43 protein-coding genes (1 of these 43 running past the window's edge) are annotated in these 57,671 nt (G+C 61.3%); 19 read left to right on the forward strand and 24 right to left on the reverse strand.

Annotation, left to right across the window (positions count from 1 at the left end):
- Positions 1–54: 54 nt before the first annotated feature.
- Positions 55–483 carry a hydrogenase maturation nickel metallochaperone HypA gene (locus AAAV21_RS08355; protein WP_117637935.1) on the reverse strand — a complete coding sequence of 143 codons (429 nt, stop codon included), beginning with the start codon at positions 481–483 and terminating at the stop codon, positions 55–57.
- 96 nt (positions 484–579) lie between these two features.
- The gene (locus AAAV21_RS08360) at positions 580–3,357 is read right to left on the reverse strand and encodes an FAD-dependent oxidoreductase (RefSeq protein ID WP_349108799.1); all 2,778 of its coding nucleotides are present in this window, start codon (positions 3,355–3,357) and stop codon (positions 580–582) included.
- A gap of 190 nt (positions 3,358–3,547) precedes the next feature.
- Between AAAV21_RS08360 and AAAV21_RS08365 the strand changes: the two genes are divergently transcribed.
- From AAAV21_RS08365 to AAAV21_RS08375, 3 genes are all read left to right on the forward strand, one after another.
- Positions 3,548–4,210, forward strand: coding sequence for a TetR/AcrR family transcriptional regulator (locus AAAV21_RS08365; RefSeq protein ID WP_349108802.1), 663 nt, complete (start codon positions 3,548–3,550; stop codon positions 4,208–4,210).
- A gap of 63 nt (positions 4,211–4,273) precedes the next feature.
- Positions 4,274–5,281, forward strand: coding sequence for a DUF5692 family protein (locus AAAV21_RS08370; RefSeq protein ID WP_035136631.1), 1,008 nt, complete (start codon positions 4,274–4,276; stop codon positions 5,279–5,281).
- Between the two features lie 232 nt (positions 5,282–5,513).
- Positions 5,514–6,995, forward strand: a complete 1,482-nt coding sequence (locus AAAV21_RS08375; protein WP_349108804.1) for a hypothetical protein — start codon at positions 5,514–5,516, stop codon at positions 6,993–6,995.
- 148 nt (positions 6,996–7,143) lie between these two features.
- Here AAAV21_RS08375 and AAAV21_RS08380 read toward each other — a convergent pair whose 3' ends face one another.
- The 3 genes from AAAV21_RS08380 to AAAV21_RS08390 all read right to left on the reverse strand — a co-directional run bounded on the left by AAAV21_RS08380 (position 7,144) and on the right by AAAV21_RS08390 (position 11,356).
- Positions 7,144–7,338 (reverse strand): hypothetical protein, encoded by a 195-nt coding sequence (locus tag AAAV21_RS08380; protein WP_349108806.1) that lies wholly within the window; start codon positions 7,336–7,338, stop codon positions 7,144–7,146.
- A 133-nt stretch (positions 7,339–7,471) separates the two neighbouring features.
- Entirely contained in the window at positions 7,472–10,099 is a 2,628-nt protein-coding gene (clpB, locus tag AAAV21_RS08385) for an ATP-dependent chaperone ClpB (protein WP_349108809.1), read from the reverse strand.
- Between the two features lie 465 nt (positions 10,100–10,564).
- Positions 10,565–11,356, reverse strand: coding sequence for a MerR family transcriptional regulator (locus AAAV21_RS08390; protein WP_349108811.1), 792 nt, complete (start codon positions 11,354–11,356; stop codon positions 10,565–10,567).
- Between the two features lie 106 nt (positions 11,357–11,462).
- On the opposite strand from AAAV21_RS08390, the gene AAAV21_RS08395 reads away from it, so the two are divergent.
- Complete coding sequence (locus AAAV21_RS08395) at positions 11,463–13,472, forward strand: FAD-dependent oxidoreductase (protein ID WP_349108813.1); 2,010 nt, start codon at positions 11,463–11,465, stop codon at positions 13,470–13,472.
- A 157-nt stretch (positions 13,473–13,629) separates the two neighbouring features.
- Here AAAV21_RS08395 and AAAV21_RS08400 read toward each other — a convergent pair whose 3' ends face one another.
- Entirely contained in the window at positions 13,630–13,911 is a 282-nt protein-coding gene (locus AAAV21_RS08400) for a hypothetical protein (RefSeq protein ID WP_349108815.1), read from the reverse strand.
- A gap of 699 nt (positions 13,912–14,610) precedes the next feature.
- Between AAAV21_RS08400 and AAAV21_RS08405 the strand changes: the two genes are divergently transcribed.
- A complete protein-coding gene (locus AAAV21_RS08405; RefSeq protein ID WP_349108817.1) occupies positions 14,611–15,258 on the forward strand; it encodes a hypothetical protein in 648 nt (215 codons plus the stop codon).
- Between the two features lie 493 nt (positions 15,259–15,751).
- On the opposite strand, the gene AAAV21_RS08410 is transcribed toward AAAV21_RS08405, so the two are convergent.
- The 5 genes from AAAV21_RS08410 to dnaK form a co-directional block, all read right to left on the reverse strand.
- Positions 15,752–18,052, reverse strand: a complete 2,301-nt coding sequence (locus AAAV21_RS08410) for a hydratase (RefSeq protein ID WP_349108818.1) — start codon at positions 18,050–18,052, stop codon at positions 15,752–15,754.
- Between the two features lie 313 nt (positions 18,053–18,365).
- Positions 18,366–18,782, reverse strand: coding sequence for a helix-turn-helix transcriptional regulator (locus AAAV21_RS08415; RefSeq protein ID WP_055250809.1), 417 nt, complete (start codon positions 18,780–18,782; stop codon positions 18,366–18,368).
- A 72-nt stretch (positions 18,783–18,854) separates the two neighbouring features.
- Positions 18,855–19,820 carry a DnaJ C-terminal domain-containing protein gene (locus AAAV21_RS08420; protein ID WP_349108820.1) on the reverse strand — a complete coding sequence of 322 codons (966 nt, stop codon included), beginning with the start codon at positions 19,818–19,820 and terminating at the stop codon, positions 18,855–18,857.
- A 108-nt stretch (positions 19,821–19,928) separates the two neighbouring features.
- Positions 19,929–20,771, reverse strand: a complete 843-nt coding sequence (locus AAAV21_RS08425) for a nucleotide exchange factor GrpE (RefSeq protein WP_349108823.1) — start codon at positions 20,769–20,771, stop codon at positions 19,929–19,931.
- Positions 20,772–20,773: 2 nt separating this feature from the next.
- Entirely contained in the window at positions 20,774–22,666 is a 1,893-nt protein-coding gene (dnaK, locus tag AAAV21_RS08430; RefSeq protein ID WP_349108825.1) for a molecular chaperone DnaK, read from the reverse strand.
- A 595-nt stretch (positions 22,667–23,261) separates the two neighbouring features.
- Between dnaK and AAAV21_RS08435 the strand changes: the two genes are divergently transcribed.
- Positions 23,262–23,447, forward strand: a complete 186-nt coding sequence (locus AAAV21_RS08435; RefSeq protein ID WP_006235216.1) for a 4Fe-4S binding protein — start codon at positions 23,262–23,264, stop codon at positions 23,445–23,447.
- 202 nt (positions 23,448–23,649) lie between these two features.
- Here the strand turns inward: AAAV21_RS08435 and AAAV21_RS08440 are convergent, their stop codons facing one another.
- The 6 genes from AAAV21_RS08440 to AAAV21_RS08465 all read right to left on the reverse strand — a co-directional run bounded on the left by AAAV21_RS08440 (position 23,650) and on the right by AAAV21_RS08465 (position 35,613).
- Positions 23,650–24,195 (reverse strand): transcription repressor NadR, encoded by a 546-nt coding sequence (locus tag AAAV21_RS08440; RefSeq protein WP_349108828.1) that lies wholly within the window; start codon positions 24,193–24,195, stop codon positions 23,650–23,652.
- The gene (gene nadC, locus AAAV21_RS08445; protein WP_349108831.1) at positions 24,195–25,055 is read right to left on the reverse strand and encodes a carboxylating nicotinate-nucleotide diphosphorylase; all 861 of its coding nucleotides are present in this window, start codon (positions 25,053–25,055) and stop codon (positions 24,195–24,197) included. Before nadC ends, AAAV21_RS08440 begins: the two co-directional genes overlap by 1 nt.
- A gap of 3 nt (positions 25,056–25,058) precedes the next feature.
- Positions 25,059–26,435 carry an FAD-binding protein gene (locus tag AAAV21_RS08450; RefSeq protein WP_349108833.1) on the reverse strand — a complete coding sequence of 459 codons (1,377 nt, stop codon included), beginning with the start codon at positions 26,433–26,435 and terminating at the stop codon, positions 25,059–25,061.
- 55 nt (positions 26,436–26,490) lie between these two features.
- The gene (gene nadA, locus AAAV21_RS08455) at positions 26,491–27,516 is read right to left on the reverse strand and encodes a quinolinate synthase NadA (protein WP_349108836.1); all 1,026 of its coding nucleotides are present in this window, start codon (positions 27,514–27,516) and stop codon (positions 26,491–26,493) included.
- A 483-nt stretch (positions 27,517–27,999) separates the two neighbouring features.
- Positions 28,000–29,313: a hypothetical protein gene (locus AAAV21_RS08460; protein WP_349108837.1), complete on the reverse strand. Its 1,314-nt coding sequence runs from the start codon at positions 29,311–29,313 to the stop codon at positions 28,000–28,002.
- 126 nt (positions 29,314–29,439) lie between these two features.
- On the reverse strand, positions 29,440–35,613 hold the full coding sequence (locus tag AAAV21_RS08465) for an MBG domain-containing protein (RefSeq protein ID WP_349108839.1): 6,174 nt from the start codon (positions 35,611–35,613) through the stop codon (positions 29,440–29,442).
- A 241-nt stretch (positions 35,614–35,854) separates the two neighbouring features.
- Here AAAV21_RS08465 and AAAV21_RS08470 point away from each other — a divergent pair, with 241 nt between their 5' ends.
- Together AAAV21_RS08470 and AAAV21_RS08475 are read left to right on the forward strand one after the other, a co-directional pair.
- The gene (locus tag AAAV21_RS08470) at positions 35,855–36,577 is read left to right on the forward strand and encodes a LytTR family DNA-binding domain-containing protein (protein WP_349108841.1); all 723 of its coding nucleotides are present in this window, start codon (positions 35,855–35,857) and stop codon (positions 36,575–36,577) included.
- Positions 36,577–37,854 (forward strand): ATP-binding protein, encoded by a 1,278-nt coding sequence (locus tag AAAV21_RS08475; RefSeq protein ID WP_349108844.1) that lies wholly within the window; start codon positions 36,577–36,579, stop codon positions 37,852–37,854. Before AAAV21_RS08470 ends, AAAV21_RS08475 begins: the two co-directional genes overlap by 1 nt.
- Positions 37,855–37,928: 74 nt before the next feature.
- Here the strand turns inward: AAAV21_RS08475 and AAAV21_RS08480 are convergent, their stop codons facing one another.
- The gene (locus AAAV21_RS08480) at positions 37,929–38,504 is read right to left on the reverse strand and encodes a hypothetical protein (protein WP_118377079.1); all 576 of its coding nucleotides are present in this window, start codon (positions 38,502–38,504) and stop codon (positions 37,929–37,931) included.
- Positions 38,505–38,640: 136 nt separating this feature from the next.
- Here AAAV21_RS08480 and trxA point away from each other — a divergent pair, with 136 nt between their 5' ends.
- The 8 genes from trxA (at position 38,641) to AAAV21_RS08520 (ending at position 46,137) form a co-directional block, all read left to right on the forward strand.
- Entirely contained in the window at positions 38,641–38,961 is a 321-nt protein-coding gene (gene trxA / locus AAAV21_RS08485; protein ID WP_349108847.1) for a thioredoxin, read from the forward strand.
- 231 nt (positions 38,962–39,192) lie between these two features.
- Positions 39,193–39,441: a hypothetical protein gene (locus AAAV21_RS08490; protein WP_117564540.1), complete on the forward strand. Its 249-nt coding sequence runs from the start codon at positions 39,193–39,195 to the stop codon at positions 39,439–39,441.
- Position 39,442: 1 nt separating this feature from the next.
- Positions 39,443–39,955: a nickel-responsive transcriptional regulator NikR gene (gene nikR / locus AAAV21_RS08495; protein ID WP_349108850.1), complete on the forward strand. Its 513-nt coding sequence runs from the start codon at positions 39,443–39,445 to the stop codon at positions 39,953–39,955.
- Positions 39,956–40,094: 139 nt separating this feature from the next.
- The gene (gene hypF, locus AAAV21_RS08500) at positions 40,095–42,761 is read left to right on the forward strand and encodes a carbamoyltransferase HypF (protein ID WP_349108852.1); all 2,667 of its coding nucleotides are present in this window, start codon (positions 40,095–40,097) and stop codon (positions 42,759–42,761) included.
- Positions 42,762–42,907: 146 nt separating this feature from the next.
- Entirely contained in the window at positions 42,908–43,168 is a 261-nt protein-coding gene (locus AAAV21_RS08505) for a HypC/HybG/HupF family hydrogenase formation chaperone (protein WP_055250830.1), read from the forward strand.
- Positions 43,168–44,280 carry a hydrogenase formation protein HypD gene (gene hypD / locus AAAV21_RS08510; RefSeq protein WP_349108855.1) on the forward strand — a complete coding sequence of 371 codons (1,113 nt, stop codon included), beginning with the start codon at positions 43,168–43,170 and terminating at the stop codon, positions 44,278–44,280. Before AAAV21_RS08505 ends, hypD begins: the two co-directional genes overlap by 1 nt.
- 48 nt (positions 44,281–44,328) lie before the next feature.
- Positions 44,329–45,363 carry a hydrogenase expression/formation protein HypE gene (hypE, locus tag AAAV21_RS08515; RefSeq protein ID WP_349108858.1) on the forward strand — a complete coding sequence of 345 codons (1,035 nt, stop codon included), beginning with the start codon at positions 44,329–44,331 and terminating at the stop codon, positions 45,361–45,363.
- A gap of 105 nt (positions 45,364–45,468) precedes the next feature.
- The gene (locus tag AAAV21_RS08520; RefSeq protein WP_349108860.1) at positions 45,469–46,137 is read left to right on the forward strand and encodes an HAD-IA family hydrolase; all 669 of its coding nucleotides are present in this window, start codon (positions 45,469–45,471) and stop codon (positions 46,135–46,137) included.
- Between the two features lie 526 nt (positions 46,138–46,663).
- Here the strand turns inward: AAAV21_RS08520 and AAAV21_RS08525 are convergent.
- The 4 genes from AAAV21_RS08525 to AAAV21_RS08540 form a co-directional block, all read right to left on the reverse strand.
- A complete protein-coding gene (locus AAAV21_RS08525; RefSeq protein ID WP_124785751.1) occupies positions 46,664–47,221 on the reverse strand; it encodes a hypothetical protein in 558 nt (185 codons plus the stop codon).
- A 236-nt stretch (positions 47,222–47,457) separates the two neighbouring features.
- The gene (locus AAAV21_RS08530; RefSeq protein WP_055310775.1) at positions 47,458–47,994 is read right to left on the reverse strand and encodes a PTS glucose transporter subunit IIA; all 537 of its coding nucleotides are present in this window, start codon (positions 47,992–47,994) and stop codon (positions 47,458–47,460) included.
- Positions 47,995–48,145: 151 nt separating this feature from the next.
- On the reverse strand, positions 48,146–49,585 hold the full coding sequence (locus AAAV21_RS08535) for a glycoside hydrolase family 1 protein (RefSeq protein ID WP_349108862.1): 1,440 nt from the start codon (positions 49,583–49,585) through the stop codon (positions 48,146–48,148).
- A gap of 170 nt (positions 49,586–49,755) precedes the next feature.
- A complete protein-coding gene (locus AAAV21_RS08540) occupies positions 49,756–50,748 on the reverse strand; it encodes a helix-turn-helix domain-containing protein (RefSeq protein ID WP_349108865.1) in 993 nt (330 codons plus the stop codon).
- A 114-nt stretch (positions 50,749–50,862) separates the two neighbouring features.
- Here AAAV21_RS08540 and AAAV21_RS08545 point away from each other — a divergent pair, with 114 nt between their 5' ends.
- A complete protein-coding gene (locus AAAV21_RS08545) occupies positions 50,863–53,454 on the forward strand; it encodes a glycosyl hydrolase (protein ID WP_349108868.1) in 2,592 nt (863 codons plus the stop codon).
- A gap of 272 nt (positions 53,455–53,726) precedes the next feature.
- Positions 53,727–54,581, forward strand: a complete 855-nt coding sequence (locus AAAV21_RS08550; RefSeq protein ID WP_117773707.1) for a MurR/RpiR family transcriptional regulator — start codon at positions 53,727–53,729, stop codon at positions 54,579–54,581.
- Between the two features lie 143 nt (positions 54,582–54,724).
- Here AAAV21_RS08550 and AAAV21_RS08555 read toward each other — a convergent pair whose 3' ends face one another.
- Together AAAV21_RS08555 and pyrE are read right to left on the reverse strand one after the other, a co-directional pair.
- Positions 54,725–55,345: a helix-turn-helix domain-containing protein gene (locus AAAV21_RS08555; RefSeq protein ID WP_055250846.1), complete on the reverse strand. Its 621-nt coding sequence runs from the start codon at positions 55,343–55,345 to the stop codon at positions 54,725–54,727.
- 374 nt (positions 55,346–55,719) lie between these two features.
- Positions 55,720–56,400 carry an orotate phosphoribosyltransferase gene (gene pyrE, locus AAAV21_RS08560; protein WP_022093776.1) on the reverse strand — a complete coding sequence of 227 codons (681 nt, stop codon included), beginning with the start codon at positions 56,398–56,400 and terminating at the stop codon, positions 55,720–55,722.
- 437 nt (positions 56,401–56,837) lie between these two features.
- Here pyrE and mgtA point away from each other — a divergent pair, with 437 nt between their 5' ends.
- Positions 56,838–57,671, forward strand: the 5' portion of a protein-coding gene (mgtA, locus tag AAAV21_RS08565; protein ID WP_349108873.1) for a magnesium-translocating P-type ATPase. It continues 1,935 nt past the right edge of the window; 834 of the gene's 2,769 nt are visible here — the first part of the coding sequence; its start codon is at positions 56,838–56,840; the stop codon falls past the right edge of the window.

Consider the following 57,671-nt stretch of genomic DNA (forward strand, 5'->3'; position numbering starts at 1 on the left):
GATCTGACGTTCTTAAACGACTAGTCAAACAAGAACGTCCCCAACGACTAGGGGCTAGACGATGTGGAGAGGGTTAGCGGCGTCGACGGCGTCGGGGGCGTCAGAAGGGCCGTCGGGGGCAGCGTCTGCCGGATCCTCGTCGGGGGTCTCGATCTGCTTGATCATGACCTCTTGGCCCTGGAGCAAATAGGTATCGCCACTGCCGCAATGGGGGCAGGTCTTGCCGTGCTCGACTGTCGCATAGTCGCGGCCGCACGCCTCGCAATGCGTCACGGCCTCGACGGGCTCCACGATAAGCTCCGCGCCCTGCGTGATGGACTTTTTATCTGCCGCCCAGCGCCAAGCGTCGAGCAGCAAGTCGGGAACGACGCCCGAGACCTCGCCCAGCAGCAGCGTGACGCTCGAAACGCGACGCACGCCATTGGCGCGCGCCACGTTCTCAACATCGCGAATAATGTGATAAACGATTCCCAATTCATGCAAGGTAGAAACCTTTCAACAACGGTTGATGCGATGCAAACTCAAAGCAAGGGGACGGCGAAATCTAGTCTGCGCCGTCCCCTTACCCGCCATGGTTACCTATTTACGACCGAACTTGATTTTGATTGCACGCTTTAAAGCATACTTGCCCAGGCTGGGGAGCTTTTGCTCGTATTTGACCATCGTGGAGCACTCGGGGCGATCGCGATCCAGATGGATGGCATCGAACGCACACTTGGTGGTGCACAGGCCGCAGCCGATGCACTTGTTGGGGTCGACGATCGAGGCACCGCAACCCAGGCAACGGGCGGTCTCGGCGCGCACCTGCTCCTCGGTAAAGGTCTCGACGTACTCGCTAAACGGCGCGGCCTTCTCGCGCTCGCGGTCCACATGGGCAACCTCGCGGCTCGCGTTGTCGTAGCTCTCGATCACAACGTCGTCGCGGTCAAGCGCGGTGTAGCGGCGCTGGTTGCGGCCGATCGTGAGTGTGGAGCCCGGCTGCACAAAGCGATGGATGGACACGGCGGCCTCGTGACCGGCGGCGATGGCATCGATGGCAAAACTCGGACCGGTGTAGACGTCGCCGCCCACAAAGATGTCTGGCTCGGCGGTCTGGTAGGTCTGAGGATCGGCAAGGGCACCCTGACCGCGGCCAAGCTCCACCTTGGAGCCAGCCAGCAGGTCGCCCCACACAATGGACTGGCCGATGGACATGACCACGCGGTCGGCATCGACGCGGCGCAGGTCGCTCTCGTCGTACTCGGGCGCAAAACGGCCCTCGTCGTCAAAGACGCGCGCGCAGCGCTTAAAGGTGATGCCACATACGCGACCGGCCTCGTCCAGGTGGACCTCCTTGGGGCCCCAACCGCAGCTGATATGCGCGCCGTCCTCGATGGCCTCGCGACGTTCTTCCTCGCTGGCGGGCATCTGGGCCTCGCTCTCCAGGCAGAACATCTCGACGTGCTCGGAGCCCAGGCGGCAGGCGTTGCGCGCGACATCGATAGCAACGTTGCCGCCGCCCACCACGATGGTGCGGCCGGGCAGTGTGTCGATCTTGCCACTGTTGACCTCGCGCAAAAAGTCGACGGCTACGGTCACATCCTCGGCATCCTCGCCCGGAATACCGGCAAGGTGGCCGCCCTGGCAGCCAATGGCCACATAGAAGGCCTTAAAGCCCTGCGCGCGCAGCTCGTCGAGCGTCACATCGCGACCGACCTCCACGCCATAGCGGAACTCGGCGCCCATCAGGCGAATGATCTCGACCTCGGCCTCGATAACGTCCTTCTGCAGCTTAAAGCTGGGAATACCGTAGGTGAGCATGCCGCCCGGGCGCTCGTTCTTCTCGAACACGACGGGCTTGTAGCCCTTCTCGGCCAGATAGAAGGCACAAGACAGACCGGCCGGACCGGCACCGATGATGGCGATCTTCTGGTCGAAGCCGCCAGCACGCGTCGGGGTCACCACGGGCGGGACATAGCGGGTCACTGCGTCCAGATCGCGCTGGGCGATAAACTTCTTGACTTCGTCGATAGCCACGGCGGCGTCCACACGGCCGCGGGTGCAGGCATCCTCACAGCGGCGGTTGCACACACGGCCGCAGATAGCGGGCAGCGGGTTCTCGCGTTTAATGAGTGCTAGGGCCTCGTCATAGCGACCCTGCGCCGCGAGCTTCAGATAGCCCTGAACGGCAACGTGCGCGGGGCAGGCCGTCTTGCAGGGAGCGGTGCCGGACTCATGCGTCTCGATGCGGTTGGCGTTGCGGTAGTTGGGCGACCACTTGGTGTGGTCCCACTTGGCGGCATCGGGCAGCTCCTGGCGCGGATACTCGGGCACCTGTCCGCCGGCCTTTTTGCTGCAGAGCTTCTGGCCCAGCTTGGCGGCGCCGGCCGGACACACCTCAACGCAGCGGCCACAGGCCACGCACTTGTCCTTCTCGACCTTGGCGACATAGGCCGAGCGCGACAGGTTGGGTGTGTTGAACAGCTGCGAGGTGCGCAGGGCGTAGCACACGTTGACGTTGCAGTTGCAGATGGCGAAGATCTTGTTCTCGCCGTCGATGTTGGTGATCTGGTGCACAAAGCCGTTTTCCTCGGCCTGGCGCAAGATGTCGTAAACCTCGTCGCGGGTCACATAGTGGCCGCGGTCGGTCTCGACCACGTAGTCGGCCATATCGCCCACGGCAATGCACCAGTCGGCGGGGTCGTCGGCGCAACCCTCTCCCATCACACGACGGCTCGCGCGGCAGCTGCAGGTGCTGGCGGCATACTTGCCCTCGTATTTGTCGAGCCAGTGCTCGATATGCTCAATCGGCACCGAGGTGCTCGAAGCATCGATAGCCTTCTCGACCGGAATGACGTGCATGCCGATACCGGCGCCTCCGGGCGGCACCATCGGCGTGGCGCGGGACAGCGGGCCCTTGGATGCCTGTTCAAAGAACTTGGCATAGACCGGGTGCTCCTCGAGCTGGCTCACGCGCATGTTGAGGAACTCGGCGGAACCCGGCACCAGCATGGGCAGCACCCACTGCTTGGCGCGCTCGGGGTTTTCCCAGTTGTACTCGAGCAGACCCGTGTAGCTCATGTCGTCGAGCATCTTCTCGATATCGGCCTCGGGCATGCCGGTGAGCTTGACCATCTCGGGCAGCGTATAGGGACGGCGCATCTTCATCTTGCAGAGCACTTCGGCCTGCTCGTCGGTTGCGGCCTCGGCAAACGACCAGTACTCGTAGCCCAGCAGCTCGTCGCGATGCAGCAGGCGGTTGGTGCAGTGCTCGCACAGCTTGACGATTGCCTCGCGCGGATGCTCCGGCAGCGGCGGCACGAACTCCGAACCGATGTCGGGCTCGGTGTAGCTAATTCCCGGTCCGTTGAGAATCATGGTTGTCCCTTCTCTTGCCGCAGCCCGACGAGGCCGCAGCGCCCCTCTTTTTTTGCAGGCCGGACATGCCCCCATGCCGTTCACCCGCCATTAGTTGACATTGTGTCAAAAATAGTATTGACGAACCGTCAACAATATTCAAGACTGTTAGGCGAACGGTCAGGCAAAAGAGGATGGAAGGAGGCAAAACATGGGCGACAACACAGCAGATACCTCTGTGGTCGATGCCGTCCCCGCATCCGATAGTGCGGCAAAGCGCCTGACGGGCGACGAACGCCGTCGCGAGATCCTCGATGCCGTGCGCACCGTAAGCTCCGAGCTGGGCGTGTCCCACCTATCGGTATCGGCCGTGACCAAACGAGCCGGCTGCACGCGTTCATTGTTCTACCACTACTTTGCCGATATGGACGCCGCCGCCACCGCTGTCATGGACGAGGCGATCGACGGCTTTATCTCCGAGCTCGAGCAGTGGAACGCCAGCCGCACGGTTGGCGACATCGAAGGCGCGCTCGACACCGTCGCCCCGCTCTTTAAGCGCCTGGTCGTGAGCGGCCACGAGCTGCCGAGCACGCTCACCTCGAGCAGCGGCGCACTCTACGGCGGCTTTCTGCACAACGTAGTCCAGCGCGTGGCGCAATACATTTGCGACACCACCGTGGTTGACTTTGTCGCCCATCATGACCTGCGCATCGACCATGTCTACGAGACGTTCTACACCCTCATCATGGGGCTGTTGATGTATATCCGCACGCACCCCGATGTGCCCGACGAGACGGTCAAGGAAATCATCGCCTCGACACTCCACATCGAGGGCTATACCGCCAAGTATCCGGAGCGCAAGCCCCAGAACTGACGACATTTGGCCAAACTGCCCGCGATCGGAAGAGGGGCCGCGGGCGCGTGAAAGGAGAGCAGCATGCTGTTCGATGTTTGGGGTAGCGATACCCTTATCCACTGGGCCGGCTGGGCCATGGTCTTTATTGGCCTGATCGTGCTCAACGAGGTCGGCCGCCGCACCAAGCTCGGCGCGGCCATCATCTTTGGCGTGGCTCCGCTGGCCATGACCATCTACTGCGTCGCCATCGCCATCGGCGTCTCGCAGGGTGCCGAGTGGGCGCTCACCAACCCCACCCATGTGTACCAGAACAGCTGGTTCCACTACGCCAAGGTATACGCGGCGCTGGCCGGTTGCTGGGGCTTCATTGCCATTAAGTACCAGTGGGGCAAGATCGGCAAGGCGCATTGGTTCCGCGCGTGGCCGTTTGTGATCGTCGCTATCAACATCATGATCGCCGTCGTGTCCGACTTCGAGAGCGCCTATCACTTCTTTGTCCTGGGCGAGTCCACCTGGGTCACCTCCGAAGGTGCTACGCAGCTGGCCGGCTGGAACAACGTGTTCAACGGCATCGCCGGTATCATCAACATCTTCTGCATGACCGGTTGGTGGAGCGTCTACGCCTCCGAGGACAAGACCGACATGCTGTGGCCCGACATGACCTGGGTCTACATCATCGCCTACGATATCTGGAACTTCTGCTACACCTACAACTGCCTGCCCACCCACTCCTGGTTCTGCGGCTTTGCGCTGCTGCTGGCGCCCACCGTCGCCGCCTTTATCTGGAACAAGGGCGGCTGGATCCAGAACCGCGCCTTTACGCTTGCTATTTGGTGCATGTTTGCCCAGGTTTTCCCCTACTTCCAGGAGGAGTCCATCTTTGTGACCCACTCCACGCTCGACCCCGGCGCCGCTACCGCGGTCTCGATCGCCGCGCTGGTCGCCAACGTCGCCGCGATCATCTACATCGCCTACCGCGCCAAGAAGCTCGGCCGCAATCCCTACAAGCAGGATGTCTTTGAGGGCACCAGCGATTGGGAGAAGGCTACCGCCCGCCGCGCCAAGGTGGATTACGCGCACGCCGAGTAACATGCCCGGCGCACATGCCGCTTGAATGTGAAGCAGCACAGCCGGCTCCGCGCAACTCAACGCATTGCAGAGCCCCCGGAATGTGATTCGTCCGCGTTCCGGGGGCCTTTTGCTGCCGCGAGGATGCGGCCGAACGATGCGCTCAGGTTAAATCGGATCTTATATTTCGTATGCGCTTTATATGGCTCCATTTTTGGGTACAGTGTTGAGCCGATATTGCATTGGGGGATATATGAGCGATGAGACGTATGGCCGCGAGGATGCGGCCCAGGATGCGGAAGCATGTGCCGAAGCCCTGGAGAGCCTTGACCGGATCGCGCTAGACGAGCTCTCGTTTAGCGATTCGGTCATCGACGCGCAAGACGAGGTGCACGAAGACACTGAGGACGAAGACAGCGACGCCAAAGACGCTCCTGACGAAGCCGAAGAGGACGATAGCGAGGCCGGCAATCAGCCCGAATCCGACACGAGCGAGGAAACCATCTTGCTCGACAACTTGCCGGCCGAAGATTCGCTGACCCGCGAGCTCCCTGGCTTAGGCTCCGCACCAGCCGTGGACGAGACCATCGCCATGGGCGATATTCCCCTGCCGTCCGTTCCCTCGGCACGCGAGGCCGAGGTTCGCCATCGCAAGATGTCGCCCAAGCGCCGCAATCTGATGGTTGCCGGCGTCGTAGCCGTCGCGCTTGTCGCCGGCGGCGCAGGCTACGCAGCCTGGAACGGATATCAGCAAGAGCAGGCTGCCATCGCCGCCGCCAATGCCCACACGATGATGTCGGTGCAGATTGGCGTACATGCCGCGGGGCTCGACTGTTCCACCGGCTCCAAGATCCCCGTACAGGTGAGTGGCCAGGATTCTGACGGATCCTCCGTAAGCGAAACACTCTATGTTGACGAGCACGGCCGTGGCATCAAACTACTACCCGGTGACTACACGCTCTCCATCGCTGCCTCCCCCATCGCGGCCGACGGCACCATCTATACCGTCCCGACCACCAAGACGCAGGTCACCGTTAAGAGCGATGGACAGGATTTAAGTGCCCAGGTCACCTTTAAGCTCAAGGTGCCTTCGGCCGACACGGTAACCGACGACCAGATCGATGCCGCCGCCAAATATGCCGAGGAGGGCGGCGCGAGCTCCGCCGCCACCGCCAAGGTGCTCCAGCAGGCGGCAACCGCGCGGCGCGACGCCGCCGTCAATGCCGTGAGCGCGCAAAAGGCACAGGCGGCCCGTGATGCCGACGCCCGTCACAAGGCAACCGACCTCTACCAGTTCGATATCCCCGTCGAGTGGTACGGCAAGGTCGAGACTTGGCAGAATGGCAGCACGCTATGCATCTATCTTGCCGGCGACAGCGATACGCCGATTGTGACGCTCGTCGCAGTGCGCGAGGGCGAGAGCTTTACGCCCGATGAGGGCGATACGGTTTTGGGTGCGGCCAACCTAGGCAACGGTTATACCGTCTACGCCAGCGGCCCCGTCTATCCGTACGTGGTGCCCCAGACCATCAACGGGCGCACGCAAGACCCCGTGTCGACCTACCCCATGGACCAGGCTATTGAGCTTGTCGAGCTCACGACCGGCAACCGCTATACCTATAGCCAGATCAAGAACGTACTGGTCGACAAAGACGGCAAAGCCGACGCCGCGACCAAACTCGAGACCGACTACCTCGCCCAGATTCTGCTGCCAAGCATCAAGGCCCAGGACTAGCGGACCACTGTCCTGGGTAGCTAATAAAGCCCCGTCCCAAATTAGCTACCCCCGATTCTTGATTAGCCGGAAAGCAAGATTTATGCGTATCTTGATTAGTAGCTAAGCAAGTTTATCTGTTGCCGCTCCCCCGTCCCAAATGAGCTACTTAGCGCCAGGGGTCGGCTTCGAAGAGGGGCTCGCGCTCGGGGCGGCGATCGCTGTAGGGGTCGTAGCCGTCGTCGTCCTCGTTCTCGGCACGGATGTAGGGGTCGCACGGCTTGGGTGCCGGTTTAGGCGCAGGCTTAGATGCGGCCGGCATGGCATCGGCTGCCGGCATATTCGTCTCGTTCTCGTTTTTCATCTGCATAGCTCCTTGCCATGTACTCACGCTCATCATCATCGATTGTCGCACGAAAAAGGGCGGCGGACCCCATTGGATCCGCCGCCCTTGGCGTTCGGCTCAAAAGGTAGATTTTGAGGCATGTCCCAAAAATCTACTCGGCGTCGGGGACCTCGTAGGTGGCCGCCGGCGTGTTGTCGCACACGACGGCAAAGCCGCCGTCCTTGTCGACATCGACCGTCACCTGATCGCCCTCGCGCACCGTGCCGTCGATGATAGCGGCCGCGATGGCATCCACGACCTCGCGCTGGACCAGACGCTTGAGCGGACGGGCACCAAAGACCGGGTCCAGACCGCCCACGGCGAGCATCTGCTTGGCCGCCGGGGTGATGGCAAGCGTCATGCGCTCCTTGGCCAAACGCGCGCGGACATCGGCGAGCTGGATGTCGACGATCTTTTCGATCTGCGCCATGCCGAGCGGATGGAACACCACGATATCGTCGATACGGTTGAGAAACTCGGGGCGGAAGGTCTGAGCCATGGCGGCGTCGACCTGATGGCGCATCTCCTCCTCGTCCTTACCGGACAGATCGGCGATGGCCTTGGAGCCCACGTTGGACGTCATGATGATAATCGTGTTCTTGAAGGACACCTGACGACCCTGGCCGTCGGTCAAACGGCCGTCGTCGAGCACCTGCAGCAGCACGTTGAATACATCCGGATGAGCCTTCTCCATCTCGTCGAGCAAGATCACGGAGTACGGACGACGGCGCACAGCCTCGGTGAGCTGACCGCCCTCGTCGTAGCCCACATATCCCGGAGGCGCACCGATCAGACGCTGGACGCTGAACTTCTCCATGTACTCGGACATGTCGATACGCACGAGCGCGCGCTCGTCGTCGAACAGGCACTCGGCCAGCGCCTTGGCGAGCTCGGTCTTGCCCACGCCGGTGGGGCCCAGGAAGAAGAAGCTGCCAATGGGCTTGTCCGGATCGGAGAGACCCGCACGGCTGCGGCGCACGGCCGCGGCCACGGCGGACACGGCCTCGTCCTGGCCGATGACGCGCTTATGCAGCTCGCCCTCCAGGCCCTTGAGCTTGTCGAGCTCGCCCTGCATCATCTTGGACACGGGCACGCCGGTCCAGGCGCTCACGACCTCGGCGATCTCATCGGAGGTTACCTGCTCGTTGAGGCCCTCGCCGTCCTGCTGCTTTTGTGCCTCGAGCGCAGCCTCGGCATCCTGAATCTGCTGCTGCAGACCCGGGATCACGGAGTAGCGCAGCTCGGACGCACGGCCCAAGTCGCCGTTGCGCGTCGCGCGCTCCTCCTCGCTCTTGGCCTCGTCGAGCTGCCCCTTGAGCTCCTGCACGTGGTCGATGGCGTTCTTCTGGTTGAGCCAGCCGGCCTTTTGCACGTTGAGCTTTTCCTGGACTTCGGCAATCTCCTGGCGCAGGGCCTCCAGACGCTCCTTGGAGGCGTCATCGGTCTCTTTCATGAGCGCCTGCTCCTCAATTTGCAGCTGGGTGAGCTGACGCGTGGTGGCATCGATCTCGACCGGCATGCTGTCGAGCTCCATGCGCAGGCGGCTTGCGGCCTCGTCGACCAGGTCGATGGCCTTGTCGGGCAGAAAGCGGTCGGCGATGTAGCGATCGGAGAGGTCGGCGGCGGCCACGAGCGCGCTATCGGTGATGTGTACGCCGTGGAAGATCTCGTACTTCTCCTTGAGGCCACGCAGGATGGAGATGGTGTCCTCGACGGTAGGCTCGCTCACCATAACGGTCTGGAAACGACGGGCGAGCGCCGCGTCCTTCTCGATGTACTTGCGATACTCGTCGAGCGTAGTCGCGCCGATCGCGTGCAAGTCGCCACGGGCGAGCGCCGGCTTCAGGATGTTGCCGGCATCCATGGAGCCCTCGGTGGCACCCGCGCCCACAATGGTGTGGAGCTCATCGATGAACAGGATAACCTTACCCTCGGACTTCTGTACCTCCTTGAGCACGGCCTTTAAACGGTCCTCGAACTCACCACGGTACTTGGCACCGGCGACCAGCGCGCTCATGTCGAGCTCGATGAGGTCGCGATCGCGCAGGGTGCTCGGCACGTCGCCGGCCACGATACGCTGGGCGATGCCCTCGACGATGGCCGTCTTGCCGACGCCCGGCTCGCCGATGAGCACGGGGTTATTCTTGGTGCGACGGGACAGAACCTGGATGGTGCGGCGAATCTCATCGGTACGGCCGATGACCGGGTCGAGCTTGCCGGCGCGGGCCAGATCGCAGATGTTGCGTCCGTACTGCTCCAGCGCCTCAAACTGGGTCTTGTCCTCGGCAGACGTCACGCGGTCATCGCCGCGCAGCTCCTCGTAGACTTGCTCGATGCGCTCCTTGGTCACGCCGGCGTCGCGCAGCACGCGACCCGCCTCACCCTTGTCCTCGGCAAGCGCCATCAGCAAATGCTCGGTCACCACAAAGCTGTCGCCCATCTTGGTGGCCTTCTTCTCGGCCTTTTCTATGACGCGGACGAGCTCGTTGGACAGGCCCATCTGCTGGCCCTCGCCCGAAACCTTGGGCGCGCGGTCGATGGCATCTTGTGTGGAGCGTGCAAGCTGGGCCGGGTCGGCGCCGATGCGCTCGATGATCACGGAGATATTGCGCTCGCCGGCACCAAGCAGGGCGGACAGCAGGTGAATCGGCTCCACCGCGCCGGCCTGCGCGTCGGCAGCCGTGCTCATGGCGGTCTGTAGCGCCTCGCGCGACGTCATTGCTAGCTTATCGATTCTCATGGAATCACCTCTCTTGGGGCGGCCGCCCTACGGGGCGGCTTCACGTTGTTCGAGAAGTATTGTTGCCAGCTTTGCGCGATCTTATACACAAATCTAAGTCTCTATATATAAGATTTTCTGAGTGCTCTCATGACATGCGAACCACCACAAAGGGGACAGGCACCTTCGTGGTGGTTTTCGCTCCAACACACCCCACTGTCTCAATCTGTAACATCTAGCAGCCCTTTTCGGTCCCAGATGTTACAGATTGAGATGAAATGACCGGCGGCGACCGTTTGTCTCAATCTGTAACAACCACTCGGCAAATTGGGGCCTAAATGTTACGGATTGAGATGAAGTGCAGAGCCCCGTCCGAAAATCTCAATCTGTAACAGCAGGCCCGCTTCTAACAGCCAAGATGTTACAGATCGAGACAAACGGGACCACCACAAAGGTGCCTGTCCCCTTTGTGGTGGTTTTAGCCGTCTAGCCGACGAGTGGCAGATAGGCGCGGAGGTAGCGATGATAGTGCTCGCCCTCGTGCACGCGGGCCACGAGCACGCCGTGAATCGCTCCCGCATGTCTAAGCCCACGTGCATCGGCTTCGTCGATCAGGCCCTGGAAAAGCGGGCGCGAAAAGCTCCCGCGCTCGCCGGCATCCAGATAGGTCATGAGCGCGGGCCCACCGGCGAGGCGCTCGTAGCGTCCCATGCCCACGGGCTCGCCCAGCGCCTCGTATGTGGAAGCACGCATTGCATAGCCCCAGTGGTAGTGGAACTCGGAGATATCGGGGAACCAGAAGTAGGGAGCCATGAGGCCGACGTTTCTGTTAGCGAATTCGATCGCCGGGGTCACCTTGGTGTCAAAGCAGTGGTCGCGGCGCTTGGGCACAAACAGACAGCCCTCATGCTCAACAACCCTATAGGTACCAAGCGAGCCCTCGATCTGCCTCATGTTATCCAGTTGATGCTCCGTCTCGCGCAGGATCAGCCGCTTGATGCGCAGCTCGCGTTCAAGCTCCTCCGTACGCTCCGCTATGCGCCCGCGAAGACCGTCGAGCGTCTCGCGCTGGAGGATCTCCTGCACCTCGGCCAGGCTAAAGCCCATGCCCTGGTAGTATTTGGCGTCCCAGAGCAGGTTGACCTGCCAGTCGTCGTAGTAGCGGTACCCGTTTTTGGGATCGACCTCGGGCTCGATGATGCCACGCTGCTCGTAGAAACGCAGTGTGTCGCGCGAGAACCCCAGTCGCTCCCGGATGTCTTTTTGCGTATAGCGCATCTGGCTCCCCCGATTCTCCTTGACCTGGGGGTTACCCCCACCCTGAGCATTATCCCAGAACAGCCGGGTAGGGAGGCTTCCCGGCATATCGCCAAAAGGAGTGAATATGAAACTCGACGCCCTGTTTTCGCCGATGAATATCGGCAGCTGCGAGATTCCCAACAGGCTCGTAGTCCCCGCCATGGTCACCAACTACTGCAATCTTGAAGGCACCATCACCCCGCGTTACCTGCGCTATATGGAGGAGAAGGCCAAGGGCGGCTGGGGCCTGCTCATCACCGAGGACTATTGCGTGCAGAAGAACCGCAAGGGCTACACACGCATCCCGGGCCTTTGGAACGACGACCAGATCGCAGGCAACGTCGAGCTCACGGCTGCCGTCCACAAGCACGGTTCCAAGATCTTCTGCCAGATGTACCACCCCGGCCGCCAGGTGATGCCGCAGTCCACGTTTGGTATGCCGCTCCAGGCGCCGAGTTCCACCACCTGTCCTGCCTGCCAGGGCCTGGCCGAGGAGATGACCGTTGACGAGATTCACCAGCTCGTCGCCGACTTTGGCACCGCCGCGGGCCGCGCCAAGCAGGCCGGCTTTGACGGCGTGGAGCTCCATTGCGCCCACGGCTACCTGCTGGCCGAGTTCCTCTCCCCCGCCGTCAACCGCCGCGTGGACCAGTACGGCGGCTGCTTCAACAACCGCGTGCGAATCGTGGACGAGATCATCGCCGCCATGCGAGAGCAGGTGGGCGAGGACTTCCCCATCATCGTGCGCGTGTCGAGCGAGGACCTCGTGCCCGGCGGCCGCACCATCGCCGAGACCCTGCAGCTCTGCCGCCACCTGGAAGAAGTTGGCTTTGACGCCATCAACTGCTCCAACGGCATGTACGCGAGCAAGCCCACGGACCAGGTCATCGCCCCGATGTTCACCCCGCACGCCGTCAACATGGAGCGCAGCGCGCTTATCAAGGAGGTCGTGAGCATCCCGGTGATCCTTTCCAACCGCATCAACGACCCCGAGATGGCAGACACCCTGCTCAAGATGGGAACGGCAGATTTTGTTGCCATGGGCCGCGGCTCCCTGGCCGATCCGCACCTGCCCGAAAAGGCCAAGTGCGGCAAGACCTGCAGCATCCGCCAGTGCATCGGGTGCCTACAGGGCTGTGAGTTTCCGCTCTACATCGACTCCGAGGTCACCTGCCTTGTCAACCCGCGCGTGGGCCGCGAGTACGAGAACGAGATGGAGCCTATTGCCGAGAATGAGCGCAAGCGCGTCATGGTAATCGGCGGCGGCCCGGCTGGCCTGCAGGCAGCTGCAACTGCCGCACGCCGTGGCCACACCGTCGAGGTCTTTGAGGCCCAGGAGCAGCTGGGCGGACAGTTCCGCTCCGCCGCGTACCCCGTGGGCAAGGGCGAGCTCTCCACGTACGTGAGCAGCCTGCGCGCCGAGCTCGAGGAGCTCGAGGTGCCCATGCACCTGGGCGCCGAGGTCAACGAGGCCGCCATCGAGGCCTTTAACGCCGACGCGATCGTGGTCGCCACGGGCGCCAAGCCTATGAACCCGCCCATCCCCGGCATCGAGAATGCCGTGGCGGCCGAGGACGTGCTGCTGGGCAAGGCTATCGTCAAGCCCGGCCCCGTGGTTGTCTGCGGCGGCGGCGAGGTTGGATCCGAGACGGCCGACTTTGTGGCCCAGTACCGCGACGACGTGACGGTGCTCGAGATGCGCGACGGCCTGTGCCTCGACATGATGCCCATCACCAAGGGCGCCTTTATGGAGATGATGACCGCGAGCGGCGTCAAGTCGCATGTCAACGCCACCGTCAAGAGCATTGAGAGCGGCGTTGAGGTCTCGAGCGATATCGCCAGCTGGAGCGGAGAGGCCGGCGGCAGTGAAGATGCCGGCACGGGCTTTGCCGTGCACTTCACCGATGCCGAGGGCGCCGAGCACGCGCTGCCCGCAGCCACGGTGATTAGCGCCTTTGGCTACCGCGCCTACAATCCGCTCGAGGATGCCGCGCGCAAGCACTGCAACAACGTGCAGGTCGTGGGCTGCGCCATCAAAGCCGGCAACGCGCTCGTCGCCTCGCGCGAGGGCTACGAGGCAGGACTTGCCATTTAATCGCAATCGGACATGCCCGCTTCACGATGCAAGAAACCGCCGCAGGAACCATCCCTGCGGCGGTTTCTTTGGGTTGGTAGGGACCAATCGCCGGAGTTGAAGGCCGTTTTTAGTCTCTGATGTTGGCTTTTGGCCCCCTCAAGCTATCCGACAAATATCAATATCTTGATAGGATTTCATTCGAGCTCTTAAGCAGATATTCGCGCAGCAATAGAATCGAGAACCTCACCACGCCGCGCGAAGGCGCATCGATTACCTGAGCTTTTATAAACTCACGCCGTGTAGACGTTAGGCTCGTGGCGGGCAGGTTCAGCCTGTCTGCAATCTGCTTGGTCGATACGTTTCCCTCGCAGCTCGCCATAGCGATGAGGTACTCGATTGCCATGGTGAGGCAACGGCGCAAGGGCGACATCCAGAACGGAGCTCTCGAACTCGTCATATGCCCGCCTGATGCCCTTTCGCGCATCGGCGACGGAAATGGCCGTGTCCTCACTCGCATGGCGACGCGCGTTGGCAAATACACGATAAAAATGACCGCCGGCGACCGTTTGTCTAAATCTGTAACAACTACTCGGCAAATTGGGCCCCAGATGTTACAGATCGAGACAAACCGCGAAGGCCCATCTGAAAATCTCAATCTGTAACAACTAACGGCACATTTTGTCCCCAGCTGTTACAGATCGAGAAACAAACGGACCACCACAAAGGGGACAGGCACCTTTGTGGTGGTCCCAGTCTATTTTTAGCGTCTCTCAAGACCCAGCGAGAACGCAGCGATGAAATCGAGAACCGACAATAGCCCGTTCGCACAGATAGAGGCGGAGATTCAAGGTCAGAGTCCGGCTTAAACGGCTTAGCTATCGCACGTCACAATGTTCTCGTCGTCCTCCCTATCGTATTTATAGTGCTTATAGTGAAAATAGTGAGTTTAGTGAGAATAGTATCGCTCAAGACTCGTGGACTCAATTATTGACCTCTCGCCCAGAATGAGTGGGGCAAATATTCCTATTAGAGGTCAAATCGAAGCCCAATAGGGCCTTTCAGCCCCCTCATTCCGGGCGGTCGCTTTCTTTTGAATATTGTCGTAAGCTGGCATCACTTATGTTAATGAATGCATACTGTTTGCGAGGTCCTCGCCGTGAAACGCTCCACCTATATCGGCCTGCTCGTCTTAGCGTTTGCGATTACCGCAGTCGGCGTGGGCATCATCTATCTCGCATTTCTCCCCGCCTCTGCAACGCAGGCGGTGATTGAGACCGTAAGCTATCCCATCGAAATCCTCACCGATATCGTCAAACCCGATTTAATCACCGTCGATTTTGACGGTACGCCCGCAGCGCTTGGGGTCAGCAACTATCCCCGTATCGAACTTGGGGCCAAGCGCTATACCAAAGATGAGCAGCTTATCGGTAAGGCGGCCGAGTTGCTCAAAGGCAAGACGTTTAAGCGGTGGTACGGCGCCGTAATATATCGAGCCAAGAACAGCCAAATGAATGGCGGGTATTATTCGACCCTTGAACTCGATGCGGCAAACGGGAGCAGACTGTGCAACGTCTCATACGACCCCGGCTACGTGGACAACGAAGGGCCGGGAGTCTATATCTCGGATGGCAACGTGATCTACGTCATGGAAGGCGACCAGACGGCAGTCGTCGATTTTATGGATCGGTGTACCGAGGATGCCTACGAACAAACCTGCGAGCCCGATCCGCAGACAGCGCGCGACAGTGGCTCGGCACGCACTTGGCTATTTGACGATGAAATAACCTGGACCCCATCGAAATAAGGACCCGCCGCGCAGGCACCTTTGTGGTGGTTTCGGTTCCGATGTTCCACTGTCTCGATCTGTAACATCTAGCGACCCTTTTCGGTCCCAGGTGTTACAGATTGAGATGAAGTGATCGGCTGCGGACGTTTGTCTCATTCTGTAACAACTACCCAGCAAATAGGGGGCTAGATGTTACAGATCGAGATGAAGCGCAGGGGCCCGTCCGAAAATCTCAATCTGTAACAGCAGGCCCGCTTCTAACAGCCAAGATGTTACAGATCGAGACAAACGGGACCACCACAAAGGTGCCCGTCCCCTTTGTGGTGGTTTTCGACAAAAAAGAAACCGCCCCAATAAAAAGAGGCGGCATCGAGCACATTCTTTTTTAGCGTCCCTCAAGACCCAACGAGAACGCAGAAATGTAGCCCGGGGCCACCCTTTGCCGAACGCGACCCTCGCGAAGCGCGTGAGCGGGCGGGAAAGGGTGGCCCCGGGCGGACAATGAAGTGCGTTACTCGGCAGCGGCCTTGAACTTGTTGTAGTTGATCAGGCAGCCGGCCTTGACGATGGCGCGCTCCTCGGCCGTCATATCGGCAATGTAGAGCTCAATCTGCTCGACCGCACCGTCGGCGCGCACCACGTAGGCAGCAATGTTCTTGAGGTCGCCATCGAGCGCGGCACGGATACCCGGCACGAAAACGTAGTCGCCCACCTCAAAGTTGGGCTCTGCCTCCATCTGGAAGGGCACCATGCCCCAGTTCATGACGTTGGAGCGATAGCGCTTGGTGGCGTACTCGTGAACGATGTTGGCCAGGCCGCCAATCACGCGCTGGCAGCTCGCAGCCTGCTCGCGGGCAGAACCGTCACCGGGCTTCTTGGCATAGAGCATGGAGCCGTATTCTGTCGCCTTGGCATCGGCCGCGACGCCCGCGCCCGCCAGTGCCTCAAACACGCCAGCAAGCTCGGCATCGAGCGCCGCCAGGTCGCCCGCGGACTCGCCGACAACGCGGCGCTTCTCCACGGCGTCGACCTCCTTGGAACGACCGACGTAGGCCGGATCGCGGCGGCTGAGCGTAAACTCGGCCAGGCCCAGCGGGTTGGAGCGGAAGGAGCTCGTCTCGCCCGAGGGAATGAGCTCGTCGGTCGTGGTGACCGGGTCCATGATCTTGGAGCACACCTTGAGCAGGATATCGTCGCCGAGCGGCTCCATCGCGGGCCACGGCTTGATGTTGGGACCTTCGACCAGCTCGTCGGCAGGCTCCGCCTTGCCAAAACCCCAGTACACGCGCTTTTTGTACGGCGCGTCGTCAAAGGTGTACTCGCAGGCCTCGTCCCAAGTCTCCTCGGGCAGGTCGGTCGCCGGCGTCAGAACGCCGCCGTTGGCAGCCGTCGCCGCAATGGAGCGGGCGTCCATCAGGGCCACGGCGCTCAGCTGGCCATTGCCCGGCTTGGAGCCCTCGCGGTTGGGGAAGTTGCGCGTGGTGTGGCGGATGGACAGGCCGTTGTTGGCAGGCGTGTCGCCGGCACCAAAGCACGGGCCGCAGAACGCCGTACGCACGATCGCGCCGGCCTCCATAAGGTCGTAGATGTAGCCGCGGCGTGTAAGCTCGAGCGCCACGGGTTGGCTCGTGGGATAGACCGACAGCGAGAACTCGCCGCAGCCGGTGTTGGCGCCCTTGAGCACGCGGGCAGCCTGGACCACAGAGTCGTAGTTGCCGCCCGAGCAGCCGGCGATAACGCCCTGCTGCACGTGCAGCTTGCCGTCGACGATCTTGTCGAGCAGGCTAAAGTGCGTCTTGCCTTCGCCGATCTTGGCGGCCTCGAGCTCCACCTCGTGCAGGATGTCCTCGAGGTTCTCGTTGAGCTCGTCGATCTCAAAACCGTTGGAAGGATGGAACGGCAGGGCGATCATGGGTTTGATGCTCGACAGGTTGACCTCGACGCAGCCGTCGTAGTAGGCGACATCGGCGGGCTTGAGCTCGCGGTAGTCGTCGCCGCGGCCGTGCATGGTCAAAAACGCGTGTGTGTCCTCGTCGGTGGCCCAGATGCTCGACAGGCAGGTGGTCTCGGTGGTCATGACGTCGACGCCGTTGCGGTAATCGGTCGTCATGCTCGCGATGCCGGGGCCCACAAACTCCATGACCTTATTCTTGACGTAGCCCTTGGCAAAGACGGCGCGGATGATGGCGAGCGCCACGTCGTGCGGGCCGACGCCGGGGCGCGGGGCGCCCGTGAGGTAGATGGCGACGACGCCGGGATAGGCGACATCGTAGGTGTCGCGCAGCAGCTGCTTGGCCAGCTCGCCGCCGCCCTCGCCCACGGCCATGGTACCCAGGGCACCGTAGCGGGTGTGCGAGTCGGAGCCCAGGATCATCTTGCCGCAACCGGCAAAGTTCTCGCGCATAAAGGAGTGGATAACGGCGATGTGCGGCGGGACGAAAATGCCGCCGTACTTCTTGGCCGCGGAGAGGCCAAAGACGTGGTCGTCCTCGTTGATAGTGCCGCCCACGGCGCACAGCGAGTTGTGGCAGTTGGTGAGCACGTAGGGCAGCGGGAACTGCTCCATGCCCGAGGCGCGCGCCGTCTGGATGATGCCGACGAAGGTGATGTCGTGGCTCGCCATGGCGTCGAAGCGAATCTTGAGTGCCTCGGGGTCGCCGGACGTATTGTGTGCCTGGAGGATCGAATACGCGATGGTGCCACGCTTGGCATCCTCGGGCGCCTGCGTAATACCGCGCTCAGCAGCCTCGGCCGCAGGCACAACCTCGCTGCCACGGCGCAGGTAGATGCCGTCCTCGTACAGCTTGACCATACTGTCTCCCACTCTGCCCAAACAATTTGGGCGCATAGCATACATTCGTTCAATATCGTGCCATAGAACGGTTGCGAGCGGGTTACGAATCTGCACGTTCACTTTATCTAGGTAAAGTAAAGGATGAGCGTCTTGCACCAATCTCTTGACAAGGAGTGTCCCCAGGTGCCGGCACAAAAGGAACGTCCCCAAGTGCCAATCAAATGACGAGAGTGGATAATCTCCCACTTTGAGCCTGCAAGCAGGCAAAAAACGGGAGATTATCCACTCTCATTCTGCGGGCACTCATTTAAGTCTGTCCCCAATGAGTGCCCTACAGGTCGCCACCCGTGCCCAAAAGCTTGCGCATGACTTGCTCGGGGTTGACTGAGCCATCACGCGGGGCCAGGGCGGTGATCTTCTTCTGCATCTTGTACTCGTGCAGCTCGTCCTCGAGCTGGCGTACGCGGGCGCGGAGCTTCTCGTTCTCGCGCTCGCGCTCCTCGGCACGCTCCTTCATATCGAGGATGCGCACCACGCCGGCGAGGTTGATGCCCTCGTCGGTCAGTTGGTTGATGAGCTCCAGGCGCTCGATATCGGCACGCGAATACAGACGCGTGTTGCCGCCCGAGCGCTGGGGGTTCACCAGGCCCTTGGACTCGTAAACGCGCAGAGTCTGCGGATGCATGCCGGTCAGCTCGGCCGCCACGCTGATCATGTACAGCGGTTTGTTCCTATTGTCCTCGGCCATGCTACCTGACCCCTTTCCGTCTCGTTATCGTCCATCATAAGCCTGCGGGCGCGGGCGTGCGCCACGACCGCCCTAGTACGTCGCCTTGTAACGGTTGACCTTCTCGCGGTAGTCGCGCGTGTCGGCCTCGCGCAGCCTGGTCATGGCATCGCGTTCGTCATCAGACAGGTTCGTGGGGACCTGCACCTTGATCTCGACGAGCAGCGCTCCCGTACGGCCACGGTGCTTAACGTCGGGCGCGCCCATCTCCTTAAAGCGGAACTTCTTGCCCGTCTGGGTACCCGCGGGAACCTTCAGACGAACCGTCGCCCCGCCGGGCGTGGGCACGTCCACCGTGCAGCCGAGCGCCGCCTCGTAGACCGAGACCGGTACCTCCATGGTCACGTCGGCGCCTTTGCGCTTAAACAGCGGGTGCTCCTCCACGTGCGTGGTCACGACCAGGTCGCCGCGCTCGCCGCCGGCAACGCCGTACTCTCCGCGACGCTTGTAGCGCAGCTTGCCGCCGTCGACCGCGCCCGCGGGCACCGAGACCGTAATGGTCTGCTGCTCGCCCGTCGAGGGAATGCGGTAGGTAACCTTGTGCGTCACGCCGCGAAACGCGTCCTCGGCCGAAACATCGACGGTCAGCGACAGGTCGCCGCCCTTGCGAGCGCGGCTGCGGCCCGCGCCGGCATTACCCGCAGCCCCGGCAAAGCCCGAGCCCCAATCGCTGCCCCAGGCGCCGTTGCCGCTAAAGATGCTGTCGAAGATATCGCCCCAGCCGCTCGCACCAGCGCCCGCGCCGGCACCGTAGCCGCCGCCATACGCGCCGCCCGCGCCCGGCATGCCGCCGAACATGAGCATCTGGTCGTACTCTTTGCGCTTCTTCTCGTCCGAAAGTGTCTCGTAGGCCTCGCTAATCTCCTTGAACTTGGCCTCGTCGCCACCGGCATCGGGGTGATATTTTTGCGCGAGCTTGCGAAACGCGCTCTTGATCTCTTTGTCGGAGGCGCTCTTGGATACGCCCAGGATGTCATAGAAGGTTTTGCCTGCAGCCATCGTAGCTCCTCTCCTGTTACGTCCGCCGTCCATGCAGACGACGGCTCATGCTTTCATATGGCACTAGGTCAGAAAGGGCCCCGGGTGTTGCCCCGGGGCCCTTCTCAATTACTCCTCGGTGCTCTCGGCCGTATCGGCCGTAGCATCCTCGGGCGCCGCTTCGGGCTCCGGTGCGGGGCGCTTCTCGCCACCGTAGGTCACCGTCACCATCGCGGAACGCAGAATGCGATCCGCCATGCGGTAGCCCTTTTGGTACACGTCGTTGACGGTCTCGTCGTACTGCGATGCGTCCTCGACGCGACCCACAGCCTGGTGCTCGAGCGGATCGAACGCCTCGCCCTTGGGGTCGATGGGCTCAACGCCCTCGTGCGCAAACACATCGAGCAGCTTGGCATGCACCGCATCGACGCCGTCGACAAACTGCTTAAAGTCGTCGGAAAGCTCTTGGCTGCGGGCATGGTCGATCGCGCGCTCGATATCGTCGATCACCGGCAGCAGCGCGGTGACAAGCTTCTCGGTCGCGCGCTCGCGCTCGGCGATGCGCTCGCTGGCGGTGCGGCGACGGAAGTTCTCCCAGTCGGCCTGCAGACGGGCGGTGCGCTCGGTGGCGTCCTTTGCCTTGTCCTCGGCGGCCTTCTGAGCCTCTGCCGCAGCATCGAGCTCATTGCGCACGTCGGCAAGCTCCTTTTGGGCCTGCTCGAACTTGAGCTTAAAGTCGTTGTCGGCGGCTTCCTCACCGGCGCGGATAGCGGCTTCCACCATCTCGTCCTCGGTCATCGTCGCCTCCTCGTTGGAATCCTCTACCTGGTTCTCGGCGGCCTCGGCAGCCGGGGCCTCATTGGCCTCGGTATCGTCGACGGCCTCTACGGGAATCTTCACGTCCTTCTCCTCAGAGTCAACGGGGGCGGCGCTGGCGGCGGCCGCCTCCGTGCGAGCTTTACGGGCGGACATGATTACTTGTCCTCGTCGTCCACAACCTCGTAGTCGGCGTCGACCACGTCATCGTCGGCAGGCTGGGCACCGGCGGCACCGTCGGTCTGCTGCTGAGCGTCGGCGTAGACAACCTGGGCCAGCTCGTAGGCCACGGACTGCAGGGACTCGCCAGCGGCCTTGATGGCCTCGACGTCAGAGCCCTCGAGCGCCTTCTTGGCGTCGGCGATAGCGGCCTCGGCCTTGGACTTCACATCGGCGGAAACCTTGTCGCCCAGCTCGTTGAGGGTCTGCTCGGTGGAGTAGCACAGGCTATCGGTCTGGTTGCGGACCTCGACCTCTTCCTTCTGCTTCTTGTCCTCCTCGGCATGAGCCTCGGCGTCCTTGACCATGCGATCGACTTCGTCGTCGGACAGAGCGGTGGAGCCGGAGATGGTGATCTGCTGCTCCTTGCCGGTGCCCTTGTCCTTAGCGGAAACCTTGACGATGCCGTTGGCGTCGATGTCGAAGGTGACCTCGATCTGCGGCACGCCGCGACGGGCAGCCGGGATACCGGTCAGCTGGAACTTACCGAGCGACTTGTTGTCGCGGGCAAGCTCGCGCTCGCCCTGGAGCACGTTGATCTCGACGCTGGTCTGGTTATCGGCAGCGGTGGAGTAGACCTCGGTCTTGGAGGTCGGGATCGTGGTGTTGCGGTCGATCATCTTGGTCATGATGCCGCCCATGGTCTCGACGCCCAGAGACAGCGGGGTAACGTCCAGCAGCAGGATGCCCTCGACGTCGCCGGTGAGCACGCCGCCCTGGACGGCAGCGCCGTCGGCAACGACCTCGTCGGGGTTCACGGACATGTTGGGCTGCTTGCCGGTCATGGTCTTGACGAGCTCCTGGACGGCGGGCATACGGGTGGAGCCGCCGACGAGGATGACCTCGGTCAGATCGGAGAGCTTGAGCTTGGCGTCGCGCAGGGCGTTGGTGACAGGCTGCTTGCAGCGCTCGAGCAGGTCGCGGGTGATCTTCTCGAACTCGGCGCGGGTCAGCGTGTAGTTGAGGTGCAGCGGGCCGGACTGGTTCATGGTGATGAACGGCAGGTTGATGGTGGTCTGCTGGGCGGCGGAGAGCTCCTTCTTGGCGTTCTCGGCGGCCTCCTTCAGACGCTGCAGGGCCATGGGGTCCTGACGCAGGTCGACGCCGTTCTCCTGCTGGAACTTATCGGCCATCCAGTCGATGACGCGCTGATCCCAGTCGTCGCCGCCCAGGTGGTTGTCGCCCGAGGTGGACAGAACCTCAAACACGCCGTCGGCGAGGTCGAGGATGGAGACGTCGAAGGTGCCGCCGCCCAGGTCGAAGACCAGGATGCGCTGATCGGAGCCTTGCTTGTCCAGGCCATAGGCCAGAGCAGCAGCGGTCGGCTCGTTGACGATACGCTTGACGTTGAGGCCGGCGATCTTACCGGCGTCCTTGGTGGCCTGACGCTGGGCGTCGTTGAAGTAGGCCGGGACGGTGATGACGGCGTCGGTGACGGTCTCGCCCAGATACTTCTCGGCGTCGGCCTTCATCTTTGCGAGCGTCATGGCGCTCACCTGCTCGGCGGTGTAATCCTTGCCCTCGATGTCGACGACGGCACGGCCACCCTGGCCCTCCTTGACCTCGTACGGCACGGTCTTGATCTCGGAGGTGCACTCGGAGTACTTGCGGCCCATGAAGCGCTTGATGGAGAACACGGTGTTCTTGGGGTTGGTGACAGCCTGGTTCTTAGCGGCCTTACCCACGACACGGTCGCCGTCGGCACGGAAGCCCACGACGGACGGGGTGGTGCGGTCGCCTTCGGCGTTTACGATAATAGTCGGAGAACCGCCCTCGAGGACGGCCATGGCGGAGTTGGTAGTACCAAGGTCGATACCAAGAATCTTACTCATTAGAAATTCCCTCTCTCTTGTGCGTTCGCGCCGCCTCGACGGTCTGTCGCGCGGCGCTTCGGCTTGTCTTTCAGGATGTAGTGTATCCCCTTATGGGCCGGAATATACAAAATCTAAGTCAATTCATATAAGATTTCTTATCTCTGAGAGTTTAGGTTCTCAAATGCGCAGGTAGATGCGCTGTTTGAGTTCTCAGCACATCTATCGAGATCTATGTAGAGATGGCTGAGGTTTGCATCCGGGGGTGCCTGGGGCTGTCTTGCGGAAAGCTCGTCCCGGTTTGAGCGTGGATTCCGGGTCGCAGTTTCCGCTAGCAGGCCCAACCGGAAACTGCGACCCGTTTTTCGGCAAAATAATGGGATGTGCTTTCCGCAGGCGTGCTCAATAGCTCAATATTTCAAGTCACCTTTAGCTAACATTTGCGCAGCTCAACGGCCCCACCTGCGCGTTTTTTAGTAAACCTTGGCATACTCGGCGAACGGTATGAAGATGCCGGTCAGAGGGTATTGCAAACGGTCGCTCCCGTGGTATGTTTTTGCCCGAATCAAACCGACGCGCATCGCCTGTAGCGTCGGTCAACAGAGAGGAAACTACCATGGCTCATCCCGTAATTGATGCCGACGAGTGCATCGCTTGTGGCGTTTGCGTCGACTCCTGCCCCGCTGGCGTTCTGGAGCTCCAGGACGTCGCTACCGTCGCTGACGAGGACTCCTGCGTCGCCTGTGGCGCCTGCCAGGACGCTTGCCCCGCCGGCGCGATCACCGAGATCGTCGAGGAGTAACAACTCCCCCACCTGCACACTCAAAAGTACACCGTGCACAAAAAAGGAGGCCTCCGCATCGCCGCGGAGGCCTCCTTTTTTGTGCAGGCAGCTAATTGGGGACGGGGCTACCTTGGCAGTTGCGGTGGAATAGTTCCCGATTCATTGCTTAGGTGCCGATTTTAGGAACTATTTCACCGCAACTTATAAAGACAGTATCGGGTTAGGACAAATCATCCTCGTAGGGCATTAAATCGGCGAGGTAACCCTTCTCCTTGAGCATAGCCTCGATCTCGTCGAGGGTCTGCTCGTCTTCCGCGGCGATGCGATGGAAGTGGTAGCCGCTGGTCACCGTCAGTAGTGGAAAGCTCTTGCCGCTCTCGATATCGTGCAGGTAGCGCTCAACATCGCGACGATTGCGAATGTCCAAGTCGGCCGTGATCTTACCGTACACGCGGTGATTGACAATCACGTTGAGCACGGCGCCACCGGCGTCGACGATACTCGTGAGCTCATCGCCTGCCTGCTCCACGCTGTGGCGAACCTTGACCAAGCGCGTGGGCACGGCGGGGCTGCTGGGGGCCTCCTGCAGCACATAACCACGGTTGGTCGCCACGATATCGTGCCCATCGGCACGTAACAGGGCAATATCCTGAACCACGACCTGACGGCTCACGCCAACCTCGCGGGCAAGCGCGCTGCCCGAAACGGGCTCCGTGGCTCCCTCGAGCACGGCCATGATGGCACGGCGACGCTCGCGGGCGTCCATTATTTACCGTCCAACAGACGCAGGTGCTTGAGCGAGAGGTCGAGAATCGGCGCAGAGTGCGTCAACGCCCCCGAGCTAATAAAGTCAACGCCCAGGTCGGCCAGGGCGCGAATGTTGTCGGCGTCTACGTTGCCCGAGCACTCGGTCTTGGCGCGACCGGCGATAAGCTCAATCGCGGCAGCCATGTCGTCGTGAGTCATGTTGTCGAACATGATGATATCGGCGCCGGCTTCCACGGCCTCGCGCACCATGTCCAGGTTCTCGCACTCGATCTCGACCGTCGTGGTAAACGATGCATGGGCGCGCGCCATCTCGATCGCGCGCGTCACGCCACCGGCGGCATCGATGTGGTTGTCCTTGAGCATGACGGCCGTCGACAGGTTGTAACGGTGGTTGCTGCCGCCGCCGATCTCGACCGCGGCCTTCTCGAAAACGCGCATGCCCGGCGTGGTCTTGCGTGTGTCGACAAGCACGGTCTTGGTGCCCTCGAGCGCCGCAGCCATTCTGTGCGTGTAGGTAGCGATACCGCTCATGCGCTGCAGGTAGTTGAGCGCCACGCGCTCGCCCGAAAGCAGCACGCGCGCATCGCCGCGCACCTGGCCCACGTGGTCGCCGGCGTGCACCTCGTCACCATCGGCAACATCAAACAACACGGAGCTCTGCGGATCCAGCAGCTCAAAGGTGCGGGCGAATACGTCCAGGCCGGCGATAATGCCGTCGGCCTTGGCAATGAGCTCAACGGTAGCGGGGCGCGCCGTGGGGCACACGCTCGCCGTGCTCACGTCCTCAAAGGTAATGTCCTCGCGCAGAGCCTGCAAAATCAGGTCATCGACGACGAGCTTCATGGTAATGGGATTCATGGTCTACTCCTCCACGGCCTGCGTGCCGGCGGCACGGGCCAAATCATCGATTGCAAGGGTCTCGGCGCTCAGGGCGCGGTGACGTCCGTCAAGCGCGGGCTCACCGGCCTGCTCCACGGCCAGCGACTCGCCGGTGCGCATATACCACGCGGCGCGGCGACTCCAGACTAGGGACTCGAGCAGGCTGTTGGAAGCTAGACGATTCTTGCCGTGAACACCGTTGCAGGCCGTCTCGCCAGCGGCGTAGAGCTCAGGCATCGAGGTGCGGCCGTCCTTGTCGACCCACACGCCGCCCATAAAGTAGTGCTGCGTGGGCGTAACGGGAATGGGCTCGTCCAAGATGTCGCGGCCGTCCTCCAGGCAGCGTGCGCGGATGTTGGCAAAGTGCCCGGTTACCACGTCGCGCTCGACGGGGGCAAAGCTCAGCCACTCGTGCTCGGTGCCGTCTTGCTTCATCTGCTCGCGAATAGCGGCAGCGACCACATCGCGCGGCTGCAGCTCGTCGGTAAAGCGCTCGCCGGCGGTGTTGAGCAAAATCGCGCCCTCGCCACGGCAGCTCTCACTGATCAGGAAGGTGCGGCCCGGCTGCGGCGAGAACAGTCCCGTGGGATGGATCTGCACGTAGTCCAGGTGCTCCATCTTAATGCCATGCTCCTGAGCGATATAGCAGGCATCGCCCGTGAGCTGCGGGTAGTTGGTTGAGTGGTCGTATACGCCGCCGATGCCGCCCGTTGCCCACAGCGTATGGCGGGCATGGATCTTAAACGGCTTACCGGCATGCACGTCCTCAGCGGCATTTGCCAGCTCGTCGGCGGGGCGAGCTGAATCGTCCTCGTCCACGGCGACAGCGACGACGCCGGTGCACACCGTGGCGCCATCGCGCTCGGCGGTCAGGATGTCGGTCATGGCCACGTGCTCGAGAATCTGCACGTTGTCCAGCTTGCGGACAGCCTGGAGCAGCTTGGTCGTGATCTCTTTGCCCGTAATGTCGGCATGGAAGGCAATGCGGGGGCGGCTGTGCGCGCCCTCGCGGGTAAAGTCGAGGCTGCCGTCGGCCTTGCGCTCAAAGTCCACGCCCATGGCCAACAGGTCGTTGATGACCGAGCGGCTCGAGCGAATCATGATGTCGACGCTCTCGCGGCGGTTCTCGTAGTGGCCGGCGTGCATGGTGTCCTCAAAGAAGGCATCGTAGTCCGAGCCTTCGGGCAGCACGCAAATGCCGCCCTGCGCGAGCATCGAGTCGCACTCGTCGACAGCGCCCTTGGAGAGCATGATCACGCGCGTGCTCGTCGGCAGATTGAGGGCCGCGTATAGGCCCGCCACGCCGCAACCGGCAATGACGACGTCGCACTCCATGTCGGTGTATTGCTTGGTTTCCACAGGAATCCTCTCCCTTGAATGCGGCATAAGGGACCGTCCCTCATGCCGCATTGTTCTAGCGCGCTGCGTACTCGAGCATGCGATCCAGCGTAAGTTTGGCCTGGTCGGCGGCCTCATCCGACACGCCAATCTGCACCTCGCCCTCGCCCGTCTCTAGGCAGCGCACGAGCTTTTCGAGCGTGATGAGATCCATGTTGACGCAGGTGGGCTGCACCGCGGGGAAGTAGAACTGTTTGCCGGTGCCCTCGCAGCGGCGCTCGAGCTCGTAGAGCACGCCGCGGACCGTCACGACGATGAACTCACTCGCGTCCGACTCCTCGGCATACTTGATAATGCCGGCGGTGGAGCCGATGTAGTCGGCCTCGGCCAGGACGTCGGCCTTGCACTCGGGGTGCGCCAGCACGAGCGCGTCGGGGTGCGCCTCCGTCGCGTCGACGATCTGCTCGACGGTGATGATGTGATGGCGCGGGCAGTAGCCGTTGTTGAGAATGACGTGCTTTTGCGGCACCTGCTCGGCGACGAAGCGGCCAAGGTTTTGATCGGGAATGAACAGGATGTGCTGCTGCGGCAGCTCGGACACGATCTTGACGGCGTTGGAGCTGGTGACGCACACGTCACTCCAGCTCTTGATCTCGACCGTCGAATTGACGTAACAGACCACGGCAAGGTCGTCACCGTACTCGGCGCGCGCCGCGTCGACCGTCTCACGCTTGACCATGTGAGCCATGGGGCAGTCCGCGCCCGGCTCGGGCAGCAGCACGGTCTTGGTGGGGTTGAGCAACTTGGCGCTCTCGCCCATAAACTCCACGCCGCACAGCACGATCGTCTGCTGCGGCAGGCTCTTGGCAAGCTTTGCCAGGTAGAAGCTGTCGCCAACGTAATCGGCAACGGCTTGGACCTCGGGCGCCACATAGTAGTGCGCCAGGATGACCGCGTCACGCTGGGTTTTTAGTTGCTGAATGGCCTCGACGAGCTCTGCGGGCACCAGCGCCGCGCGCTCCGTTGCCGTCGTTGCCGATGCCAGGCCGGCCGCAATGTCGCGTGCAAGCTCCGATGCATCCATGTTCGCGCTCTGTGCCATCAAGGCCCCTCTCTTTTGGCGAATCTTGGGGCTTTAGTATGACACCTAGGTTTACAGCTGACAAGACAGCTGTAAACCTAGGTGTAAAGTTGAAATAATAATTCGATCTTGGGCTGGGTCGCTTTCGAGCCGAAGCGCTATGGATAGACGAGGTTGGACCTGATTTAATATTTAACCCCCTGTTTATCACCTTAGCCGAAGGGGCGTGGGCAAAAAAGGGAAAATATGAGTACTGTTACCAAACTAGTAACAGCGATTTTCCGGTCCAGAACGGCAAAATCGCCTAATTTGGGGCCCGATCGTGGCTCTGCCGGGTGGAAATCGATGCAATTTTGGCCCGACAACACGCTTTTTAGGGCAATATTGCTGCTACTAAAATGGTGACAGTACTCATATTTGGCATTTTTTGCCCACCGGGTTTCCGACAGGCCCAAAAACGGGCCCGGATCGCTCGATCCGGGCCCGCTGGAAACTGGCATGCGACTAGGCGCGGCGCTTCATAGTCCACGCCAGCAGCAGAGCCGCCATGCCGGCAGCGAACACAGCACCAGCCATGACGCACGCGCTGTCGCCGGACTCAGGCAACGTCTCCCTGCCAGCCTTCTTCTTAGGCTTGGAAGTCGTAGTCGTGGTCGTAGTAGTCGTGGTGGTCTGGCCAGGAGCGGGCTTGGCGGCCTCGGCGATGGTAAAGGTCGTCTCTGCCGTGCCCGTGGTCGAAACCACGCTCAGCTTATGCTCACCCACACCAAGCGTCTTCACGAAGCTCGTCTTGAGCGTCACGATCGTGGAACCCTCGGTGAGCACGTAGTTCTCGGCATCGACTTCCTTGTCGTCGACCAGCACCTTCTGGAAGTACTTGATCGGCGCGTTCGAGCGGAAGCTCAAGTCTTTGGCGGTGTCGACTGTGATCGCCTGGCCTGCGCCCTCGATAATCGTGGGTGCCAGGATCGCGATGTCCTCGGTTGCGCCCTTCTCGCCGCAAGCCGTGCACTCCTGGTGCCTCTCGCCCTTGGCCTCGGTGGTCGCCGGCTTGTCGACAACCCACTCAAAGGTGTGCTCGGCCTTGTCGAGAACCTCGCCGCAACGGCAGATATGCCAGTGGTTCTTGGCGTCGTGCGCCCAGCCGGAGCCGTCGGGCTCGTGCTTGAGCACGCCCTCGACCGTCACGTTCACATCGCCCTCGATGTCCTTGAGCTCATAGGTGCCGTCGTCAGCGAGCTTAACGACCTTACCGTTGACGTTGACGGCATAGTTCTTGCCCGTAAAGTACGCGCCGTCGATGCTGATGGCGAGCTTTGCGGAGCCGTGCCAGTCGAGCTCGGTTGCCGTCGAGGTGAGCGTGTAGCCCACCTGATTACCCGGCAGCGTCACGACGAGCTTGCGGCCCGCCTTCACGGTAACCTCGGTAACGGCAGAGGCGTCGTAGTTGGCCTTAGCCTGGTAGCGCACCTCGTACACGCCGGCGGCGAGGTCCTTGAGCTCGGTCACGTCCTTGCCCACGGCCTGGTACTCGGCGGCGCCCTGAGCGCGCCACTCCATGGTGGCGTCGACGCCCATGATCTTGCCGTCCTTCTTGCCGCTCACGGTCTCGGCCTCGGCCTGGACCACCGGCGCGTCCTGCGCAGCGTTCTTGATGGAGAACTCGCAGGTCAAGCCATCGGCGGGCAGCGTGTAGTTGCCCGCGGCCTTGCCCGTCAGCTCGGCGAGGGTCGCCGTATAGGTGCCGACCTCGGTCTGGGAACCGTCGGCGAACGCGCCGAGGTCATCCTTGCCGATGACGTTGCCAAGCTCTGCCACGGGGCAGTGCTCCTTGCCGTCGTAGACGAATTCGGTGGTACCCCACGTCACGGTGAGCAGACGCTGGTTGATGATGAACGTGCCGTCGATGAACGTAATCGCGTAGTTGGGGTTCGCACCCTCGGGCTACGTCAGGCGCAGAGCATAGCCACCCTCGCGCACGTCGTCACAGTCCTCGCGCTCGATCTCGAGCTCAAGCGTATCGTCCCCGACGAGCTCTCCAGAGGTGACCGACCACTCAAAGACGGGGTCTTTCTCGCCGTAAATCTTGGAGGCGTTCTGAGCGGTGACCGTGATCGCACGCGGCGTAACCTCGAGCGTCACCTGGCCCTCGACCGTCGCACCGCCGATCATCACCTTATAGGCAACGTCCAGCGCGCCGGCGTCCTTGATCTCGGGAGCGGTGGTAGACCAGGTCTTGCCGTCGTCGGTGCTGTACTCGGCCGTCGCGCCCTCGGGCAGCGCCGAAGCATTGACCGTGTGATACGCACCGTCGTATTCGCCGGAGTAGCCGGAAATGGCAGCAGCCGGAATCTCCTCGGAGGCAAGGGCGTACCCGCAGACGACGCACTGACGGTGACCGAAGCCCTTCTCGGTCGCCGTGGGAGGCGTGTCGACAACCCACGTAAAGGTGTGTGCGGCCTCGTCAATCTTGCCGCCGCAAGTGCACTCGTGCCAGTGCGTATTGTCGTCGGAGATCCACGTATCGCTCACAGCCTCGTGCTTGCACACGCCCTCGACCGTCACCCTCACGTCGCCCTCGACGTCCTGGACGGTGAACTCGCCGCGTTCGTTGAGCGTCACGGCGTCTCCGTTGACCTTGACGGCATAGGTGAGGGAGTCGGCAAAGTAGCCGTCCTCGATGCTGATGGTGAGGGTGGCAGAGCCATGCCAGTCGAGCTCGGTCGCGTCAGCCGCGAGCTTATAGCCGACCTGTTCGGCGGGCAGCGCCACAGCGAGCTTGCGGCCCGTGGCAACCGTAACCTTGGTCGCGGCGGAGACTTCGTGGTTGTCATCGGCGCGGTAACGCACCTCGTACGCGCCCGCGGCAAGGCCGCTGAGCTCGGTCGCGTCTTCGGGCACAGCCTGATACTCGCCCGAGTCCTTGGCACGCCACTCCATGGTGGTGTCGACACCCGTAATCTTGCCGTCAGCCTTGGCACTGACGGTCTCGGCCACACCCTGGACCACCGGTGCGCCCTTGGGGGCCTTCTTGATGGAGAACTTGCACGTCAGGCCCGTTGCCGGCAGCTTGTAGTTGCCCGCGTCGTCGCCCGTCAGCTCGGTGATGGTCGCCGTATGCTTGCCGGCCTTGACCGCGCCGCCGTCGACGTACGCGGAGACGTCGTCATCGCCAATGACGTTGCCGAGCTCTGCCTCGGGACAATGCTTCTCGCCGTCGTAGGTGAACTCGGTGGTAGCGTCCCACTCCACGGTGAGCTCGCGCTGGTCGATGGTGAACTTGCCATCAACGAACGAAATCTCGTAGTTGGGGTTGGCGCCCTCGGACTGCGACGCCGTCACGACGTAGCCGCCCTTGCTCACGGTCTCGCCGGCCTTGCGGGAGACGGTGATGCCCTCAAGGGACTCGCCCTCGACGAGCTCACCCTTGGTGACCTCCGAGCCCAGAGCAGGGTCATCGTTACCGTACGTCTTGGAGGCATCGGACGCCGTCACAGTGACCTTGCGCGGCGTCACCACAAGCTTCGCCTCGCCCTCGATAGCGGCGCCGTCGACGATCGCACTGTACTTGAACGGCAGGGTGCCGACGTTCTTGATCTCGGGGACCGTGGCAGACCAAGTGACGCCACCGTCGATGCTGTACTGGACCGCCGTGCCCTCGGGCAAGGCCGAGACATCGGCAGTGTGGACCTTGCCGTCATACTCGCCGGAATAGCCGGCAACAGAGGCTGCCGGGATTACAACCTTATCGGAGGAGTTGTAGTCACAGACAGTGCAGTGCAAATGTTTGGATCCAGGCTTCTCGACCGTAGGCTTCTCGTCGATTACCCACTCGAAGGTATGCTCAGCAACGTCAATCCGCTCACCGCACGTGCAAACATGCCAGTGAGAAGAACCGTCGCTCTTCCAGCCGGTTCCATCGGGTTCGTGCTTGGCAATGCCCTCAACGGTGATCGCGGTGTCCTTCTCAACCTTAGAAAGCTGGTAAACACCCTGCTCACTGGGCTTGATGGTCTCGCCGTTTGCCTTAACAGCAAGACCCTTGGTCGCGTAATAGCCGTCCGCGACCGTAAGCTTAAGCGTCGCAGAACCGTGCCAGTCGAGCTCAGTCGCGTCAGCCGTGAGCGTGTAGCCCGTCTGCTCGGCCGGCAGCGTCACCTTGAGCTTAGGCCCAGCGGCGATCGTAACGGTAACGATCTCGGAGGCTTCATAATTCGTCGTCTTCCCGTAGCACAGGCGATATGAACCAGGCGCCAGATTCTCAAGCTTGTCGCCATCGACCAGATCACTTGCCTTGATGAACATCATCTGCTTGCTAGGCTTGCCCAGCATCATCGATGTATCAACGCCCTCAATCTTACCGTCGTGTTTACCACTCACGGTCTCCGCTGTCGCCTTTACATTGGGAGCACTGTCCCGTTTGGCCTTGGCGATAGCGTACGTGCATTCAATACCCGAGGGCTTGCGGTAATTAGAGAGAACCTTATCCTCACCGACGAGCCCAGTCACCCTCGCCGTATACGTGCCGGCATCTACCTTTGCGGCGTCAGTGACCTTGAGAGACACGTCGTCGCCGTTAACCAGATTGATTATCTCTGCCGTGGGGCCCTGTTCTTGGCCGTTGTAAACGTATTGACCAACATTCCACCTCACATCGATAGTGCGACGTGTGATGGTGAACTCGCCCGTCTCAAACGTAATGTCGTAATTAGCGTTGGCACCCTCTTCCTGAGAAGCCGTCACCTTGTACGTCTTATAACCGGTCAGGACATTCTCGCCCTCATCACGCTTGTACGTGATACCGGAAAGCGTATCGCCCTCCATAAGGGAACCAGCCGTCACGTTATAGGTGAAGTCGGGATCTGGATCGCCATACGTTTTAGATGCCGGGGCAGGAGCCACCGTAATCGGGCACGGCGTCACCTCGAGCGTCACCTGTCCCTTGATGTCGGATGCACCAGGGGTTGTCACCTTATAGTCGACCGTAGTCTTGCCGACGTTTTTGATTGTGGGGGCATCCGTTTTCCACGTGGCGCCACCGTCGATGCTGAACTGAGCCGTCGTGCCAGCCTTAAGGTCCACGCTCACGGCATGCTCATTGCCATCATACACGCCGACATAACCGCCGATGCACGCCGGAGGAATCTCCTCCTCGCGCAGGACATAGCCGCACGTGGAGCATTGATACCGCTTTAGACCGGGCTTCTCTGTGGTGGGAGCCTTAACTTCCTCCCAAGAGAAGACATGCGTGTCTTCGTTGAGCTTCTTGCCGCATCGACACACCTGCCAGTGAGCGCCATTCGAACCCTCGGTCTTATACCAAGTACCGTCAGCGGACGCGCAAGGACCCTCCGCAATTTCGAAGACGTTAGCCCCCGAAGCGTAATGGTTGTTGTCCGCTTTGAAGCGCACCTCATACTTCCCGGCAGACAGTCCATCGACCGAAGTTTTACCGGCACCGATGGACTCCCAGTATGTGTCCCCGTATTTTCTCCACTCATAGGTCTTATTCAAGTTGGAGAGCGACCCATCCTCGAGCAAATGCGCACTTTGGTCCTTGACCTTGACACCCGTGCCGTCGCTAGCGATATAACGCCAAGGAACAGACTGGCCGGCCGGCGTAATCTTGATTTCAACCGACCCACTCTTTGTCACATAGTCTTTCGCGGTGATGCGGTAATCGACCGTTACGGAGCAGATCTCGCCCTTACGGTTACGCTGAACGTCCGTATAGCTCTTCGCCTCCGTTGTCCAGCTGTCGCCCTCATCAAAGCTGTACTCGATCGTCATGTCGGCAGGAGCATTTGACACCGAAATGTTGACGCCGTGAGGCTGTCCGTCGTAGACGCCCTCGAATCCCTCTGCCGTCACGTTCTCAAACTGCGTACCTGTGATGGTCCAGTTTGCATATGCCGAACCCGTATAGTTACCCGTACCCTTGATATAGACCTGATAGTACGGGAAGTAGGAATTGGAGCTGGGAGGATCGATCGCGCTCACCGTGCTATACGACGGATCACTATCAATCTTGTAGTCGCCGCCCTTGACAAAGGATGACCAGCTTTGAGTGCTGTAGTTGTAAACCTCAACGGAAAAATTGGGCGTAATCGTCTTTCCCGTCCATGGGTACGCGCGAACTGCCTCACCATTAATCGTGGTGTCTGTTCCGCCGTCATTAAACTTGAACGTGAGTCCGCTGACATTGCGCAAATCGAGCGGCAAAATCTGGAACTCGCGGGTGAGCGTCAGGTCTTCTTCTTGGCCGCTGACCTTAACTTTGGACTCGATACGGTAAATTCCCGCATCGGTAGGAACTTTTTCCAGTGGCTCGCCCGCGTCGTCGCCCCACTTCGAAAGCTTGTAATACTGAGACCCGGAGATACGTACGCCTCCCGTCGAGACGATATCGTCTCGAGCATAGCCGTCCTTATTCGACATCGTCAGCGTTGGGGTGACTTCTCCACCGCTGTATGTAACGCCCAGCTTTCCCTTATCCGGCGTTGCCCCATCGATGCCCAGCTCGACGGCATAACCATTTTTGTAGTTGCAATCGCTCGGGCGCATCTTGCCGGAGCAGGTGACCTTCAGCTGATATGAGCTGTTGGAGGCGTTTTCCACCGACCACACATGCTTGTGCGGCAGGCGCGAGGCGTACACATATCCGTCGTCCGTCTTTCCAATGCCGACGCTCGGGTCGTCCGTCGTGACACGGGCGAGCAGGTCGCTCTTTTCGATGCGGCAGGTGCCAAGCTTCCACTGTGTGCCCGTATAGGAGCCCAACTGATCGTCCTTAAGCGACAGCTGGACCTTGCCTGCAAAGGATTCGGCAATGTTCAGTTTGCCGTAGTAATAAATCCCCGGCGTGTCGAGCGCAAGGCCTCGGGCGCCCTTCTCGCCGTTAGTTGTAATGGCCGTATTGCCAGCAAGCGTCACCGTTCCGCGGGCATACACAGTGTTTCGACGCGTGTTCGCATCGGAATGGTAGTACGTGCCCTCTGCATAAGTGTCGCTCACCTGCGTATTGTTGAGCGTGCATGTCGAATTTTTAGCCACCGCAATTGCGCTCGTCATAACCATATCTTGCGTATAGTTCGCAGCCGGAACCTGCGAGTCCATCGACTGAACGATACAGTTGTTGAGCGTGACATCCGAATTGTTGACGACAATATTGCCCGCATGTGTGTGCTCGTTTGTATCCTCAACCCCAAGGCTCTTACACCAGATCGACTCCTGCCTGTTGTTGTTAAACGTGCAGTTATTAAGCACGACCTTGGGACGGAACCCACGGCCCACAACGCTCAATGCGCCGGCGCAGTGGTCACGGTTGCCCTCGAAGGTACAGTTGTTAAAGGTTACGTCTAAACTCTTCCCGCTGTTCTGCGAACCGCGGATGGTGACCGGAGCAGGAGAGGCGGTGTATAGGTAAGTACTGTTCCCGTAGTCACAACTGCCCCCATAGCTCGCCGTTCCCGTTCTGCAATCCCAACCAATTACAGAGACGTCCTCGAATACGGCCGATTCGCCCCCGTCCATCGTGCCGTATAGCGCGATAGCGCGTTTGGAACTTTTTCCTGTAATGGTTCGCAGGTCGATGCCGCTCATCTTGAAGTTTAAGCTCCCACCGGCACGCCTCTTGTCGATAACAGAATCTGCGCCATACGTTTTATCCGGATTTGCATCGTCAGACAAGAAACTATGACCATTGCAGTCAAACTGAGTTTGAAAGGAACCGCCAGTGCCGATAAATTCGATGTAGCCGCCCTTGAGGACGAAGAGCTCGCCGCTAGTAGAGTCTCTCTTGTCGACTATCTGGCCACCGTATTTAGGTTTGTTGGAAAAGTAAACACGCGTCGGATCGTCCTTGGTGCCGCCCTCGACCTCATAGTGACCAAGGGTAATTTCACCGCCGATGACGTAGTCTTTTCCCGCCTCGAGCTTCACCGAGTAGGGATATAGGAGGCCATTAGGACTTCTCTGGGCCAGAATCGCGTCGCTTGGAATATCCGTCGTGGTCGCCGCCCCAGCCACCGCCGGCGTTGCCACGAGTGCGCATGCCACGGCGGCGATACCCAGCAGGCGCGTCAGCATGGCGCGCATTCCCGTATTCTTCTCCCTCATCGTGCAGCTCCCTTTATCCCTATGCTTCGCGATGCCTAGCATCGCTTGGCGCTGGTGGCTGGCGTGTTCCCCGGCCAGCCGTCAGCATGTATTGACATGTTTATCCACGGATTATTTTGTTGCTGCGCTTTCTAACGCCCCGCCGCTTGGCGCGAGTTGCACGCCGTGGGGCGCAAACGGCGCGCACCCCCGCGAGCGGTACGCACCCAATGTGGCAAAATCGAATTACTAAGGGGGCCGAATGCTCAAGATTATTGCCTGCGACGACGACGTCGCTTTTCTAGATAGACTGCACCGGATGATCGACCGTTGGTCGACCGAAACGAGCACGGCGGTCGATGTTGCGCTCGTCACGCACGGCGAGGACCTGCTGGCGCGCCACGCCGCGTCGCGCGCCGACATCATCCTGCTCGACATGATCATGCCGCTCGTCAACGGCATGGACACCGCACGCGAGCTGCGCCAGACCGATACCGCCGTACGCCTGGTGTTCCTTACCTCGTCGCCCGAGTTCGCTCTGGAGTCCTACGAGGTCCGCGCCTTCGACTATCTGCTCAAGCCCGTGTCTTACGAGCGCCTGGCGCAGTTACTCGACGAGCTTTCGAGCATGCGCCCGGCGGCAACCGACGAACTCGTCATCAAAACGTCCTTTGGCTACCACGCCCTGCGCCTGTCCGACATCGAATATGCCGAGGCGCGCAACAAGCACGTGGTCTTCCACCTGCGCGACGGACGCGATATCGAGGCACTCGAGTCGTTCCGCAGCGTCGAGGACCGTTTGGCGCAAAATACCACCTTCTTTAAATGCCACCGTAGCTACCAGGTCAACTTGCGCAACATCGACCACTTCGATCGCACGGACATCGTCATGCGCTCCGGCGCGTGCATTCCGCTGTCGCGCAGCAGCAAGCAGGGGTTCCAAGACGCCTACTTTGCGGTGCGCTTCGAAGGCAGGAGGAGCTGATGATCTCCTCGGTCGAAATAATCCTTTGGGCAATCCACCACGCCACAACGCTACTATTTGGCGTCTTTGCCTCGGCGGCGCTGTGCGGTATCGAAATCAATCGACGCCATGCACTCGAGTTGGTGGGGGTCGGAGCCGCAACCGGCGCTGCCTTCTCGATCGCCAATGTCGTAGGCGGAGAGCTTTTTGCCCGTCAGGCTTATCCGCTTGTCGTGCACCTGCCGCTTATCGTCTACCTGTGTGCGCGCTATCGTCTGAGCCCGCTGCTCGTTATGTTGGGAGTCACCAGTGCCTACCTGAGCTGCCAATTCAGCAACTGGATGGGCATCGCCGCGCTCGCCGCCACTGACTCGCAAATCGCGTACTACGTGGCGCGCATTATCACCACGGTCGCCGTCTTTGCGATCCTGCTGCATTGGGCCCGTGACATTGGACCCCGTCTGGCGGTCAAAAGCCCTACCGAGCTCGAGATTCTGCTCATCCTGCCGCTCGTCTATTACGTCTTTGACTATGCCACCAACGTCTACACCACGCTGTTCCACTCGGGCTCGGTGGTTACGGTTGAGTTTTTGGCCTTTGCGCTCTGCGCGTTCTACCTTATGTTTCTCGCCGTCTACCTGCGTGAATACGAAGAAAAGGAAACCGCCGAGCGAGAGCGTTGGATGCTCGAGACACGCGATAGCTCGGCCATGAAGGAACTCGATGCATGGCGCCAGTCCGGACGCGAGCTGTCGATTCTGCGCCACGACATGCGGCACTTCTTGCGCGGTCTGGCCGTCTTGATCGAAGAAGGCCAGACCGACGAGGCGCTCGATCGCATCGATACGCTATGCGAGGCCAACGACCGCACCGCCGTGCGCCGCTACAGCGCCAACGAGACCGTCAACATCGCGCTTTCGTCGTTTGGCTCGGACATCAGCAAGCGCGGCATTTCCGCCGACTTGCGCGCCGCCGTGCCCCAGAGCGTGCATGTGGCCGATGTCGACCTGTTCAGCGTGCTTTCGAATGCCCTGGAAAACGCCATTGCCGCGGCGAGCACCGCCCCCGAGGGCAAGCGCTTTGTCGATCTTGATCTGCGGTTTGAGGACGGGCAGCTGCTGCTTTCGGTTTCCAACACATTTGGACGGGCGCCGCACATGGTCGACGGCATGCCCGTGGCTCAGCACGCCGGTCACGGCTTTGGCACCAAGAGCATTAAGCTCGCCGTGGAGCGCATGAACGGCAACTGCCAGTTCCGCATTAACGGCGATCGGTTTGAGCTTCGCGCCGTGATGTAAGGGCGCGGGCGCGACGGATTTGCGTTTCGCGGGTACGGCTCGCCCGCTCGGGGTCGTTTGTCGACGCGGGCTCGCTACAGCGGCGCGGCCGCCGGAGTCAGCTGCTTGATGTAGGCCCACATGCGCTGCTTAGCGGCCTTGTCGGTGAGTGCCGCCTCAAAGCCGTCGAGCGCGAGCACGCGGCGGCCCTGCACATGGGCGACCAGGCCGGGCTTGAGCATGGCGGTGTCGAAGTCATCGATCGCCACGAGCATGTCGGCGTAGGTCTCGCGCATGGCGTCAGCCGCGTTGTTGTCGAGCAGTAGCACCGCCTCGGGATCCAAGGCCTCAAGCGCCTCGCGGAACAGCTCGCACGGCAGAGTCTCGCCCACCGCGACCGCTCCGTCGCCTGCGCCGGCGACGCTTGCCAGCACGCAAAAATCCTCGGGCGCGTAGCCGATGGCCCCAAGCGCTTTGCGCAACGCCGCGCCATCCGGGCCGGCGGCAAGCTCGCCACCCGAACGCTCGGCCTCGTCCAAATCGCCTTTGACCAGCACGATCGGCGAGCACGCGTTGCCCACGATGCGCACGCCACGGACCGCAAGCGATGTGAGCTCCTGCTCGGCCGCCTGGGCGATGGCTTCTTTTTTCTGGCTTTGTGACGTGGACATGCGCTCTCCAATCGTTTGCGTGCCAACCATTATATAAAAGAGCTGCCCGCGAGTGGTTGCTTTGCGGGCGGCTGGGTATAAGCACGGTCGTACTGAGTTTTACGCGGCCGAGCCGCGTCGCATTATGGAGGTCACCATGGCTGACATTAAGCAGATTACCCCCGAGAATTTCGATTCCGTCGTTAACGACAGCATGCCCGTACTGGTCGATTTTTGGGCGCCCTGGTGCGGGCCCTGCCGCTCGCTCTCGCCCATCGTGGACGAGGTTGCCGATGAGCTGGCCGGCAAGCTTGCCGTCGCCAAATGCAACGTCGACGACAACCAGGACCTGGCCATGAAGTTTGGCGTCATGAGCATCCCCACGCTGATTGTCTTTAAGAACGGCGAGGAGATTGACCGCTCGGTTGGCGCTCTACCCAAGGCGAGGCTGCAGGCGCTGCTGGAGAAGCACCTGTAATACGCTTGTTACATGTTGCCGTCTGCCTGCCGTCCATGAGCGCTTTTGCACCGCTCGCCGGACTTTTGGGTGCACCGCGTGCGACCACGGATAGTATGGTAGTCACAAACAGCCCCCAGTGAACGGGTGCGGGTCGCACAGACTCGCACCCGTTTTCTTATGCAGTGGCGCGCAGAGCGGGCGTAGTAAAATCTGAACCGCCGGATTACCGCCTACACAAGGAGATTTCCCATGCATGACGTCGGAATGAACATGAGCCAGCTTGCCATGAGCGTCAAACAGGTCGACGACACCATTGAGCTTGCTCACGAGTGGAGCCATCAGCTGCTGCATGCGACCGAGAACTTTGACATGGAGCGCATTGGCGCCAAACTCGAGGCCGCCATGTCTGCGCTGCACGAGGCACACGATGCGCTCGAGGGCTACGAGGAGGCCATCGAGGCAGATCACAACTCCGTCGGCTCCGTGAAGCTGGTGTAGGGTGTCCGAGCACGAGCGCTGCTGCGGGTACGAGCACGAGCATCCGCACGGGGCGGACGGTGACGCGGGCTGCCACTGTAGTGGCTCCGGCTCCGAGCTGGTCCGCTTTTCGGTTACCGCACCGGACGACCTGCTGCGCCGTTTTGACGAACAGATCGCGCGCCGCGGCGACGTGGCCAACCGCTCCGAGGCCGTGCGCGACCTGATTCGCGCCTCGATCGCCAAGGAGCAGATGCGCACGCCCAATGAGCACGTTATCGGATCGCTCACCATGATCTACGACCATCACACAGGCGACCTGACACGCCGCCTGGATGAGGTGCAGCACGACTACACCGACGAAATCGTATCGACGATGCACGTGCATCTGGATCACCACAACTGCTTGGAGATTCTGGCGCTCAAGGGTCGCGGCGAGCGCGTCTACGAACTAGCCGACCGACTGCTGGGCCTGCGCGGCGTTAAGCACGGCGAGCTCACGTGCGCTGCCACCAAGCAAAGCCTGGGGCTATAGCGGAACTTACCGCGGCGCACCTGCCAAAAAGGGACAGGTTTGTTTTGGCAGGTAACAACTGGGGCGTTGCGTTTTCCCAGATAAAACCTGCCAAAATAAACCTGTCCCTTTTTGGCAGGTTTTACTGAAGGAGGGTCGCATGCGGCATGTGCATATCCATGTAACGGGCATTGTGCAGGGCGTTGGCATGCGACCGTTTGTGTATCGCGAGGCCATGGCGCATGGCATTTGCGGATGGGTGCTCAATGCGGGCGACGGCGTGCATATCGAGGCGCACGCTCCGGCCGATGCGCTCGATGCTTTTGTTACCGCGCTTTCTGAGCATGCGCCCGCGGCAGCCCGCGTAGAGCATGTCGAGGTTGTGGACCTGGCAGCCAACGGTTGGGATGCCGCCAATGAAGAGGGTTTTCGCATCGTAGCATCGCAGGACCAGACCGCGCACACGACGCTCGTCTCGCCCGATATCGCCACCTGCGACGATTGCCTGCGCGAATTGTTCGATCCCGCCGACCGACGCTATCGCTACCCCTTTATCAACTGCACCAACTGCGGACCGCGCTTTACCATCATCCGGTCGCTGCCTTATGACCGAGCGGCCACGTCGATGGATTGTTTTCCCATGTGCCCCAAGTGCGCCGCGGAGTATGCCGACCCACTCGACCGGCGTTTTCACGCGCAGCCCGATGCCTGCTTTGATTGCGGGCCGCATATTACGTGGCGCGAGGCGGGCATGGGCGATGAGCCGGGCGAAGCCGCCGCGTCGCCGGCCGTCGGCACCACGTGCGAGACCAGCGACGCCATTATCGACCGCTGTGTTGAGCTGCTGGCCTGTGGCAGTATCGTCGCCATCAAGGGTCTGGGCGGATTTCACTTGGCATGCGACGCCTCCAACGAGCAGGCGGTAGCCGAGCTTCGCCGCCGCAAACGCCGCAGCAACAAGCCGCTTGCCGTTATGGTGCGCGACCTTGCCGACGTTGAACGCCTGTGCCATGTCAACGACATTGAACGCGGCTTACTGGCCGGCAGCATCCGCCCCATTGTGCTGCTGCGCCGACGTGCTGTTTGCGAGAGCGGCGGTTCCCCCAACGCCCTCGCGCTCGCGCTGTCCGTCGCGCGTGACCTTCCCGAGCTCGGTGTCATGCTCCCCTACACCCCGCTTCAGTATCTGTTGCTTGCCGCGGCAGAAGCCCGCGGTATGCACGCACTCATCATGACCAGCGGAAACCTGAGCGAAGAGCCCATCGAGACCGACGACGATCTTGCCTGGGAACACCTCGTTGCCGCCGGCATCGCCGACGCGTTGCTCGGCAACGACCGCGCGATCCTCTCGCGCTACGACGACTCCGTGGTGCGCGTGGTCAACGGCGCCATTATGTCCGTGCGCCGTGCCCGCGGATACGCTCCGCAGCCGTTACCGCTGCCGGCACTCGACGGCGCTCCGTCCTGCGTGCTCGCCTGCGGGCCACAACAAAAGGCTACGATTGCGCTTACACGTGAAGGGACGAACGGCGAGGCTACCTGTTTTGTATCGCAGCATATCGGCGATGTCGAAAACGGCGCGACCTTCGACGCTTGGAACGCCGCGCGCACGCGTCTGGAACATCTCTTTGACCTGACGCCTGCCGCCCTGGCATGCGATTTACACCCCAGCTATCTATCGAGCCAGTGGGCGCACGAGCAGGCACGGGAGCACAATCTGCCGCTCGTCGAGGTGCAGCACCATCATGCGCATATCGCGAGCGTAATGGCCGAGGCCATCGCCGCGGGCCAGCTTACAACCGACGCGTGTGTCCTTGGCATCGCCTTTGACGGCACCGGTGCCGGCACCGATGGCACCATATGGGGCGGCGAGTTTCTTGTCGCTGGCCTTGCTGACTTTGAGCGCGCAGCGCATCTGCGCACTTGGGCCCTACCCGGTGGCGTAGCGTCCGTACGCGACGCCCGACGCAACGCCTTTGCCCTGCTCAGTGAGCTCGGCCTGCTCGAGCACCCAGGTGCCGCTCGGCTTTTGGACAGCCTCGACGAGCAAACGCGCCGCGTGACAGCCACCATGATCGAGCGCGGCATCAACAGCCCGCGTACCAGCAGCATGGGGCGTCTCTTTGATGCCGCGGCAGCGATTCTGGGCATCTGCGACAAGGCAACCTACGAGGGCGAACCCGCCATAGAACTCGAAGCCGCCGCCTGGCGCGCGCTTGCCGGCGAAATCAGCCGTTTCGCCGGCAATCAGGTGGGCGTATCCGCATCCGTCTCAACGTCGCTGGACAGTTTGTTCAGATACGTATTAACTACTAACCCCCTGTCTGGCATTTTTTCCTCAACTTTGGCCAAAAAAGGCTCTCCAGACACCCTATTTGCGGCAAGCGTGCCCGGCACAGGCCCCAAATCGACCCATTTGGAATCCTCACAGACGACTTTTGCCACCCAGAGCCACTCTGAAAAATACAAATCTGAACTAACTGTCCAGGCGACCTCGAACAACCCCCTCGTTCTGGACCAAAAACCGCTTTTTGAGGCACTGTTGAGCAGAATCGAGAACGGAGAATCCGCCGACCGGCTCGCCCTCGGGTTTCACATCGCCATTACGCACGCTACGACCCACATCGCGTGCGAGATCTGTGATCGCGAAGGCATCGATACCGTCGCGCTCTCGGGCGGTGTGTTCATGAACCGGCTTTTGCTTCAGCTCCTTACCCACGAACTCAAAGACGCCGGTCTTGCCGTCTTGATCCCCCACGCCGTGCCCGTTAACGACGGCTGCATCGCCTACGGTCAGGCCGCCATCGCTCGCGCTCGCCTCGCGTAGACAGCATTGCGATAGGCTGTTTTGCCAGCCTGCGCGCCGCCGTCTCACAGGTGTAACGCGTTTGCTCGTGACTCCCGCGAGCGCTACCATCATCTGATGGGTAATTAGGCGCCTATCCAGCGCAAAACGTATAAAAGGGGAACATTATGTGCCTTGCCGTTCCCGGTAAAGTGGTCAAACGCGACGACGACCTTAAGGCGACCGTCGACATGATGGGCATCGAGCGCCCCGTTTCGCTGCGCCTCGTGCCGACGGCACAGGTAGGCGACTATATTCTCGTGCACGCCGGCTTTGGCATTCAGATTGTCGACGAGCAGGAGGCCCAAGAGACACTCGAGCTCGTCAATACCATGACCGAGCTGGCCGAAGAGGACCAGCTCGCCACCAACCCGGCCGAGGCATACTAGTGGCGGCGGCACAGCCGGTTCGCTCCGGTATCGACTTTTCGGCATTTCGCGACCCCAAGCTGGCTCGTGAGCTCATCGATCGTATTCATGAGCTTGTCGGCAACCGCAGCATCAACCTTATGGAAGTCTGCGGTACGCATACCGTGAGCATTGGCCGCTATGGCTTTCGCTCCATTATGCCGACGGGACTCAGACTGCTAAGTGGCCCGGGATGCCCCGTTTGCGTCACCGCCAACCGCGACATCGATCACGCAATCGCGCTCGCCAAGATGGACGGCGCCATCATCACCACCTTTGGCGACATGATGCGCGTGCCCGGATCGTCCACCTCGCTTGCCGCGCAAAAGGCGGCGGGGCGCGACATCCGCATCGTTTACTCTCCGCTCGACGCACTCGACATTGCCGAGCAAAATCCCGAACGCCCGGTCATCTTTATGGGCGTCGGCTTTGAGACCACAACGCCCACCATTGCCGCCGCTATCCTGGAGGCCGACGCGCGCGGGCTCCAGAACTTCTCGGTCTACTGTGCTCACAAGACCACGCCGCCAGCGTTGCGCGCCATCGCCAACGACCCCGAGACGACCATCGACGGCTTTATCCTGCCTGGTCACGTCGCTACCATCACGGGCCTGGCACCCTTTAGGTTTTTGGTCGATGAGTTCGAGACCCCCGGCGTAGTCACCGGGTTTGAGCCGGTCGATATCTTGCAGGGCATCTGCATGCTGGTCCAGATGGTTGTCGAGCACAGGCCCGCAATCGACAACGCCTACCGGCGTGGCGTCAATGCAGACGGCAATCCCGTAGCGCGCCAGCTGGTCGAGCAGGTATTTGAGCCGTGCGACACCACGTGGCGCGGACTGGGACCGATTGCCAACTCGGGTCTTTCCATCCGGCCCGAATTCGCGAGCTTTGATGCCGGTGCCCGCTTTGACGTACCCATTGAACCGACGGTCGAACCACGCGGGTGCCGCTGCGGCGACGTGCTGCGCGGTGCCATCACGCCGAGCGACTGCCCGCTGTTCGGCCACGCATGTACGCCCGAACACCCCGTCGGACCGTGCATGGTGAGCTCTGAGGGCAGCTGCGCGGCGTACTTTAGATACCGCGACTAACCCGGACGCACCCGCACGCTGACACCACCCACGATTGGAGTTTTCGATATGTCCCGTACTGCCACCGATAGCACTGTCCTGTTGGGCCACGGCTCTGGCGGTCAGATGATGAAACGCATCATTGATGAGGTCTTTTTGGATGCCTTTGGGTCGCCCGAGCTGCTCGAGGGCAACGATGCCGGCGTCGCCGCGCTGCCCGCGAGCGGGCGCATCGCCATGTCGACCGACAGCTTTGTGGTCTCGCCGCAGTTCTTCCCCGGTGGCAACATCGGACGTCTCGCCGTGTGCGGAACCGTCAACGACGTCGCGACCTCGGGCGCCAACGTGCGCTACCTGTCGTGCGGCTTTATCCTCGAAGAGGGCTATCCCATGGATAAGCTCCGCCAAATTGTGCAGACGATGGCCGAAACGGCACGCGAGGCAGGCGTGTCCATCATCACGGGCGACACCAAGGTGGTCGAGCGCGGCGGGGCCGACGGCGTCTACATCAATACCGCCGGCGTGGGCGAGGTGCCCGAGGGCGTGGCGCTCAGTGGCGCCAACTGCCAGCCTGGCGATGTCATCCTGGTGTCGGGTACACTCGGCGACCACGGTATCGCCATCATGAGTCAGCGCGAGGGTCTGGCGTTTTCGAGCACCATCGAAAGCGACGCCGCGCCGCTCAACCACCTGATTGCCGATGTGCTTGCCGCAGCACCCGACACACGCTGCTTCCGCGACCCCACGCGCGGTGGCCTGGCGTCCACGCTCAACGAGTTTGCGCAGGCCAGCGGCGTTGCCATGGAGGTCGACGAGGATGCCGCGCCCGTGCGCCCCGACGTGCAGGCAGCCTGCGAGATGCTCGGCTACGATGTGTTGCAGGTGGCAAACGAGGGCAAAATGGTCGCCGTGGTGCCGGCTGAGCAGGCCGATGCCGCGCTGGCGGCCATGCGCACCGCTCGCTACGGCGAGAACGCCGCCATTATCGGCCGCGTGCTGCCGCTTGCCGAGGGCGCCCGCCCCGCCGTGCGCGTACGCACCGGCTGGGGCTCGACCCGTATCCTCGACATGCTCGTGGGAGAGCAGCTTCCGAGGATTTGCTAACGACAAAGGCTCAGGGCTATTAAAGATATTCAGATTCCAAACATGCCCGGCACGCATGCCCAGTATCATGGGGTGCGTTTTACAACTCAAGCGGCAGGAGCACCCATGGCAGCAGCTTTTTCCCATGTGATTTTTGACCTCGACGGCACCATTCTCAACACGCTCGAGGACCTGGCGGCCGCCGGCAACCATACCTGCGAGATGCACGGCTGGCCCACGTTTGCCGTAGACGAGTACCGCTACAAGGTGGGAAACGGCATGCTCAAGCTGGTCGAACGCTTTATGCCTGCCGAGTATGCGGGCGACGGTCGCATGTTTGAGCAGACGCTTGCCGAGTTTAGGGCCTATTACGGCGAGCACAAGGAGGACCACACCGCCCCCTATGCCGGTACGATCGAGATGCTCGACCGCCTGCGCGCCGCGGGCGTGCAGCTTGCCGTGCTCACCAACAAGGACCATGTTTCGGCCGCTCCGCTTATCGAAAAATACTTTGGTTCCGAGCGATTTGCGCTGGTGCAGGGCCGCATCGATGCGTTTCCTCCCAAGCCCGAAGCGCCCGTCACTCTGCATGTGATGGAAGAGCTAGGCGCCGATCCAGCAACCACACTCTATGTGGGCGATTCCAATGTCGATGTTCTGACCGGTCGCAATGCCGGCCTTAAGAGCGCGGGCGTCAGCTGGGGCTTCCGCGGCCGCACAGAGCTGGAAGCCGCCGGCGCCGACTACGTGGTGGACACGCAGGACGAACTCGCGGCGCTGATCCTGGGCGAGTAGCGAGCGACACTGCTTAACGCAGCTGCGACAATTCTTCCGCGCGGAAAGCGCATCCCGTTTTGAAGCTCCGGAATGGGATGCGCTTTCCGTTTGAGGCGCATCAGGGAAACCGCATCCCGTTTCGGAGCATTATTCCGGGTCGCGCTTTCCGCAACCCAACCCATCCGGAAACCGCGACCCGGAATTCGGCCAAAAACCGGGCCGCATTTTCCCGACCACCCGATGCAACGCCAATGCACCAACCGCGCCCAAGGAGTGTCCCCAACTGCCGGCAGAAAAGGAACGTCCCCAGCTGCCGCCTTCGGCAGCGATGGCAACGCCACAGGTACAAGCGCCACTTTAAGCCAGCCAAGGGGACGACGTTGTTTTGGCAACGACAGCGAAAGCCCGCCAGAGCGAGCAAGGTGCCTTGAAACGAGGCGGCATTGACCTTCTGGTCATGCCGTCCTCTTTGAATGACAAGTTGTCGCTCTGGTGCCCGCGCAGCGTCGAGCAGTTGCGGCGTTTGGTAAAACGCCGCAACAAACTAGCTCAGCATTGCATCCATCATCTCGGAGTTGACGGAGTCATCGGCAGACCACTCGCCGTCGTCGTTGCAGGTGTACTTGAAGATAACCGTGGTCTTCCTGGGCTCGGTGGCCTTGGTCACATCGACCATAACCTGACCGGCCATCTTGTACAGCTCGTCATCGGAAGGAACCGTGTCAAGCGCAGCGACCTTCTCCTGATACTGAGTGGAGAAGTCCTCGACGATCTTGTTCATAGACTTGCAGGTGATGGAGACCTCGGCGGTCGCGACACCCTTGTCCTCGTCGACCGTCACGTCGCCGATCTTGTAATCAAAGCCCTCGAGATAGGTCTTGGCATACTCCTTGGGATCGATACCCAGCTGCTCGAACTCGTCGCCCGAAGCCTCCTCCAGACCAGAAAGGAACTCGTCGCCACCGTTCTTGACCTCGTCAAACTGAGTCGTAAGATCCTCGGTGATGAGTTCCTCGACCGAAGGGCCTCCACAACCGGAAAGCACGACCACGCATGCAACCAAGACGGCCATGAGGGGCGCAAGCAGCAGCTTCTTTTTCATGTTGTTCCTCCCAATGAGCGGCACCGCGCTTCCCAGACGCGGCGCACGTTGTAATAAGTAAGCCCATACTATCAACTTATTAACACCCTCGGGGGCACGAAGGCGCGGTCGGTTCGTTTTAGCGTCCGAACGGTTTGCGAGCCCGCCCAACGTGCAATAAAACGCTTTCCCGCGGTGCAATAAAAAAGGTGGCCGGACAACCCGACCACCCTTGCACATCCTTATGTTGCCGCAGTTTACTTGCGGACGACCTTAACGATGGCGTCACCGGCGGCGACAGCGGAGTCGGCCTCGACGGCGAGCTCGACATCGGCAAACTCGGCGGTGTTGGACACGGCCACGACGACGCAGTCCTTGTAACCGGCAGCAGCGATCTTGGCGCGGTCGATCTTGAGCATGGGCTGGCCGGCCTTAACGACGTCGTCGGCCTTGACGAAGCCCTCGAAGCCATCGCCGTTCATGTTAACGGTATCGACACCAACGTGCACCAGAACCTCGATGCCGCTATCGGACTGCAGGCCCACGGCGTGACCCATGGTGACGGTCACCTTGCCGTCGCAGGGAGCGTAGACCAGATCGTCCTCGGGCCACACGGCACAGCCCTTGCCCAGGACCTCGCCACCAAAGACGGGATCGGGCACGTCGGCCATCTTGATGACCTTGCCCTTGACGGGCGAGCACAGCACGTCGGCGCCGGCAGAAGCAGAGATGGAGGCCGGAGCAGCGGCAGCCGCGGGCTCAGCCTTCTTCTTGAACATGTCAAACAGACCCATACGATTTCTCCTCTTGATTAAGCGCAACGTTTTGCGCATGCCTATGGTGATTATAGTGCCAAATGGCCAAAATACTAAGGTGAGGGTTCGAATCGCAAGCCCTTCCAAGCCCTTCCCAAAACCTTTTCCCCAGTGGCGCTCATATTGTCGATTAATCCAGACCCTCGGCACCGTTGGACTTGATGATCTTCTGGTAGGCGTAGAAGCTGTCCTTGCGGCGGCGCTCGTAGGTACCGGTGCCGTCGTCGTACTTATCGACGTGAATGAAGCCGTAGCGTTTGCGCATCTCGCCGGTGCCGGCAGAAACCAGGTCGATGGGGCCCCACCAGGTATAGGCGATCAGGTCGACGCCGTCGGCAATGGCCTCGCCCATGGCCTTGATGTGGCTGCGCAAGTAGGCGATACGATACGGATCGTGGATGGAGCCGTCCTCCTCGACCTCATCGTAGGCGCCCATGCCGTTCTCGACCACCATCAGCGGAATCTCGTAGCGGGCGTAAATCTCGTTGAGGGCGATGCGCAGGCCCAGCGGATCGATCTGCCAGCCCCAGTCGGTGGACTCCAGATAGGGGTTCTTGCCGCCAAAGGTCATGTTGCCCTCGGTCATCTCGTGGTCCTTGTGGGTGCCCACGGTTCCGGACATGTAGTAGCTAAAGGTGTAGAAATCGACCTTGCCGTCGGCGATATCCTGCAGATCGCCGTCCTCCATCACGAGCTCGACGTCGTTCTCGGCCCAGAAACGCTTGGCATAGAACGGATACTTGCCGCGCACCTGCACGTCGGAGCAGTACCAGTTCATGGTATTCATCTCCTGCTGCGTGGCGAACACGTCGGCCGGATCGCACGTGGCGGCATAGGAGAGGACGAAGCAGTCCATGTTGCCCATCTTAAACTGCGGATAGTGCTCGTGGGCATAGCGCACGACGCGGCCGCTGGCGACAAACTGGTGATGCAGGGCCTGCATACGGGCCTGCGGCGTGGTGTGGACCGCCGAAGCCGGGCCCTCAAAGCCCTGGATCATGCTGGTCCCAAAGAGGTTACCAATGTCCTGGGTGCCGCAGTTGATCTCGTTGAAGGTGAGCCAGAACTTGACCTTGTCCTGATAGCGGTCGAAGACGGTCTGGCAGTACTTCTCAAAGAAGCCGATGAGCTCGCGGCTCGCCCAGCCATTGTATTTCTCGACCAGGTGATAGGGCATCTCGTAGTGCGACAGGGTCACGAGCGGCTCAATATTGTGAGCGCGCAGGCAGTCGAAGACGCGATCGTAGAAGGCGAGGCCGGCCTCGTTGGGCTCGGCGTCGTCGCCGTTGGGGAAGATGCGGCTCCAAGAGATGGACATGCGGAACATGTTGAAGCCCATCTCGGCGAACAGCGCGATGTCCTCCTCGTAGTGATGGTAGAAGTCGATACCGTCATGATTGGGGTAGAAGCGGTCGGGGTCGATGTCGATCGTAATCTGACGCGGCTCCTTGTAGCTGCCGCCCAAAAAATGGTCATCGACGGAAGGACCGCGGCCGTCCACGTTCCAAGCGCCCTCAAACTGATTGGCGGCGGTAGCGCCACCCCAATAGAAACCCTCGGGGAATCCCATAAGTGCCTCCTCGCTCATGCGTGTTGCTGATGAAACGAGTATGCCGCCGAGTCGCTCCAGGCCAGGGCGAAGGCGCCGATTTGGACACTTCTTTTCGCAGACGCGCGCTGCAACAGCGCTGCAGCTGAAACTTTTTGACACCGAAGGAGCGAAGACGATCCGCCCCGCGCTTACCGGCGGTATGCCGCGGGGGTGCAGCCATACTTGTCGTGAAACTTACGGTAGAAGAAGCTCATGTTTTCATAGCCCACCGCATGCGCAGCCGCCCCGGCCGTGGCGCCACCGCGCAGAAGCTCGGCCGCACGCACCAGGCGTCGCTCCTGCACAAGCTGCCTAAAGGTCTTGCCCACATGCCGCTTGAGGAGCGCCGTCGCATAATTAGGGCTCAAGCCAAACTCCGCCGCCATCCCCTCGAGGGAGCATGCAGCGAATTCGCGATCGATATAACCGAGCATTCCCGTCACCAGGGCAGTGGGCCCCGCCGCGCCGTCCGCCGCGCCGCGCACCAGCTTGCGCTCGTAGCAATCCATGAGCTCGGCCAAAAACAGCTGAAACAGACGCAGGACGATCTCGGGACCATTAGGGCTCGGGTCATACAGCTCACAGAGCATCTCCTGCATGTAGCGCCGAATCCGACGGCTCTCGCCGCAATGAAAACGGACATGGCCCCGATGGTCCGTCTCGCTGTTGAGCGCGTTGAACAAAAACCGCGAGACCGCGCTCTCGCGCGAGAGGCTCGACTCGAGGCTCCGGCGCAAAAAAGAGCGTGAAACGGTCATGCTCAGCATGATGTCGTCCTCACCAAGCGCCGCCACGGCATGCGGGCAGAGGGCGTCGAGCAAAAGCACCTCGTTGCGGCCCAGTTCGAGCCTCTCCCCCGCCACCGTCTGCGGGCAGCGTCCGCGATACACATAGCTCAGCTCCACGTAATCATGCACGTGCTCGGGAACTGCATTAAAGCGCGAGTTTTTCCTTATCGTCAGGCCACGCGGCATGCCGGGCTGGGCGTAGGCAAACCCTGGCTGCCCAATCTTGCGCACTGGGCATCCGTCGGTTTCGACATGCTCGGTCATAATCGACCAATCAAATGCCATGCCGTCTTTATAAGCGATCTCACTGGCGCTCAGTTCGCTGAGCCTACGCTCGAGCTCGTCGATCTCCATGGCTTGCCAATCGTTGATTTGGTCATAGTTCGTCGTGATTCAGATATTAGCAGAACGCGCCGACGCGTCCATAATCTGTGCTATGCAGCAGATCGATCGAGCCAAGGAGGATCCATGACCGCGTACTATCAGCAGGTGCTCGAGGGCACATACGACAACCACGTGCTTCCGTTTTTGTGGATGAAGGGCGAGAGCCATAAAACCATTGCCGAGTATCTGAAAAAGATCGCCGGCGCCGACATCCACGAGGTCTGTCTCGAAAGCCGCCCACACCCCGATTTTTGCGGCGAGGGCTGGTGGCGCGATCTGCGCTTTGTCATTGACGAGTGCAAGCAGCTGGGCCTTAAGCTCTGGATCTTGGACGACGCGCACTTCCCCACGGGCTTTGCCAACGGCGCCGTCAAGGAGGCCGTGCCCGAGCTCCGCAAGATCGTTCTCACGCACCGCACACTCAACATCGTGGGTCCCACGTCCGCCGCAAGCATCGCGCTCGCCAACATGTTCGACAAAACCGAGCACTTCTACGGCGTGACATTTATGCAGGACGGCAGCCCCGTCGACGTCGCTTACCGAGTAATCGACGATGCAGACGGCAACCCCAGCCGCCTGGTCTTCGATGCACCTGCGGGCCTCACGCAGGCATGCGTGATGTTCACGAGCGGCAAGACCTCCTACAACGAGGACTACATCAATATGGTCGACCGCGCCTCGGTGGCGCAGCTCATCGATGCTGTCTACGAGCCGCATTTTGAGCATCTGGGCGATGAGTTTGGCAAGACGATCCTGGGCTTTTTCTCCGATGAGCCCGGATTTGCCAACGAGAAGGGCACCACGGGCCCCGACGGCATCTCGGATACGCTCATCGGCAAGGCCACCGCGCCCCTGCCCTGGTCGGCCGAGCTTGAGCGTCGCCTGCGCACGGCGCTGGGCGAGCGCTACCTGGACGAGCTCCCGCACCTGTGGGACCGCGAGCCGGCCGGCGCGCATGTACGCCACGTCTATATGGACATCGCGAGTACCCTCTATAAGGAGTGCTTCTGCGACCAGCTCGGCGACTGGTGCCGCGCGCACGGCGTGCAATACATCGGTCACGTAATCGAAGACAAGGACTGCCACGCGCGCCTGGGCGTGGGCGCCGGGCACTACTTCCGCGCCGTGGGCGGTCAGGACATGGCGGGCGTCGACATCGTGATCAACCAGCTTGTGCCCGGCATGGACCGCGGCCTTCACAGCTACGGACGCGGCGTATGGGACCTCGAGTTCTATAACTACGTGCTGCCCAAGCTGGGCTCCTCGGCAGCACACCTCGACCCCAAAAAGCAGGGGCGCTGCATGGCCGAGGTCTTTGGCGCATTTGGATGGCACGAAGGCCTGCGCGAGATGAAGTGGATCGCCGATCATTTTTTGGTGCGCGGCGTCAATTGGTTTGTGCCGCATGCCTTTAGCATGGCCGCCTTCCCCGACTGGGACTGCCCGCCGCATTTCTATGCGCATGGCCAAAACACCCAGTTTGCACACTTTGGGCAGCTCATGAGCTACATGAACCGTACGGCGAGTCTGCTGAGCGGCGGGCGTGCAACGACCCCGGTGGCGCTTCTCTACCATGCGGACGCCGAGTGGGCAGGCGAGGCGAACTTTATGCAGCATGCCGCCTCCGAGCTTATGCGCGCGCAGGTCGACTTTGACATCGTGCCGGCAGAGGCATTTGAGGACGCAGGGCGCTATGCCGTTGAAATTGCCGCAGACGGTAGCGGCTTTAGCGTGAACGGTCAGGCATACCGCTGCCTGGTGATGCCCGGAGCCGAGTTTGTCGGCGGAGCCGTGCTCGACTTTGCCGCGCGCGCCGCAGCCGCAGGTGTTGCCGTGTACGCGCTGGATGAGTTGCCGAACAAGCGCTACGACGGCGACACTGCAGGCCGCGAGGGCTTTGCCTCCCTGGATGCAACCGCGCTCGCCGGCATCAAACTCCTGGCGACCACCGAGCTCGCAGGCACACTTGCCAATACCGGCATGCAGACCGTGGTTTGCGCCGAGCCCCAGCCCTGGCTGCGCGCACTGCGCTACGAGCGGGCGGGCGAGAGCTATCTGATGCTCGTCAACGAGCATCCCAAGCAGGGTATCTCCACTCAGGTTGCGCTTGCCGACGGCACACCCGTTGCAGGCGCGCGCCTCGACCTGCTCAACGGCACCGAGCCCGCCGCCTTTGACGGCACGCTCGAGTTGGCTCCCTACGAGAGCTGCATCGTGGTCCTTGGGGCTACAGGTTCCGCCGGCGCGGCAACCGTTGGAGACGAAGCCGCATGCATCGACGGGCCCTGGGCGGTTGCCTTCTCTGCCCCTGGCACCGATGCCTTTGGCGAGCCTGTTGAGCTTGCAGACCTGCACGACCTTTCCTCGGCCGAGTTCCCCGGCAAGGCCGGCACATTCCGCTACCGGGCTTCCTTTGTCCTGGGCGAAGCGGCCACCCGCACCGTCATCGACCTTGGCGAGGTCTTTGAGACCGCAACCGTCACCCTCGACGGCAAATCCCTCGGCACGCGCATCTGTCCGCCTTACCGCTTTGAGGCCGGCGCGCTTTTGGCCGGTGAGCACGCGCTTACGATCGACATCGTCAACACCCTCGATCACGCCGTCCCCGACGTGTTCGGCATGACCGAGCCCTCCGAGCCCAGCGGTCTCTTGGGGCCCGTACGCGTGCTCGGGTAACGCCCCGGGCGCAAACGGCCCAACAAGGACAGCGCCCTATGTTGAGCCCACAACAGCGAGCGGGCCCCTGGTGCGGCAAATTGGGCCGAAAGAGGAGGGATGTGTGCTTCCGCACGCGCCCGACGATTGAAGCCCAAGGTGCCGTGCCAAGGGCCCGCGCAGCGTCGAGCGGTCCGTCGTTCATAGACCGGCGGACCAAAACTCCCAGCCAAGCCGAACGTTTTATTTATCGCTATGATTGGTTTATCGCGACGCAAACGCATAGGAGCCATATGGATATCAGGCGGAAGATCACGCAGGGCAAAAGCCTCACCCCCACCGAGCAACAACTTGGGCGAACGGCCCTCGCCATGGGCGAGGATGTGCGCGGGCTTTCCATTAAGGAATTTGCCGCGCGCGCCAACGTTTCGGTCGCGAGCGTTCACCGCTTTTGCAAAAAGCTCGGCCTCGAGGGCTTCAAAGACCTCAAGGTCGAGCTCATCCGCCAGGCGACCGAGGCGGGCAACCGGCGCGACGTGGACATCAACTTTCCCTTCGATGCCACCTCCACCCCTGCGCAGGTGATGGAGCGCATGGAGGGGCTCTACCAGACCACCTTGGCCGAAACGCAGGAGCTGCTCGACCCTGCACAGCTCGACCACGCCGCCAAGCTCATCATGCGCGCCGGCACCGTGGACATCTACACGGGCTCGCATAACCTGTATCCAGCGGGAATGTTCCGCGATCGCCTGCTTTCCGCCGGCAAAAGCGCGACGTGCCACGACAGCGTCGAGGCGCAGGTGCGCACGGCACTCGCCTCGGGTCCCGACCATGTGGCAATCATCATCTCCTACAGCGGCCTTGCCCCCAACCTCAAGGAGATCTTGCCGATCCTTAGCAGTCGACATGTCCCGGTCATCGTCATCGGCACGCCGTACTGTGCCCGCATTCACCCCGGCTTTGCCGCCTATCTCACGGTAAGCGACCACGAGAGCATGACGCACCGCATCACGCAATTCGCCAGCCACATCGCCGTGCAATACGTGCTCGATTCGCTCTACAGCAGCTACTTTGCCAAAGATTACGCCCGCTGCTCCGAGTTCTTAGAGCGGTCGTTTCCCTACACCCGCCTGCCCGGGCTCAAGTAGCGACGAGCGTGGATTTTCAGACACTAACCTAACGAGCGTGGATAATCTCCCACTTTGAGCCCGCACACAGGCCAAAACCGGGAGATTATCCACGCTCATTTTGGGTCCCCTGGGAACGCATGAGGAGGGCGGATAGACAGCCGTTATTTGCGAGGCGTCAGCGACGTAAAGAGTCCGTGTTGGTTGCAGTAAAGATATATCCTGCCGCGCCCGGTAATATGGAAGCGCGGCTGCACCGATTGCTCTGGATAGAGCTTCTTAAAGCAGATGCCGTCCATAGTCGCATATGCCACAAAGCTAATGTAGTGATCCTTGGTCATGGGATGATCGAGCGTGACGTACCAATCGTCCTCGATGCGCTCGATGGAAAAGGCGTGGTCCGCGTCCGGCTCTTCGGCCTCCTGGGGAAACATCGTGGAGCCACAGCAGCTAAAGCTGCCTTCTCCGAGCGCGTGCACAACGTTTCCGCAGATAGGGCAAACGTAAAAGACGCCTTTGAGCATATTGCCTGCACGGTTGGCGTTGGCCCGAATGTCACCAGCCAAAAGCTCGGCCACGCTTATGCCGAGTCTCTGGGCCAAAGGCTCAACGAGGGAAATGTCGGGAAGGCCGCGGCCGGATTCCCACTTGCTGACGGCTTTATCGGTCACGCCAAGGCTTTCCGCCAGGGCGCGCTGGGTGAGGCCGCGCTCTTCGCGCAGCTGCTTGATGGCATGCGCTGCCAAAAAAGTATGGGAGGCATTGGTTTGCCGTGTCTGGTTCATGGGCTGTCCAATCAAATTGAAGAAATGGAGTGAACCGGTTCGACAGTCAGTATCCATTTGAAGGCCAGGCTCGACAACCTACGCTGCGTAGACATGCGCCAATCGAACGAGCGCGGATTTTTGGACACTCATCCTAAGTAGTCATTTAAGAACGTCCCCAATGACTACATCAGGAGTGTCCCCAGATGCCGCATCGCCAGCAACGGGAGTGCCGATGTTTTAGCGCAGACAGCGAAAACCCGCCAGAGCGAGCAAGGTGCCTTGAAACGAGGCGGCATTGACCTTCTGGTCATGCCGCCGAAGTTGAAAGGCAGATTGCCGCTCTGGCGGGTTTGCAGCGTCGAGCTGTTACGCGGTTTGGTAAAACCGCGTAACTAACGGACTCCGTACTGCTCGTAGTAGGCGTCGATAGCGGCCTTGAGCTCGTCATCGATGACGACCTTGCCGTCGATCTCGTGGTTGTAGAGGGTCTCGACGACCTCGGCCATGGAGACGATGCTCGCGACGGGGAAACCGTACTTGGCCTCGATCTCCTTCTGCGCGGTGGTCACGCCACCCTTGCCGACCTCCATGCGGTTGAGGGACACGATGAGGCCCTTGATCTCGACATCGGCAGCAGCCTTGACCTTGGGATAGGTCTCGTCGATGGACTTACCGCTGGTGGTGACGTCCTCGACCATGACCACGCGGTCGCCGTCCTGGGGCTCGTAGCCCAGCAGGTTGCCCTTGTCGGCGCCGTGGTCCTTGGCCTCCTTGCGATCGCAGCAGTACTTGACCTCCTTGCCGTACAGCTCGTGGTAGGCAATGGCGGTCACGACGGCCAGCGGAATACCCTTGTAGGCCGGTCCAAACAGCACGTCAAAGTCGTCGCCAAAGTTATCGTGGATGGCCTGGGCGTAATACTCGCCCAGCTTCTTGAGCTGATAGCCCGTCACATAGGCGCCGGCGTTCATAAAGAACGGGGACTGACGGCCGCTCTTGAGCGTAAAGCTGCCGAATTTAAGAACGTCGGACTCAACCATGAACTTGATGAACTCTTGCTTGTAAGCCTCCATGCGGGCTCCTCTCGTAATCGCGTACGTGCCTTCCAGTTTAGCGCAGGCAGGGCGCGTTGCGGGCGCGCTTTGGGGCCTCGGCATTCTGTAAAGGCTTTGTCAGGGGCAATGGTTTTCCAAACAAAGGGGTTGACACGACAAACCCCCTCATCAAGAATACGAGCGGATTGTAACGGGTACGTGATACCTGAAGCGCATCGCGCCCGGCCTTAAGGAGGTGTGCCATGGAAGGCAGCCATAGTCGAAAAACCTGCATGTCGCCCTCGGCACGCCGCGAGGATTCCGCACACGCATAAGCGCCACTAACCGATCGTCAAAACCGCCACAAAGGTGCCTGTCCCCTTTGTGGTGGTTCGTGAGTATGACGTGGGCGACATCTAGGTTTTTTTGAAGCAAATACGACACGTACGCTAACTCCCTTTAACAAGGAGGACCCTATGCTGATGCTCAAAACCGCTACGGTACTCGAAGCTATCTCCAAGCGCCGCCGCACGGCGCGCCCCGCCGCTCACGCCGGCCTGTCTAAGAACACCATATTCGCCGCCACCCATAGCGCCGAGGATGCCCTCGTGCTGCTTGACGCCACGGCCGACGGCCTCACCGCCGAGCACGCCGCCGAGCGCCTGAACGCCGTCGGCCCCAACACCATCGAGGCGCCGACCAAGACGCTTGCCCGCCACATCGCCGACGCGTTCATCGACCCCTTCGCCGGCATCCTCGCCGCGCTCGCGCTGGTCTCGCTCTACATCGACGTGCTCGCCGTGCCCGAGCCCCAGCGCGACCCCTCCACGGTCATCGTCATCGGCATCATGCTGCTGGTATCGGGTGGCATGAAGTTTATCCAGGAAGCCCGCAGCGGCAATGCGGCCGAGGCCCTCAAAGACCTGGTCTCCAACACCTGCTGTGCCCTGCGCGACGGCGGACGCATCGAGATTCCCTTCGACGAGCTCGTCCCCGGCGATGTGATCCGCCTCTCTGCCGGCGATATGGTGCCGGCCGATGCCCGCATCATCACGGCGCGCGACCTGTTTGTGATCGAGTCCGCGCTCACGGGCGAGAGCGAGGCCGTCGAGAAGACCACTGCCGCAGTTGTCATCGAGGGCGCCGACAGCTCTGCGCTGCCGCTCTCTGCCTGCAAGAGCATCGTCTTTACCGGCACCTCCGTGCAAAACGGCACCGCCATGGCGCTTGTCGTTGCCACCGGCTCGGACACCTACCTGGGCGGCATCGCCAAGATGCTCAACGGGCGCGGCGAGAAGAGCGCGTTTGAC

Origin of the sequence: Collinsella sp. CLA-AA-H302 (genome assembly GCF_040093305.1) — a bacterium.
In the GTDB taxonomy this organism is placed as follows: Bacteria; Actinomycetota; Coriobacteriia; order Coriobacteriales; family Coriobacteriaceae; genus Collinsella.

Excerpts from the sequence above, each read along its gene's own strand:
- AAAV21_RS08360 (WP_349108799.1), bottom strand. The coding sequence starts at position 3,357 with ATGATTCTCAACGGACCGGGAATTAGCTACACCGAGCCCGACATCGGT.
- AAAV21_RS08365 (WP_349108802.1), top strand. The coding sequence starts at position 3,548 with ATGGGCGACAACACAGCAGATACCTCTGTGGTCGATGCCGTCCCCGCA.
- AAAV21_RS08370 (WP_035136631.1), top strand. The coding sequence starts at position 4,274 with ATGCTGTTCGATGTTTGGGGTAGCGATACCCTTATCCACTGGGCCGGC.
- AAAV21_RS08375 (WP_349108804.1), top strand. The coding sequence starts at position 5,514 with ATGAGCGATGAGACGTATGGCCGCGAGGATGCGGCCCAGGATGCGGAA.
- AAAV21_RS08380 (WP_349108806.1), bottom strand. The coding sequence starts at position 7,338 with ATGAAAAACGAGAACGAGACGAATATGCCGGCAGCCGATGCCATGCCG.
- clpB (WP_349108809.1), bottom strand. The coding sequence starts at position 10,099 with ATGAGAATCGATAAGCTAGCAATGACGTCGCGCGAGGCGCTACAGACC.
- AAAV21_RS08390 (WP_349108811.1), bottom strand. The coding sequence starts at position 11,356 with ATGCGCTATACGCAAAAAGACATCCGGGAGCGACTGGGGTTCTCGCGC.
- AAAV21_RS08395 (WP_349108813.1), top strand. The coding sequence starts at position 11,463 with ATGAAACTCGACGCCCTGTTTTCGCCGATGAATATCGGCAGCTGCGAG.
- AAAV21_RS08400 (WP_349108815.1), bottom strand. The coding sequence starts at position 13,911 with ATGACGAGTTCGAGAGCTCCGTTCTGGATGTCGCCCTTGCGCCGTTGC.
- AAAV21_RS08410 (WP_349108818.1), bottom strand. The coding sequence starts at position 18,052 with ATGGTCAAGCTGTACGAGGACGGCATCTACCTGCGCCGTGGCAGCGAG.
- AAAV21_RS08415 (WP_055250809.1), bottom strand. The coding sequence starts at position 18,782 with ATGGCCGAGGACAATAGGAACAAACCGCTGTACATGATCAGCGTGGCG.
- AAAV21_RS08420 (WP_349108820.1), bottom strand. The coding sequence starts at position 19,820 with ATGGCTGCAGGCAAAACCTTCTATGACATCCTGGGCGTATCCAAGAGC.
- AAAV21_RS08425 (WP_349108823.1), bottom strand. The coding sequence starts at position 20,771 with ATGTCCGCCCGTAAAGCTCGCACGGAGGCGGCCGCCGCCAGCGCCGCC.
- dnaK (WP_349108825.1), bottom strand. The coding sequence starts at position 22,666 with ATGAGTAAGATTCTTGGTATCGACCTTGGTACTACCAACTCCGCCATG.
- AAAV21_RS08435 (WP_006235216.1), top strand. The coding sequence starts at position 23,262 with ATGGCTCATCCCGTAATTGATGCCGACGAGTGCATCGCTTGTGGCGTT.
- AAAV21_RS08440 (WP_349108828.1), bottom strand. The coding sequence starts at position 24,195 with ATGGACGCCCGCGAGCGTCGCCGTGCCATCATGGCCGTGCTCGAGGGA.
- nadC (WP_349108831.1), bottom strand. The coding sequence starts at position 25,055 with ATGAATCCCATTACCATGAAGCTCGTCGTCGATGACCTGATTTTGCAG.
- nadA (WP_349108836.1), bottom strand. The coding sequence starts at position 27,516 with ATGGCACAGAGCGCGAACATGGATGCATCGGAGCTTGCACGCGACATT.
- AAAV21_RS08465 (WP_349108839.1), bottom strand. The coding sequence starts at position 35,613 with ATGAGGGAGAAGAATACGGGAATGCGCGCCATGCTGACGCGCCTGCTG.
- AAAV21_RS08470 (WP_349108841.1), top strand. The coding sequence starts at position 35,855 with ATGCTCAAGATTATTGCCTGCGACGACGACGTCGCTTTTCTAGATAGA.
- AAAV21_RS08475 (WP_349108844.1), top strand. The coding sequence starts at position 36,577 with ATGATCTCCTCGGTCGAAATAATCCTTTGGGCAATCCACCACGCCACA.
- AAAV21_RS08480 (WP_118377079.1), bottom strand. The coding sequence starts at position 38,504 with ATGTCCACGTCACAAAGCCAGAAAAAAGAAGCCATCGCCCAGGCGGCC.
- trxA (WP_349108847.1), top strand. The coding sequence starts at position 38,641 with ATGGCTGACATTAAGCAGATTACCCCCGAGAATTTCGATTCCGTCGTT.
- AAAV21_RS08490 (WP_117564540.1), top strand. The coding sequence starts at position 39,193 with ATGCATGACGTCGGAATGAACATGAGCCAGCTTGCCATGAGCGTCAAA.
- hypF (WP_349108852.1), top strand. The coding sequence starts at position 40,095 with ATGCGGCATGTGCATATCCATGTAACGGGCATTGTGCAGGGCGTTGGC.
- AAAV21_RS08505 (WP_055250830.1), top strand. The coding sequence starts at position 42,908 with ATGTGCCTTGCCGTTCCCGGTAAAGTGGTCAAACGCGACGACGACCTT.
- hypE (WP_349108858.1), top strand. The coding sequence starts at position 44,329 with ATGTCCCGTACTGCCACCGATAGCACTGTCCTGTTGGGCCACGGCTCT.
- AAAV21_RS08520 (WP_349108860.1), top strand. The coding sequence starts at position 45,469 with ATGGCAGCAGCTTTTTCCCATGTGATTTTTGACCTCGACGGCACCATT.
- AAAV21_RS08525 (WP_124785751.1), bottom strand. The coding sequence starts at position 47,221 with ATGAAAAAGAAGCTGCTGCTTGCGCCCCTCATGGCCGTCTTGGTTGCA.
- AAAV21_RS08530 (WP_055310775.1), bottom strand. The coding sequence starts at position 47,994 with ATGGGTCTGTTTGACATGTTCAAGAAGAAGGCTGAGCCCGCGGCTGCC.
- AAAV21_RS08535 (WP_349108862.1), bottom strand. The coding sequence starts at position 49,585 with ATGGGATTCCCCGAGGGTTTCTATTGGGGTGGCGCTACCGCCGCCAAT.
- AAAV21_RS08540 (WP_349108865.1), bottom strand. The coding sequence starts at position 50,748 with ATGGAGATCGACGAGCTCGAGCGTAGGCTCAGCGAACTGAGCGCCAGT.
- AAAV21_RS08545 (WP_349108868.1), top strand. The coding sequence starts at position 50,863 with ATGACCGCGTACTATCAGCAGGTGCTCGAGGGCACATACGACAACCAC.
- AAAV21_RS08550 (WP_117773707.1), top strand. The coding sequence starts at position 53,727 with ATGGATATCAGGCGGAAGATCACGCAGGGCAAAAGCCTCACCCCCACC.
- AAAV21_RS08555 (WP_055250846.1), bottom strand. The coding sequence starts at position 55,345 with ATGAACCAGACACGGCAAACCAATGCCTCCCATACTTTTTTGGCAGCG.
- pyrE (WP_022093776.1), bottom strand. The coding sequence starts at position 56,400 with ATGGAGGCTTACAAGCAAGAGTTCATCAAGTTCATGGTTGAGTCCGAC.